This is a genomic window from Acinetobacter sp. TYF_19, from assembly GCF_043105125.1.
GTDB classification, from domain to species: Bacteria; Pseudomonadota; Gammaproteobacteria; order Pseudomonadales; family Moraxellaceae; genus Acinetobacter; species Acinetobacter johnsonii.
On sequence record NZ_JBICLH010000013.1, the window covers coordinates 113,566 to 171,236 of the forward strand.

The 57,671-nt window shown below is 39.9% G+C and carries 58 protein-coding genes and 1 pseudogene (2 of these 59 only partly in view); 19 read left to right on the top strand and 40 right to left on the bottom strand.

Annotated elements, in window-relative coordinates; all coding sequences use genetic code 11:
• From serA to ACF8FD_RS01100, 3 genes are all read left to right on the top strand, one after another.
• Positions 1 to 1,195: the 3' portion of a phosphoglycerate dehydrogenase gene (gene serA, locus ACF8FD_RS01090; RefSeq protein WP_004691438.1), read on the top strand. 38 nt of this gene lie to the left of the window's left edge; the window shows 1,195 of its 1,233 coding nt (coding positions 39-1,233); the start codon falls outside the window, past its left edge; the stop codon is at positions 1,193 to 1,195.
• A gap of 138 nt (positions 1,196 to 1,333) precedes the next feature.
• Positions 1,334 to 2,209: an EamA family transporter gene (locus ACF8FD_RS01095; protein ID WP_279678861.1), complete on the top strand. Its 876-nt coding sequence runs from the start codon at positions 1,334 to 1,336 to the stop codon at positions 2,207 to 2,209.
• Between the two features lie 178 nt (positions 2,210 to 2,387).
• Positions 2,388 to 3,260, top strand: a complete 873-nt coding sequence (locus ACF8FD_RS01100; protein WP_159152634.1) for a DMT family transporter — start codon at positions 2,388 to 2,390, stop codon at positions 3,258 to 3,260.
• 42 nt (positions 3,261 to 3,302) lie between these two features.
• Here the strand turns inward: ACF8FD_RS01100 and ACF8FD_RS01105 are convergent, their stop codons facing one another.
• From ACF8FD_RS01105 to truB, 3 genes and pseudogenes are all read right to left on the bottom strand, one after another.
• Complete coding sequence (locus tag ACF8FD_RS01105) at positions 3,303 to 3,761, bottom strand: hemerythrin domain-containing protein (RefSeq protein ID WP_058870389.1); 459 nt, start codon at positions 3,759 to 3,761, stop codon at positions 3,303 to 3,305.
• 157 nt (positions 3,762 to 3,918) lie between these two features.
• Positions 3,919 to 4,685 (bottom strand): annotated as a pseudogene (locus ACF8FD_RS01110) (sulfite exporter TauE/SafE family protein).
• Positions 4,686 to 4,719: 34 nt separating this feature from the next.
• Positions 4,720 to 5,625 (bottom strand): tRNA pseudouridine(55) synthase TruB, encoded by a 906-nt coding sequence (gene truB, locus ACF8FD_RS01115; protein WP_058870391.1) that lies wholly within the window; start codon positions 5,623 to 5,625, stop codon positions 4,720 to 4,722.
• Positions 5,626 to 5,779: 154 nt separating this feature from the next.
• On the opposite strand from truB, the gene ACF8FD_RS01120 reads away from it, so the two are divergent.
• From ACF8FD_RS01120 to ACF8FD_RS01130, 3 genes are all read left to right on the top strand, one after another.
• Positions 5,780 to 6,811 carry a lipase secretion chaperone gene (locus ACF8FD_RS01120; protein ID WP_279678860.1) on the top strand — a complete coding sequence of 344 codons (1,032 nt, stop codon included), beginning with the start codon at positions 5,780 to 5,782 and terminating at the stop codon, positions 6,809 to 6,811.
• Between the two features lie 54 nt (positions 6,812 to 6,865).
• Positions 6,866 to 7,831 (top strand): triacylglycerol lipase, encoded by a 966-nt coding sequence (locus ACF8FD_RS01125; RefSeq protein WP_279678858.1) that lies wholly within the window; start codon positions 6,866 to 6,868, stop codon positions 7,829 to 7,831.
• Positions 7,832 to 8,004: 173 nt separating this feature from the next.
• Positions 8,005 to 8,976, top strand: a complete 972-nt coding sequence (locus tag ACF8FD_RS01130; protein WP_279678856.1) for a triacylglycerol lipase — start codon at positions 8,005 to 8,007, stop codon at positions 8,974 to 8,976.
• 59 nt (positions 8,977 to 9,035) lie between these two features.
• Here ACF8FD_RS01130 and rplS read toward each other — a convergent pair whose 3' ends face one another.
• The 12 genes from rplS to ispH all read right to left on the bottom strand — a co-directional run bounded on the left by rplS (position 9,036) and on the right by ispH (position 19,624).
• Entirely contained in the window at positions 9,036 to 9,410 is a 375-nt protein-coding gene (gene rplS, locus ACF8FD_RS01135; protein WP_004691454.1) for a 50S ribosomal protein L19, read from the bottom strand.
• Positions 9,411 to 9,550: 140 nt separating this feature from the next.
• Entirely contained in the window at positions 9,551 to 10,291 is a 741-nt protein-coding gene (gene trmD, locus ACF8FD_RS01140) for a tRNA (guanosine(37)-N1)-methyltransferase TrmD (RefSeq protein WP_094148539.1), read from the bottom strand.
• A gap of 27 nt (positions 10,292 to 10,318) precedes the next feature.
• Positions 10,319 to 10,867 carry a ribosome maturation factor RimM gene (rimM, locus tag ACF8FD_RS01145; RefSeq protein ID WP_004978035.1) on the bottom strand — a complete coding sequence of 183 codons (549 nt, stop codon included), beginning with the start codon at positions 10,865 to 10,867 and terminating at the stop codon, positions 10,319 to 10,321.
• Positions 10,868 to 10,895: 28 nt separating this feature from the next.
• Positions 10,896 to 11,153 carry a 30S ribosomal protein S16 gene (gene rpsP / locus ACF8FD_RS01150; protein ID WP_004718284.1) on the bottom strand — a complete coding sequence of 86 codons (258 nt, stop codon included), beginning with the start codon at positions 11,151 to 11,153 and terminating at the stop codon, positions 10,896 to 10,898.
• 144 nt (positions 11,154 to 11,297) lie between these two features.
• Complete coding sequence (locus tag ACF8FD_RS01155; RefSeq protein ID WP_278345446.1) at positions 11,298 to 11,774, bottom strand: type IV pilin protein; 477 nt, start codon at positions 11,772 to 11,774, stop codon at positions 11,298 to 11,300.
• Positions 11,775 to 12,248 (bottom strand): type IV pilin protein, encoded by a 474-nt coding sequence (locus ACF8FD_RS01160; protein WP_278345445.1) that lies wholly within the window; start codon positions 12,246 to 12,248, stop codon positions 11,775 to 11,777.
• A 12-nt stretch (positions 12,249 to 12,260) separates the two neighbouring features.
• The gene (locus tag ACF8FD_RS01165; RefSeq protein ID WP_392452880.1) at positions 12,261 to 15,743 is read right to left on the bottom strand and encodes a pilus assembly protein PilY; all 3,483 of its coding nucleotides are present in this window, start codon (positions 15,741 to 15,743) and stop codon (positions 12,261 to 12,263) included.
• Between the two features lie 15 nt (positions 15,744 to 15,758).
• Entirely contained in the window at positions 15,759 to 16,520 is a 762-nt protein-coding gene (locus ACF8FD_RS01170) for a PilX N-terminal domain-containing pilus assembly protein (RefSeq protein ID WP_279678854.1), read from the bottom strand.
• Positions 16,517 to 17,536: a PilW family protein gene (locus ACF8FD_RS01175; RefSeq protein WP_279678853.1), complete on the bottom strand. Its 1,020-nt coding sequence runs from the start codon at positions 17,534 to 17,536 to the stop codon at positions 16,517 to 16,519. The genes ACF8FD_RS01170 and ACF8FD_RS01175 overlap by 4 nt, the downstream gene beginning before the upstream one ends.
• Position 17,537: 1 nt before the next feature.
• A complete protein-coding gene (pilV, locus tag ACF8FD_RS01180) occupies positions 17,538 to 18,047 on the bottom strand; it encodes a type IV pilus modification protein PilV (RefSeq protein ID WP_224216414.1) in 510 nt (169 codons plus the stop codon).
• Positions 18,044 to 18,508: a Tfp pilus assembly protein FimT/FimU gene (locus ACF8FD_RS01185; protein WP_279678852.1), complete on the bottom strand. Its 465-nt coding sequence runs from the start codon at positions 18,506 to 18,508 to the stop codon at positions 18,044 to 18,046. Before ACF8FD_RS01185 ends, pilV begins: the two co-directional genes overlap by 4 nt.
• 165 nt (positions 18,509 to 18,673) lie before the next feature.
• Positions 18,674 to 19,624: a 4-hydroxy-3-methylbut-2-enyl diphosphate reductase gene (gene ispH, locus ACF8FD_RS01190; protein ID WP_004978047.1), complete on the bottom strand. Its 951-nt coding sequence runs from the start codon at positions 19,622 to 19,624 to the stop codon at positions 18,674 to 18,676.
• A gap of 134 nt (positions 19,625 to 19,758) precedes the next feature.
• Here ispH and gmk point away from each other — a divergent pair, with 134 nt between their 5' ends.
• From gmk to bfr, 6 genes are all read left to right on the top strand, one after another.
• Positions 19,759 to 20,382: a guanylate kinase gene (gmk, locus tag ACF8FD_RS01195; RefSeq protein ID WP_005401338.1), complete on the top strand. Its 624-nt coding sequence runs from the start codon at positions 19,759 to 19,761 to the stop codon at positions 20,380 to 20,382.
• Between the two features lie 77 nt (positions 20,383 to 20,459).
• A complete protein-coding gene (gene rpoZ, locus ACF8FD_RS01200) occupies positions 20,460 to 20,741 on the top strand; it encodes a DNA-directed RNA polymerase subunit omega (protein WP_086209029.1) in 282 nt (93 codons plus the stop codon).
• A gap of 223 nt (positions 20,742 to 20,964) precedes the next feature.
• Positions 20,965 to 23,064: a bifunctional (p)ppGpp synthetase/guanosine-3',5'-bis(diphosphate) 3'-pyrophosphohydrolase gene (locus ACF8FD_RS01205; RefSeq protein ID WP_234304427.1), complete on the top strand. Its 2,100-nt coding sequence runs from the start codon at positions 20,965 to 20,967 to the stop codon at positions 23,062 to 23,064.
• Positions 23,065 to 23,133: 69 nt separating this feature from the next.
• Positions 23,134 to 23,517 (top strand): RidA family protein, encoded by a 384-nt coding sequence (locus tag ACF8FD_RS01210; RefSeq protein ID WP_004691470.1) that lies wholly within the window; start codon positions 23,134 to 23,136, stop codon positions 23,515 to 23,517.
• A 155-nt stretch (positions 23,518 to 23,672) separates the two neighbouring features.
• Positions 23,673 to 23,867 (top strand): bacterioferritin-associated ferredoxin, encoded by a 195-nt coding sequence (locus tag ACF8FD_RS01215; RefSeq protein WP_279678850.1) that lies wholly within the window; start codon positions 23,673 to 23,675, stop codon positions 23,865 to 23,867.
• A 255-nt stretch (positions 23,868 to 24,122) separates the two neighbouring features.
• Entirely contained in the window at positions 24,123 to 24,587 is a 465-nt protein-coding gene (gene bfr / locus ACF8FD_RS01220) for a bacterioferritin (RefSeq protein WP_125280909.1), read from the top strand.
• A 58-nt stretch (positions 24,588 to 24,645) separates the two neighbouring features.
• On the opposite strand, the gene tfpZ is transcribed toward bfr, so the two are convergent.
• The 3 genes from tfpZ to ACF8FD_RS01235 form a co-directional block, all read right to left on the bottom strand.
• Positions 24,646 to 25,380, bottom strand: coding sequence for a TfpX/TfpZ family type IV pilin accessory protein (tfpZ, locus tag ACF8FD_RS01225; RefSeq protein ID WP_279678849.1), 735 nt, complete (start codon positions 25,378 to 25,380; stop codon positions 24,646 to 24,648).
• 267 nt (positions 25,381 to 25,647) lie between these two features.
• Positions 25,648 to 26,091: a pilin gene (locus ACF8FD_RS01230; protein WP_392452888.1), complete on the bottom strand. Its 444-nt coding sequence runs from the start codon at positions 26,089 to 26,091 to the stop codon at positions 25,648 to 25,650.
• A 256-nt stretch (positions 26,092 to 26,347) separates the two neighbouring features.
• Positions 26,348 to 26,611, bottom strand: coding sequence for a hypothetical protein (locus ACF8FD_RS01235; RefSeq protein ID WP_392452890.1), 264 nt, complete (start codon positions 26,609 to 26,611; stop codon positions 26,348 to 26,350).
• 404 nt (positions 26,612 to 27,015) lie between these two features.
• On the opposite strand from ACF8FD_RS01235, the gene ACF8FD_RS01240 reads away from it, so the two are divergent.
• From ACF8FD_RS01240 to ACF8FD_RS01255, 4 genes are all read left to right on the top strand, one after another.
• Positions 27,016 to 27,504: a pilin gene (locus ACF8FD_RS01240; RefSeq protein WP_392452892.1), complete on the top strand. Its 489-nt coding sequence runs from the start codon at positions 27,016 to 27,018 to the stop codon at positions 27,502 to 27,504.
• Between the two features lie 509 nt (positions 27,505 to 28,013).
• Positions 28,014 to 29,294 carry a phosphoethanolamine transferase gene (locus ACF8FD_RS01245; protein WP_392452894.1) on the top strand — a complete coding sequence of 427 codons (1,281 nt, stop codon included), beginning with the start codon at positions 28,014 to 28,016 and terminating at the stop codon, positions 29,292 to 29,294.
• On the top strand, positions 29,291 to 29,908 hold the full coding sequence (locus ACF8FD_RS01250; protein ID WP_005156545.1) for a fused MFS/spermidine synthase: 618 nt from the start codon (positions 29,291 to 29,293) through the stop codon (positions 29,906 to 29,908). The genes ACF8FD_RS01245 and ACF8FD_RS01250 overlap by 4 nt, the downstream gene beginning before the upstream one ends.
• On the top strand, positions 29,898 to 31,406 hold the full coding sequence (locus tag ACF8FD_RS01255; protein ID WP_392452897.1) for a fused MFS/spermidine synthase: 1,509 nt from the start codon (positions 29,898 to 29,900) through the stop codon (positions 31,404 to 31,406). Before ACF8FD_RS01250 ends, ACF8FD_RS01255 begins: the two co-directional genes overlap by 11 nt.
• 28 nt (positions 31,407 to 31,434) lie before the next feature.
• Here ACF8FD_RS01255 and ACF8FD_RS01260 read toward each other — a convergent pair whose 3' ends face one another.
• The 6 genes from ACF8FD_RS01260 to ACF8FD_RS01285 form a co-directional block, all read right to left on the bottom strand.
• A complete protein-coding gene (locus ACF8FD_RS01260; protein ID WP_392452899.1) occupies positions 31,435 to 31,815 on the bottom strand; it encodes a hypothetical protein in 381 nt (126 codons plus the stop codon).
• Positions 31,816 to 31,818: 3 nt separating this feature from the next.
• Entirely contained in the window at positions 31,819 to 33,876 is a 2,058-nt protein-coding gene (locus tag ACF8FD_RS01265) for a hypothetical protein (RefSeq protein WP_392452902.1), read from the bottom strand.
• Positions 33,873 to 35,810 (bottom strand): hypothetical protein, encoded by a 1,938-nt coding sequence (locus ACF8FD_RS01270; protein WP_392452904.1) that lies wholly within the window; start codon positions 35,808 to 35,810, stop codon positions 33,873 to 33,875. The genes ACF8FD_RS01265 and ACF8FD_RS01270 overlap by 4 nt, the downstream gene beginning before the upstream one ends.
• Positions 35,807 to 37,234 carry a site-specific integrase gene (locus ACF8FD_RS01275; protein WP_075314570.1) on the bottom strand — a complete coding sequence of 476 codons (1,428 nt, stop codon included), beginning with the start codon at positions 37,232 to 37,234 and terminating at the stop codon, positions 35,807 to 35,809. The genes ACF8FD_RS01270 and ACF8FD_RS01275 overlap by 4 nt, the downstream gene beginning before the upstream one ends.
• 198 nt (positions 37,235 to 37,432) lie before the next feature.
• Entirely contained in the window at positions 37,433 to 37,786 is a 354-nt protein-coding gene (locus ACF8FD_RS01280) for a phage antirepressor N-terminal domain-containing protein (RefSeq protein WP_004994328.1), read from the bottom strand.
• 17 nt (positions 37,787 to 37,803) lie between these two features.
• Positions 37,804 to 38,001 carry a hypothetical protein gene (locus tag ACF8FD_RS01285; RefSeq protein WP_392452906.1) on the bottom strand — a complete coding sequence of 66 codons (198 nt, stop codon included), beginning with the start codon at positions 37,999 to 38,001 and terminating at the stop codon, positions 37,804 to 37,806.
• A 75-nt stretch (positions 38,002 to 38,076) separates the two neighbouring features.
• Here ACF8FD_RS01285 and ACF8FD_RS01290 point away from each other — a divergent pair, with 75 nt between their 5' ends.
• Complete coding sequence (locus ACF8FD_RS01290) at positions 38,077 to 38,673, top strand: LexA family transcriptional regulator (RefSeq protein WP_004994334.1); 597 nt, start codon at positions 38,077 to 38,079, stop codon at positions 38,671 to 38,673.
• A gap of 118 nt (positions 38,674 to 38,791) precedes the next feature.
• Here ACF8FD_RS01290 and ACF8FD_RS01295 read toward each other — a convergent pair whose 3' ends face one another.
• Positions 38,792 to 39,019, bottom strand: coding sequence for a helix-turn-helix transcriptional regulator (locus ACF8FD_RS01295; protein ID WP_004994336.1), 228 nt, complete (start codon positions 39,017 to 39,019; stop codon positions 38,792 to 38,794).
• A gap of 159 nt (positions 39,020 to 39,178) precedes the next feature.
• Between ACF8FD_RS01295 and ACF8FD_RS01300 the strand changes: the two genes are divergently transcribed.
• Together ACF8FD_RS01300 and ACF8FD_RS01305 are read left to right on the top strand one after the other, a co-directional pair.
• The gene (locus ACF8FD_RS01300) at positions 39,179 to 39,445 is read left to right on the top strand and encodes a hypothetical protein (protein WP_392452909.1); all 267 of its coding nucleotides are present in this window, start codon (positions 39,179 to 39,181) and stop codon (positions 39,443 to 39,445) included.
• A gap of 104 nt (positions 39,446 to 39,549) precedes the next feature.
• Positions 39,550 to 40,170, top strand: a complete 621-nt coding sequence (locus ACF8FD_RS01305; protein ID WP_004994339.1) for an HAD family hydrolase — start codon at positions 39,550 to 39,552, stop codon at positions 40,168 to 40,170.
• Between the two features lie 31 nt (positions 40,171 to 40,201).
• Here ACF8FD_RS01305 and ACF8FD_RS01310 read toward each other — a convergent pair whose 3' ends face one another.
• The 15 genes from ACF8FD_RS01310 to ACF8FD_RS01380 all read right to left on the bottom strand — a co-directional run.
• Positions 40,202 to 40,642: a hypothetical protein gene (locus ACF8FD_RS01310; RefSeq protein ID WP_392452910.1), complete on the bottom strand. Its 441-nt coding sequence runs from the start codon at positions 40,640 to 40,642 to the stop codon at positions 40,202 to 40,204.
• A 35-nt stretch (positions 40,643 to 40,677) separates the two neighbouring features.
• Positions 40,678 to 40,986, bottom strand: coding sequence for a hypothetical protein (locus tag ACF8FD_RS01315; protein ID WP_227552262.1), 309 nt, complete (start codon positions 40,984 to 40,986; stop codon positions 40,678 to 40,680).
• Positions 40,987 to 41,236: 250 nt separating this feature from the next.
• Positions 41,237 to 41,773 (bottom strand): hypothetical protein, encoded by a 537-nt coding sequence (locus tag ACF8FD_RS01320; protein ID WP_392452912.1) that lies wholly within the window; start codon positions 41,771 to 41,773, stop codon positions 41,237 to 41,239.
• A 326-nt stretch (positions 41,774 to 42,099) separates the two neighbouring features.
• Entirely contained in the window at positions 42,100 to 42,660 is a 561-nt protein-coding gene (locus tag ACF8FD_RS01325) for a TPM domain-containing protein (protein ID WP_279678846.1), read from the bottom strand.
• On the bottom strand, positions 42,654 to 43,727 hold the full coding sequence (locus ACF8FD_RS01330) for a TPM domain-containing protein (protein ID WP_279678845.1): 1,074 nt from the start codon (positions 43,725 to 43,727) through the stop codon (positions 42,654 to 42,656). The genes ACF8FD_RS01325 and ACF8FD_RS01330 overlap by 7 nt, the downstream gene beginning before the upstream one ends.
• A gap of 37 nt (positions 43,728 to 43,764) precedes the next feature.
• Positions 43,765 to 44,355, bottom strand: a complete 591-nt coding sequence (locus tag ACF8FD_RS01335) for a LemA family protein (RefSeq protein WP_125280904.1) — start codon at positions 44,353 to 44,355, stop codon at positions 43,765 to 43,767.
• Between the two features lie 150 nt (positions 44,356 to 44,505).
• Positions 44,506 to 45,384 (bottom strand): metal-dependent hydrolase, encoded by an 879-nt coding sequence (locus ACF8FD_RS01340; RefSeq protein WP_279678844.1) that lies wholly within the window; start codon positions 45,382 to 45,384, stop codon positions 44,506 to 44,508.
• A 223-nt stretch (positions 45,385 to 45,607) separates the two neighbouring features.
• The gene (locus ACF8FD_RS01345; protein ID WP_005401346.1) at positions 45,608 to 47,029 is read right to left on the bottom strand and encodes an FAD-dependent oxidoreductase; all 1,422 of its coding nucleotides are present in this window, start codon (positions 47,027 to 47,029) and stop codon (positions 45,608 to 45,610) included.
• 72 nt (positions 47,030 to 47,101) lie between these two features.
• Positions 47,102 to 51,577 (bottom strand): glutamate synthase large subunit, encoded by a 4,476-nt coding sequence (gene gltB, locus ACF8FD_RS01350; protein ID WP_171457921.1) that lies wholly within the window; start codon positions 51,575 to 51,577, stop codon positions 47,102 to 47,104.
• A gap of 447 nt (positions 51,578 to 52,024) precedes the next feature.
• Positions 52,025 to 52,864 (bottom strand): hypothetical protein, encoded by an 840-nt coding sequence (locus tag ACF8FD_RS01355; RefSeq protein ID WP_005401348.1) that lies wholly within the window; start codon positions 52,862 to 52,864, stop codon positions 52,025 to 52,027.
• A 7-nt stretch (positions 52,865 to 52,871) separates the two neighbouring features.
• Positions 52,872 to 53,957 carry a 3-dehydroquinate synthase gene (aroB, locus tag ACF8FD_RS01360; RefSeq protein ID WP_005401349.1) on the bottom strand — a complete coding sequence of 362 codons (1,086 nt, stop codon included), beginning with the start codon at positions 53,955 to 53,957 and terminating at the stop codon, positions 52,872 to 52,874.
• A gap of 30 nt (positions 53,958 to 53,987) precedes the next feature.
• Positions 53,988 to 54,521: a shikimate kinase AroK gene (aroK, locus tag ACF8FD_RS01365; protein ID WP_130235308.1), complete on the bottom strand. Its 534-nt coding sequence runs from the start codon at positions 54,519 to 54,521 to the stop codon at positions 53,988 to 53,990.
• Between the two features lie 37 nt (positions 54,522 to 54,558).
• A complete protein-coding gene (pilQ, locus tag ACF8FD_RS01370) occupies positions 54,559 to 56,643 on the bottom strand; it encodes a type IV pilus secretin PilQ family protein (protein ID WP_130235307.1) in 2,085 nt (694 codons plus the stop codon).
• 19 nt (positions 56,644 to 56,662) lie between these two features.
• The gene (locus ACF8FD_RS01375) at positions 56,663 to 57,190 is read right to left on the bottom strand and encodes a pilus assembly protein PilP (protein WP_130235306.1); all 528 of its coding nucleotides are present in this window, start codon (positions 57,188 to 57,190) and stop codon (positions 56,663 to 56,665) included.
• Positions 57,190 to 57,671 carry the 3' portion of a type 4a pilus biogenesis protein PilO gene (locus ACF8FD_RS01380; RefSeq protein WP_130235305.1) on the bottom strand. 256 nt of this gene lie beyond the right edge of the window, so only the last 482 of its 738 coding nucleotides appear in the window; the start codon falls outside the window, past its right edge — the gene reads right to left on this strand; its stop codon occupies positions 57,190 to 57,192. Before ACF8FD_RS01380 ends, ACF8FD_RS01375 begins: the two co-directional genes overlap by 1 nt.

Here is a 57,671-nt window from a genome sequence, read left to right on the forward strand (position 1 = left end):
TTTCTTGTTGTTAGAAGGCGTTCACCAAAACGCAATCGACACACTAAATGCTGCCGGATACACCAACATCGATTATCGTAAAACAGCGCTTGAAGGTGAAGCGTTGAAAGAAGCGATTAAAGATGCACATTTCATTGGTATTCGTTCCCGTACACAACTCACTGAAGAAGTGTTTGAAGCAGCGAATAAATTAATCGCTGTTGGTTGTTTCTGTATTGGTACCAACCAAGTGAACTTAAATGCTGCGATGGTTCGTGGTATTCCAGTATTTAACGCACCATACTCAAATACACGTTCAGTGGCTGAACTTGTACTTGCTGAAGCTATTCTTCTTCTTCGCCGTGTCCCTGAAAAATCGACAGATACACATGCAGGCGGTTGGAACAAGTCAGCTGTTGGTTCGTTCGAAACTCGTGGTAAAACTTTAGGGATTGTCGGTTACGGTTCAATCGGTTCACAACTTTCTGTCCTTGCTGAAAGCTTAGGTATGAAAGTGATCTACTTCGACACAGTAACGAAACTACCATTAGGTAATGCACGTCAAGTCGGTAGCTTAAACGAACTTTTAGCCAATGCTGATGTCGTTTCTTTGCATGTACCTGATGTTCCTTCTACACGTAACTTCATGACCAAAGAAAAATTTGCACAAATGAAAGAAGGTGCAATCTTCATCAATGCTGCACGTGGTACATGTGTCGTGATTGAAGACTTAGCAGATGCCTTGAAATCAGGTCATGTTGCTGGTGCTGCGGTTGACGTGTTCCCGAAAGAACCAAAAGCCAATGGTGAAGAGTTCATTTCTCCACTACGTAATATTCCAAACGTGATCTTAACCCCTCACGTGGGTGGTTCGACTATGGAAGCTCAAGCGAACATTGGTTTAGAAGTGGCTGAGAAATTCGTTTCTTATTCAGATAAAGGCATGACTTTATCTGCGGTGAACTTCCCAGAAATCGCGTTACCATTGACCGAAGGCAAACACCGTTTACTTCACATCCACAAAAACGTGCCAGGCGTGTTGTCAAAAATCAACAACTTGTTTGCTGAACACGGCATCAACATTTCTGGTCAGTCTCTCATGACCAAAGGTGATGTTGGTTACTTGGTGATGGATGTAGACGCAACAGCATCTCAAGAAGCTTTAGATACTCTACAAGACGTTGAAGGCACAATCCGCGTTCGCGTATTGTTCTAATTCGACTCTATTTAAAAACCACAGCTGCCAAGCTGTGGTTTTTTTATTTTTGAATACTTGTTAAAATTTTATGTGCGACCCAAGCACATTCTCCGCTACTTTTTCCAAGTATTCACTTCCCTATCTAGTATTCCAATAATGCCAAATCTAAAAAGTACTCCCCACCTCCAAGCGACCTTTTTATTGCTGATTGCAATGCTTAGCTTGCAAAGTAGTGGTTCACTGGCCAAAGTTTTGTTTGATCAATTTCCCATTTTAACTGTTTCCGCCATGCGCTTGCTGTTGGGATCAATCATCTTGGCCGTGCTGTTTAAAATTTGGCAGGTTGATTTTAAGCAAGTCAAATATAAAGCCATTCTCAGCTATGGTTTTGCTTTAGCAGGTATGAACCTATTGTTTTATTTATCCATTGCTCGCCTGCCACTCGGCATTGCAGTGTCGTTTGAGTTTATTGGCCCGCTCAGTGTTGCGCTGTTTTATGCCAAACAACGCTTTGACTTTGTTTGGGTCGGGCTGGCTATTTTAGGCTTGGTTTTACTTTTTCCTTTCGACCAAGCAGCTCAACCTTTAGATCCTCTTGGGATCGCATTTGCACTAGGTGCAGGTGCATGTTGGGCCTTGTATATCGTGGCGGGGCAGCGCCCATCGGGTGTTTCGGGCAATCATACCGTGTGCTTAGGTATGTTTGTCGGCATGCTGATATTAATGCCGCTTGCCCTATTCAGTGGTTTACCCACAAATGTGTTTGAACCCTCAAACCTGATTTATTTCATGACTTTAGCAGTTTTAGCCAGCGCTTTGCCTTTTAGCTTGGAAATGATTGCGCTACGCAATTTAACCGCTCTAAGTTTTGGAACGCTCATGAGCCTTGAGCCTGCCATTGCAGCACTGTCTGGTTTTGTCTTTCTAGGCGAGCAACTATTGTGGTCACAGTGGCTTGCGCTTAGCGTGATTATCATGGCATCTATTGGTTGTACCTATACAGCTCAGAAAAACCGCCAAGCTGCAGTTTAAACGATGTAATCCAGAGTTTGAATTTAGCTTTTAAATCCAACGGCTCTATCGATTACTTTTAAATTCATGTCGTTGCATTTCAAAAAATCAGCTTATTCAGCATCCAACTTGGGTTGTGAATCGTTATACTAATCCACCTTCTTAAAATAACAGGTCGCCATGACCTGATGTGTGCATGATGCCTAATTCTCAACTGATGGCAGTGATGTTCATGGTCTTGTCCATGCTGTCCTATCAAATCAGTGCTTCTTTTGCCAAGCAGTTGATTGCCGTGCTGGATCCCCTCACCGTGGTGACCCTTAGACTGTGCTTTGCCGCAATTTTAATTGTGCTGATGTTCCGCTCATGGAGCATCATGAAACGCCTACCACATTTAAAGTGGAAAGATTTACTCAGTTATACAGCAGCCTTATGCCTCATGAATATTTTATTCTACGCTTCGCTGGGTAGATTGCCGCAAGGTATTGCCGTAGGTTTAGAGTTTTTAGGCCCTTTAACTTTAGCGCTACTCTCGATCAAACAACGTCGTGATTATATTTGGGTCGGATTAGCGATTTTAGGCATTGCACTGATGGTACCGTGGCATCAAGCCAATGCAACCAACTTCTCCTTCTTAGGAGCCGCATTTGCAGTTTCAGCGGGTGCGTGCTGGGCGCTGTATATTTATTTTGGGCAAAAAGTCGTCCGTCAAAATATCGGCATGCATGCCCTCAGTATTGCTATTGTGATCTCAGCCTTGGTGCTTCTGCCGATTAGTGCCACGCATAACCCTACAGCGCTAATGCAAACGGAATACTGGCCGAAAGCCTTATTGATTGCACTACTCGCCACAACCATTCCTTATGCTCTAGACCTGATGGCTTTGAAACGTTTAAGTAAACTCAGCTATGGGACGCTTTCAAGTTTATCGCCAGCTTTAGCAGCCTTGGCAGGCTGGTTATTACTGAAAGAACAAATTAGCATGTGGCAAACGTTAGCGCTAGTTTGCATTATGATTGCCTCCGTTGGTGTTACCTTTAGAGCCAAACCGCAAAGTGATGACGCGCTTTAAATCACAAAAGATGGCACTCGCCATCTTTTGTTTAAAATGGACTTAAACCAAACTGTCTTTTTCAATTTTTTTGTATTTTTTATATTCCTGCTGATACTGCTTGGCGAGCGCAGTCTTTTGAGCATCGAGTAAAATTTTTCCTGCTTGCTGAAAGAAACCATGCTCTTCTTCTTGTAAGTGATGATGTACGGTTTCCGATAATTTTTTTGCAATTGCCAACCAGCCCGGATTTGAGAATTCCGTCTCGGTCAATTGTTCCAATAACTCATCCATTTTATGGTGCTCTGCCAAAGCATGGCGGGTAATGTTGAGGCCCGAATCAGTCATCATTAAAGGGATATAAAAATAACGATCTTCTGCCACAGCATGGGCAAATAATTCATTTTTAAGGCGTTCAAATAGCTCACGGCGCTCAGGCGTATCCCCTGAAGTTTCGAGTAGTCGTTCAGCCAAATTTCGTTGTATAACGTGACTTTCTCTTAAGGCTTCAAATATATTCATTCTATGCTCCAGTTCCGTTCAGCTTAAAACATCATTTTTATTGAAAAGCTTCTTGGCACAGCATTAAGTGCGCTGTATTTATCTTAAATGCAATAAACGAGAAATGAGGTCACAGACAACGCGTTTTTTGTAATGAAGTTTTAAAGCTATCTCACCATTACATCAAAAACATTTGATAACTCAATCTTACGATCAGAATTGTCACCAAAATAAGAAATAAAATACGAATAAAGCCGCTGCCATATTTCAGCGCCATTTTTACCCCACAAATAGACCCGATCATATTTGCGACGGCCATCATGCCTCCCACAGCAAAGAGCACATGTCCCGAGGGAATAAAAAAGCTTAGCGCTGCAAGATTGGTCATCACATTGCCAATTTTAGCCAATGCCGCCGCATGCAAAAAATCAACGCGTAAATAGCGAATAAAATAGAAAATAAAGAAACTGCCCGTGCCTGGGCCAAACAAACCATCATAAAAGCCAATGGCTAAACTTCCGATTCCCGCCAACAGCAAAATTTTAGGCGTCACAGTTTGCGCCATATGCACTTGCCCAAATTGCTTCTTCATGAGGGTATAGACCGCCATCACAATCAACATGACCAAAACAAAGGGTTGGAGGACTTCTTTTGGAATCATGGCCACACTGGCCGCGCCCCCAAATGAACTGATGGTGGCACACACTGCGACCACAGCCAAAAGTTTCCATTCAAAGCGAACTTTGCGGGCAAAGGAAACGGCTGAAGTGGCTGTACCCACCACTGCCGCTAATTTGTTGGTGCCAAATAAAGTGGCAGGTGCCATCGACGGAAATGCATTCATCAAAGCGGGAATTTGGATCAGCCACCACCACCGACGGCAGCGTCAATTGCGCCTGCACAAAAGGCAAAAAAGATCAGACTGATAATAATGTTAATGTCCACGCCTTATCCTTTTTTACCGAGTGATATATTTCGATTATAGATTTAAAACCCGCTTTGGAACCAATCTTTTCTTATCGGTAATTTCAGCCAAGCCTAAGCATTTTTCCCCATCGAAAACCAAGACCTGTGCTTCCGCTGTATGCTCAATATTACTTTCCATACCGCGACTAAAGTATTCACTACGCCCTTCTGGAACTTGTACTTTAGGAAAATGATCTACAGGTGCATATACAGGTAACAACAGTGCTTCGCGCTCTTGTTCAGACAAACTTTCCAAATACTCAATGGTATAACTTGGAATCAGATCAAAATGACCCGTTTTAATGCGGTGTAAATAAGTCAAATGACCATAAGTACCCAATGCCTTCGCAATATCTTCGCCTAAAACACGAATATATGTGCCTTTGGAGCAGGTAATATCAAGGGTGATACTGTCTGCTGTGAATGAAAGCAGCTCAATCGCATAGATGGTAACCGGACGTGCTTCACGCTCAATTTCAATCCCTTTACGGGCCAACTCATATAAAGGACGACCATCTTTCTTCAAAGCGGAATACATCGGTGGCACTTGCTGAATATCACCCACAAACTGAGCCAAAACGGCTTCAATCAACTCTTCGGTTAACTCAGGTACAGCCTGCTCTAACAACTGCTCGCCTTCTACATCACCTGTGGTGGTACTGTGCCCCAGCTGAATGGTGGTTTGATAGCGCTTCACCGAGTCCAACAAAAAGTGCGAAAACTTGGTCGCTTCGCCCAAACAAATCGGCAGCAATCCTGATGCCAATGGATCAAGCGCTCCTGTATGCCCCGCCTTTTGCGCACGGTATAACCAACGCACTTTTTGCAATGCCGCATTTGAACTGATCCCCAATGGCTTATTCAATAAAAATACACCATTCACGGCACGGCGCTGGATTTTTGAAGCAGATGATTTCATAACATAGACACGTCTTAAAGCTGCCGCAATACTATCAACCGCTTGTCTAGTTTTACAACTTTTCTGTTGTTTATTTGCCCTTTTGTTTCAGAATAAATCGAGTTCAGTCATATGAACCAAATAAAAAATACAATAGGGATGTTAGGCATAGGATATGCAAAAAAAGAAATTATGGCTCATTTTCGCCGTGATCATCGTTGTCATTCTTGGTTTTCTCATTTGGCTTGCACCCAATGCAACTGTTGGCTCAAACCAAGGGCCGATTAGCTCTAGCGCTCAAAATACGACAGGCTTATTACCCACAGCGTCAGACTTGCTACATGCATCGGGGCTGCCTTTTGTCAGTAACAGCCAACAGGACACCGAAATCAACTGCCAACTGGTGCTCGACCAAAGTAATCGCTTAGTTGTTAATGAACAGACTCGTAATTGTTTTGAATATTTCATTACCCAATATGGTGAAAAAAATATTGACCAGATCAAGCAAGATTTTAAAGCCTATATCCAGCAAGGTTATCAAGAACCTGCGCTTAAGCAAATTTTAGATCTTTGGACTCGTTATTTAGATTATCGTGTGCAATTGGGTAGTCTGAAGGAGCCAAGCCTAAATAAAGAAGACCCTGAGTACTATCGTAAAATTTTTGCTTCGATGAAAAGCCTACGTAGCCAGTTCTTTTCCGACTATGAAGTTGATGGCCTCTTTGGCGCTGAAAATACCTACCATGAATATACCTTAGACCGCATGAGCATCATGGCAGATCAATCCTTAACTGAAGTACAAAAAGCGCAGAAACTGAAAGAACTGTTTGCTCAACTGCCCGAAGATTGGAAAGAAAATCTAGAACAACTCTCCAAACTCGAAGATCTGCGTAAACTGACCTCAGATATTAAGACGCGCGGCGGTTCTGCAGAAGAAATTCGCCAAATGCGCCAGAATCTTGTCGGTGCCGAAGCGACCGTACGCCTAGAAAAACTCGACCAAGATCGAAACCATTGGAAATCTCGGGTCAATACTTACTTAGTACAACGCGACAGCATTCTCAACAGCAACATGAGTCAAGACGCACAGCAGCAAGCCATTCAAAAACTACGTGATCAACAGTTTAATAATTCACAAGAACAACTTCGACTAGGAGCCTTTGAAACCACGCATGACACAGGAGGAAAACCTCCGTTCGCAGATTAAAGCTATACCGTGTTTGACTTTTTCAGGATGAAAAAAATGTTTATAACGAAAAGAATGATACAAACAATGTCACTCGTAGGTCTGGTTACCAGCCTTGGACTCAGCGCAACCACAGCCACAGCTGGATTACAGACGGTGACTGCAAGCGTAAAAAGTAATTATGCTCAGACTAAATATCCATTGCTATTTACCCATGGCATGTTTGGGTTCAGCCGAGTGGGCGTTCCCGAACTTGGACTAGATTACTGGTATCAAATTTTACCCGACTTGGCTCGAAATGGCGCAACCACCTTTGCAGCACAAATTTCCCCTTTAGAGTCAACTGAAGTACGGGGTGAACAGTTACTACAACAAGTTGAAGAGGTCATCGCCCTGACAGGCAAGCCCAAAGTTAATTTGATTGGGCATAGCCATGGTGGACCAACCATTCGCTATGTAGAAGCAGTTAAACCGCAATATGTGGCCTCACTGACAGGTGTGGGAGCAACATTTAGAGGTTCAAAAGTGGCAGACCAGCTTCTTGCCAATCAAGGTGGAACGCAACTACTCAGCCTAGCAGCAGATTATATTATTGGCCCTATGCTTGCTTATGGGCAAAGTAACCCTGCATTAAAAAGTAATTTAACGGCATCACTCACTTCAATTAGTGAGCAAGGTTCCCGTGTTTTTAATCAGAAATATCCAACAACAGCACTGGCTTCGGACTGTAACAAGAGCGGTGCAACATCCAGCAATGGCGTGTATTACTATTCGTGGACTGGTACGTCTCAAGTCACGAACATTCTCGATGTCGCAGATAGTGCGATCTCACTGTTGGGGCCTTTGGCCTATGGTCATTTAGACAATGATGGTTTAGTGGCACGCTGTAGTACACACTTCGGTAAAGTCATCCGTGATAACTATGACTGGAACCATTTAGATGAGGTCAACCAAGTTATGGGACTACGTGGACTATTTAGCGCAGACCCTGTTGATGTCTATCGCCAACATGCCAATCGCTTAAAAATGCAAGGACTCTAGTTCTATTTTTCCCTTCGAATCTTCAACGTTTCGGAGGGATGCCTCCTAGAATTATCCAGTTACAAACTGTATTTAATTTAATCGGATTTCTCTACGCTCCTCCTCCCTCACCTTTATACTCATTTTTGACAACTTAAATTGTCGTCATAAAAAATAAAAAACGAGGATGATCAATGAAATATGGATTATTGATAGCTGGACTGCTGTCGACCTGCGCACTTGCTGCTACACAAACGCAAGCAGCCGCTTCACAAATTAAATCAAACTACGTTGCCTCTAATTATGCAAAGACCAAATACCCTTTGGTTTTTGCACATGGTATGGGTGGCTGGATTCGAGCAGGAACCGATGAACTTGGTGTGGATTACTGGTATCAAATCTTGCCAGATTTAGCCCGTAACGGTGCAAACGCATGGGCAACACGCGTTTCTCCATTCAACACATCTGAAGTTCGTGGTGAACAACTGCTGCAACAAGTTGATGAAATCTTAGCGATTACTGGATCACCCAAAGTCAACTTGCTTGGTCATAGTCATGGCGGACATAGTATTGCCTATGTCTCAAATGTTATGCCCAATAAAATCGCGTCTGCAACAGCCATTTCTAGTCCTTTAAAAGGTTCTCCTGTGGCGGATTTGATTATTTCCGCGCAAGGTACGCCGCTAGAACAACCGCTGGTAGGCTTAATCAACTTTGGGTCCAAGGCTATTGTTTGGGCACAACAGCAAGATCCGAACTCACTTCCACATGATGCACTCGGTGCTGGTAAAAGTTTGAGTCAAGCTGGATCTAAAGCTTTTGCACAGAAATATCCATTGGGTATGCCAAAAACAAGCTGTGGTGAAGGTTTAGCGAAAGAAAATGGAGTTTATTTTTACTCTTTCTCTGGCAACTCAACGTTGACGAACGTACTTGATCCAGACTCATTACTGGCGGCGACAGGCTTACTCATGCAAGCGCCCAATGATAACGATGGCTTAGTTTCACGTTGTAGTGCCAAGTATGGTAAGACCGTGCGCGATAACTATAATTGGAACCATTTAGATGTGATTAACCAGTTCTTTGGACTACGTTCTATTTTTGCTCCAGACCCTGTTGATGTTTACCGACAACACGCCAACCGATTGAAGCTTCAAGGACTCTAAAATTTAGGCATAAAAAATGCGCCATTAGGCGCATTTTTTTAGTCGTATAAAACTTAAAATTAAGCTTTAACTTTACGAGCTGGTAACTTTTCACGAATACGTGCAGCTTTACCAGACAATTCACGTAGGTAGTAAAGTTTAGCACGACGAACGTCACCACGACGTTTCACTTCGATTTTAGCAACGATTGGAGAGTGAGTTTGGAAAACACGCTCAACACCAACACCGCTAGAAATTTTACGTACTGTGAACGCAGAGTTCAAGCCACGGTTTTTCTTCGCGATTACAACACCTTCAAATGCCTGAAGACGCTCACGGTCACCCTCTTTTACTTTAACCTGAACGATAACTGTATCGCCTGGTGCAAAAGCTGGGATGTCTTGTTTAAGCTGTGCATTTTCAACAGCTTGTACTAAAGGATGCTTACCGCTCATGGGGTATCTCCAATATGTGCGGGTCAGAAGAGGTCTGATATCCGCTGGGTATAGAGGCTAAATCGCATAGACCCGATTATCTTTCTCTTTATGCTTGACCACTTCAATGCACAAAGAGCCTATTAAAAGAATACTCTGAATTAAGTATTCAAATCTGTTAGCCATTTCTTTTGCTGCTTCGTCAACTCCACATTTTCCACCAACTCAGGTCGGCGTTGTTGTGTTCGTTGATAACGCTGCAAAAACCGCCATTTCTCAATATTGGCATGATGTCCCGACTTTAAGACTTCAGGGACATCCAAACCTTCAAAATGGTCTGGCTTGGTATATTGTGGGCAGTCTAAAAGACCATCCACAAATGAGTCTTGCACATGAGACTGTTCATCAGACATTGCACCCGGGAGTCTCCGAATAATACTGTCTAATAAAACCATCGCAGGAAGCTCGCCACCCGATAATACGTAATCCCCTATGGACCATTCCTGATCAACATACTTTTGGATCAAACGTTCATCGACCCCTTCATAACGACCACACAACACAATCAATCCATCATAGTCGACAAACTGTTGTACTGCAGGCTCATTTAAGGTTTTTCCTTGCGGTGACATATACACCACAGGAACATGAACTGCACCTGCTTGCATGGCAAGCTCTTTGGCATGTTGAATTGCTTTTGCCAGAGGCTCAGCCATCATCACCATACCTGGACCACCACCAAATGGACGTTCATCCACTCGTTTGTAGTTGCCCTCAGCATAATCACGAGGATTAATACAAGTCACTTGTACTAAATCACTTTTTGCTGCACGCCCGCTAATACCGTAGGCTGTAATCGCTTCAAACATTTCAGGAAAAAGCGTAATGACTGCAAAAAACATCGCAGACTCCCGTATTTCCAAAAATAATTAGTAATCTACGCCCCAATTCACGTAGATACGACCAGCTTCGAGATCAACGCGTTGCACCACATCTTTATGCCATGGAATCATACGCTCTTCAGCATCAACGCTGTCTGGTGTTGCGTGAACCACCATCACATCATTGGCACCTGTCTCAAACATTTCATGGATTTTTCCGAGATTTACTTCTTGTTCTTCATCATCCAAACCCAACACTGTTAAGCCTTTCAAATCTGACCAGTAAAACTCATCCATTCCTGCTTTAGGAAGTTGCGCTTTTGAAATCCAGACATTTGCGCCAACTAGGTTATCTGCTGCAGTGCGATCAATGACGCCTTTGAGCGAAACAACTAAGCCTTTGCCATGCGGTTTCCAACGTTTTACATCTATTGTTTGCCAACCTGCTTTGGTTTCAATGTACCAAGGCAGATAGTCAAAGATGTTGCTCATCGGTTCTGTATTGGAATAGATCCAGAGCCACCCATTTAATCCATATGCTGAACGTAACTGTCCAATCTGAATACGATCTTCGGGAACATTCTGTGTTGGTGTCATGGGCTACCTACTACTTAATTAGCAAAAATTATGCAGTAGCTGCAGCTTTCTTAGCTTGAGCAGCTAAAGAAGCAACACGTTCAGATGGTTGAGCACCTTGAGCAACCCAGTGTGCAAAACGATCAGCATCTAAACGAAGTTTTTCTGCTTTACCTTGAGCTGTTGGGTTGAAGAAACCAATACGTTCGATGAAACGACCGTCACGTGCATTACGGCTATCAGTTACAATAACTTGATAGAACGGACGTTTTTTAGCACCACCGCGTGCAAGACGAATAACTACCATGATACAACCTTATAGTTTTTACGGATTATCCCTGCCCCGACCACCGGAACATTTCAAACCCCTTTCATAGAGGGCAATATTTTACGTTATCTTTGCTGCGAAAGAAAGATTAAAATTTGTTTATCCACAGTTTTGAATTTAGGACTACTTGCCATCCCAGTTGGAAACATCTGAAGGAGAGCAAGCTTTACCACTATTTTTATCTGAACCTTTTACCCAACAACGCTCACCTTTATAATTCAGACTAATATATCCATCACCATATTGACTAGAAGAAGCAATAGGCTGAGCAACTAAAATCCATTTTTCAGAGCCTAAAGGTGCTGAGTTTTGTTCAGTATTTTTATCGTCTAACCAATGTAAATTCACAGTATATAGGGAAGTGGCGGCATCTGGGTAAGCAGACTTAATTCCGATATCGGATGCAGTTGCACCTGTAGCCTTAAAGTTGGCAATTTTATACTTCTGTAGCTGCACGGCCACATCTTGCATCGCTGCTTGCATCTCAATGCGCTTAGTTTTTCGTACATATTCCTGATAAGACGGATATGCGATAGCAGCCAAGATAGCAATAATTGCAACCACTATCATAAGCTCAATGAGCGTAAATCCTTTATTCATTTACCACCCCTCACTACCATTCGCAGCACTACCACAACTTGCATAAGTAATATTAGCTTTGGTTTTATTTTTGCACTGTACACCAGTACTGGTCATTAATAATGAAAAATTATTCTCATTGCTACTAATTGCCTTAATTACCCAACTCTGACCTGCAGCTTTGTATTGCTGATTGGCATCCTGCTCATTTAAAGTCAGATTTGTATCTGTACCATCTTTGATCTCGAAATTATAGTTGGGCACGGTTTTCGCTGTTAAGTTAAACCCTTGATAACTAAAATTACGAGATTTCCATCGAGCCAATTCACTGGCCAGACGTTGAACCTCCTGCTGCGCTTGCGAAGCTTGAGCACGACGAATATATGTTTGATAACTTGGGATCGCGATTGCAGCAAAAATAGCCACAATCACCACAACAATCATAAGCTCAATGAGAGTAAAACCTTGTTCCAGTGATCTATTCTCTGTTTTCATAAATTCACCTTACTAAAGCTTCTCATACCAACGCTGAGGAACAAGGCACATTCTCGTTTGTTCGCCAGAACCACTACTACCCGTTACTGTAATCGTGACACGACTACCCGTTGCAATACAATAATTTGAAGCACTACTTAGTTTTGAGCTAACTCCTCCAGTTCCCCCACCTGTACTACCTCCATTACCACTCGAGTTACCATTCCCCACTGTAACAGTATGAATCCCTGCACCAATCATAGTATGGGTTGTACCTGTAACATCACCCGCAGCACACTGACCAAAAGGTAAGCAGAAAGTGGTCATTAAACTTGCTCCTTTCACACCCGCACCGCAGTCACCTGCAAGGCCATCTTTACTAGCATCAAAAGTCGAAACAAAAAGCTTATTATTTAATGCAATTGGTGTACCAAAAACTTTCTCAGTTTGCTGCTTATAGCTATCGCACTTACCATGCCCTGTTACGCAATCCTTAAATTTATAATACCAACCATGCGTACTGGCTGACGCATTATAGTCTGTATTATCTTTGCGATGCTCATTGTCAAGTAAACGCAAACTCAGTGATGAACCATCAATCGTAATATCTTTTGTAATTAATGGTGCGTTAACACGGTCATAGTTGTACAAATCCTTTCGTGCAACATCTTTATCATAGATATTGTAAATTGCATCATAGTCATAGCTACTATCTGCAAATAATGGTGTACTACGGTTGCCACTTCCTTGAGACACCACCGCAAAGATCGAACCATTATTACTATAAAGTGAGAAAGCAGGCATATCATAAAAACGAGGGCTCTTACCATTCGCTTTATGCCCATCGAAGATACGTACAGGAGCTTTTGCCCAAGTACCAATCGTTTTTTCAGTATTATTAAAATCAGCACGGAAAATTTGACCGCCCAAATCCCCAAAGTAGACATGATCAATCAGGTCATCACCATCACGATCAACACTCCGAATTTCGCTCACCACACTATATTGCATATTTGGGCTATTGATCCCAACCGTACCGCTCTTCGTACTTGCAGCGCTAGTCGTCGCATTAGCACTTGACCACCACAGCAGCTCACCCGCCTTAATCGCTATTGTATTTTTTCCATCTTGGATACTCGTATCTTCAGCACTAAACATATAAACACCTGCACCTATTTTATTGGTTTGATTATATGCAGTGCACTCATAACCAACATTTTTAGCAACAAGATCTTTATCTTCATTACAAGCGATGGTTGCTCCATTCGCATCATATCCACCACCCACAAACATAACACGGGTACGTTTTCCACCCCAGTTTACAAAACCAATGGTCGGTTTAGACCAACTTTGCCCCATATAGCTTAAAGGGCCTGTGGTCTCCTCATCTGGGTTAATATGAAATTTCAATTTCGGGTTTTGAATATCTTTTAAATCCAATGCATAGTAACTACGTCCACCCATACGTAAGCCGCCATATACATCTTGCACACCTTTTTGGTCACCCTTACCATCACCTACAGTCAAATAACCAGAACCATCCACAACGTATTCTGTATAAGCTGTCCACGGCCCATCAACGCCATAAAATAAATTAGCGGTACCACCACTAGTAACTTCATTTTTTTCAAAAGCTTGCTTTTGCTTGACTAACATTTCGTTCGGTATAAAGGTAAAAACCTCTTCTCCCCCTCCAGCAATACCTGATGTACCCGCTTTCACAACATGTAACGCTCCTTGAGTAGTTCCAAAGAGTACATAATCTTCTCGACCTGTAGAACCCATAGTTTGAGTACTTTCATTAAAATCAAGTTTACCTTTATTAGTCACCAAAATAGGTTGTGAATGCATGACTGCGCCAGTTTGACGGAATTCTACTGCAGTTTTTAGATCATCAAGGCTTGTTGGTGGCGTCGCGGAATCAATGTTATAGCCCAACGCACGCACTAAATAACCACGATATTCATCATTTTTATAATTAGTATCGGTCAAATCTGTTGGTTTCACCTGACGTAGCTCATCACTTTTGCTAACAAAAGAATCATTAGTATAGATACGGTTGGTCAAAACCTTGCGTTGTATTGTACCTGTGCTCGGATTATTCAACGGATTGGTACGTAACAGCAACTTAGACCATGCTCCGCCACGCAACGCAAATGCATCACTCCCTACGGTGTTTTCATCAGCACTTTGACTAGCACTAATGACTTCTTCTGACCAATAATCATAGTTTGCGACAATTTTTCCATCAGCATCAACAATTGCTGTACCTTTTTTATCTTTTAAAATCCCACCTGTGGTTACAAGATATTTTTTTAAATTCCCTGTCCATAGTTGATAAGATTTATCTGGCGTTGGTTGAAACTGTTGATAATAAGCATCATCTTGCAAAATAGCAGGGTTCAATGCATCCTTAGGAATAGTCGGCGAACCCGTAGTGACAGATGGAATAGTCGTGGATAGACTATTGATAAAATCATTAACACTATTTACAACATCTTGAGAGTTATTTCCTGAATACCACCCACCTTCACCAATAATCCCCCAATAAGCGGCTTCTTGCTGTTTGGAAAGGTTACTTTTTTTATTACCACTTGAATCAACAAAAGGCTTGATGTTTTCGGCGAAAGTTTTATTTTTATCGTATGACGGAATACTATTAAAACTACTTCCAAATCCAACGACTGCAGTCTTAAATGCTAATTGTTTTGAATTTTTAGTTGAATCTAGAAATGCAAGTGATGATTTTTGAATACAATCCCAATTTCCACTACATGTTAAAGAATTATAACCCAATGCTGTTCGCGCTGACGTTTGGTCTGCATCCCCCCCATTCGGCTCTCCATCTGTCAGCATATAAAGCCCTTGACCGCTACATTTTTGAACTTCATTAGTCTGAGTTAAAGAGGTAGGAGAATTATATTGATAAGATGTATTTGAAATTTTAGTCCAAGTTTCAGGTCTAGAATATTTTTCTGAAGCACTTGAAACATAATTACCTAACATGTAGGAAATACCTTCTAGGTATGACTTGCCTGTAGGTGTGGCTGTAGTAGCAGTAAGCTTATCCACCTGTTCCAATAAAATTTGTCTTTGTGTTTTTTCTCCATCAACTTTATCGCCCAATGCTCGAGCAGGAACAATGATCGCACCAGTAGAACTCGAACTATTATTAACACTCCCCCATTTAAGTGCGCCTAGTGTAGATAGCCCAATAATTTTATCATCACCAATTTTATCAATTTTTTTACTGACATTACCACTCAACAAATCTGTCATTGCGGTTTTCACACGACTCAGTCGGGTAGTACTTCCTCCATCTTTTTCGTCCATACTCCCCGAAACATCAATCATGAAAAGCAATGTAATTTGCCCTGACTTGGCTTGTTGATAAATTTCAATATCACTGGCTTGGCTGACACTAGTCGTAAATATCATGCTACAAACTGCGGCAACACTGGTCGCAAGTAGCTTACGACGATAGGTCTTTTTTGTATTTTTAAATATCGTTTTCATCTTCCTACTCCTGTATTACACAAAATCTTGAGTAATCACATATTCCGTGACTGTAGATTCAAAGGGTACATTCAAATCAGATAAACATTGAGTGACACTTTTATTTGCACCTGCGGCAGCTGTTACCCCAGATGGAATGGTCACATCATTCATATGTTCACTTAAACATTTATCAATCTCTGCTTTATCGGCTGATGTCAACGAAGGCATAATGGAGATTGCAAAGACTTTGACAGGTTTGCTACGTTCTAATTTAACCGTGTTGCCGTCTGTTCCTAAAACTTGCCCATAAAATGGATCGTTCGAGGCTTCTGTAGCAAATTTAACGGCCACTTGCGTCATGACGGCTTTACGGCCACTGGTAAAAAAATTAAAACTATTATCATCTACCTTACAAAAGCCATCTTTACCTAAACTATTATTTTTAGGTTTGGTCGCAGGTGCATTCCATTCCACAATACTGGCACTAGAGAGGTCAAAAAACTTTTTTTGATCTGCACCGCGATAACAAAATACCAACTCCTTATCTTTATTGGTTGCTCCATCAATATAACCAAACATACCGCTACCACTGAGTGCTTGAACAATATTGCTTTGTTTTTCAACATTAAAAAAAGCAGAGTCGGCATTTTGCAACATCAACTGCATCGCCTGACTATTGGTTGCGATATTCAATGTGACCATACTTTGACGAATCGCCAAAGTACCAAGCACCGTGATTACAACCAACAAAATGAGAACAACAATGAGTGTTGCCCCTTGCTGAGCTTGTTTCATCGCCCTCTCTCCCCAAAGGTGTTGCGCAATGCAATCGTTTGTGACACCACTTGACGAACATACTTCGTTGAAGCATTAGCTGGTATTTTTACCGTAACTTCATTATCCAGCACTTGAAATTTTTGGTCATTTTTAACCAGTGCATCATTTCCTACACTTTGTGAAGAACGTACCAATACGCCTAACTGAATCGATAAAATACGAGGCTTCACCCCTGAAAGATTCATATAATCCTTCACTGCGATATATCGATGATCATTAGCCTTTTGAATTCCTAGTAATACACGGAAATAATCCACGCGCTTCATGATGATTTCACCCTCACCACCATAATCTTCAACTTTGGCAGGATTCCCCGATTCATTGTACCAACCCGCATCACACGCTAATGCCAAGGCTTGATTCGGTTCATTGGCATTTTTATTATCATCCTCTCGTAAAAAATAACGCTGTACAATAATGCGTTGCGGTGCCGATTTAGCAAATGAGATACGATCACCCTCACAGTCAAATCCGCCAAACCAATTCGCTGCGGTGTCTGGGTCTGTCGTATACTGCGGCTTATACTGAATCACCAATTGGTCACTTTTGAGATCAGTTCCAGCTAGTTTTACATTTGAAGAATGTGATTCGCTTGCAGATAAAGTTGCAACAGCTGCTGTTTTTCCTGTGACACTATCAGGTAAATTACTATAGATTTTATTTGGTGTAACCGCTGTATCTTTATACCCATTGTCTTTTGAAGTCAGTACGAGCCCACCTGCTTTGGTACGGTCATTTATTTCTGCACTCAAAGCGTTTAAATTAGCCAAGCGAATATCTTTAGTGACATAACTCAAACCAAAATTGGCATTATCTTGCAAATCAGCAGAACCCTGTTGCAGGGAATAGCTTTTTTGTCCTGTTAAAAACAACATGATTGCAGCAGCAACAACAATAAGCCCCAATGCCAAAGAAATCATTAGCTCGATTAGTGTTAAACCTGCTTGACGTTTATGTATTAGACCTAATGACATTTTAATACACCTCCATCACTAAGCACGTTGAAGCAGGGTCATACGCTGTTCCCACTGTACAGTTTCCAGTACCACTACTTGCACCATTCGTTGCAGCCGTTTCTCCCCAAGCGACATAAATACACTTTCGTTCATCCTTATTACCTTGACACTTATCTAAATTAATCGTCATTGCAACTGAATGTGCTTTTGCTACTACTTGAGATACATCATAATCTGCCATTTCTTGCGCACTACAATATTGCTTAGCACAGTCCTGCTTTGAGCTCCCCTGTCCAGATGAGCTTTTTAACTCAGACTCATAGTCAGATAAAGCCCCACGGTTCACACGAATTCTTTCAGCAAAGTCACGGGATAAATTAATTGCCTGCACTCGAGTCCCCCCTTCTGCTGTAGCCTCGACCGCCCTATATTGCAAAGCAATAAAGCCTAAAATGCCCAAAGCTAAAACCAATAGTGCGACTAAGATTTCCATCAAACCAACACCAACCTGATAACTATTTGTTTTCATGTACATGTTCCTTCGGTGGCTTGTTGAATTGTTCCCATTTTTGAAATACTGACGATTTTGGACTTATTGCCTTTCTGATTACATATTTCAACTGAAATATCCGAGTTTGCACTTTTGACTTTACCAGTCATTTCAAACACAAGAGGAGAAACAGCTGCTTTCAGCTTTGATTGACCTGTAGGCGCCCAAATATACAAACTTTTGTTTTTTACTTTTGACGCATTAGTACTATCCAAATTATTGGGATCTAAAGCAAAATTTACAGTAACATCACTTTTTGTCAGCACAGACTGTGCACGTGCTTCAGTCATCACACCAATTAAATCTTGCGTACTTTTATTTAAATTTTGGCGCTGTAACATATCCCCGAAAGAAGGAGCGGCCATCATCGCGATAATTGCCATAATCGCAATCGTCACCATCAGCTCAATTAAGGTGAACCCTTTATGTTTATTTTGCATACTCCCTCCCCAAGGCAACAAAACTTTACCCTATTTAAAATCATATTCTAATTCTTTACACAATCAGCACAATACAGGATAAAAGGCATAAAAAAACAGATGATTGCCAATTTACAATCATCTGTCAATTTTTCAATAAAATTAGAATGTTAACCAATCCACCTTTTAGGCTTGAGTTACCGCAATACGTAACTCTTTTGGCAAACTAAAGGTAATATTTTCTTCCGTTCCAGCAAGTTCTTGTGGTGGCGTTGCACCCCAATCTTGTAATCGTTGAATCACTTGCTTAATTAAAATTTCAGGTGCAGATGCACCCGCTGTGACGCCAACCTTGGCGATATTTTCAAACCATGCCTGTTGAAGCTCATCTGCATTATCGACCAAATAAGCGGCTTTACCCATTCGCTCGGCCAATTCTCGTAAACGGTTCGAATTCGATGAATTTGGCGAACCGACCACCAATACCACATCACATTGGGTTGCTAAATCACGCACCGCATCTTGACGGTTTTGAGTCGCATAACAAATATCATCCTTACGCGGCCCTTGAATCTCAGGAAATTTCGCCCGTAAAGCATCAATCACTTTTGCAGTATCGTCGATCGATAAAGTGGTTTGAGTAACAAAAGCCACGCGCTCAGGATGATGCACTTGAAGCTCGGCCACGTCTTGCTCATCTTCAACCAAATAAATCGCACCACCATTTTTCAGGTCATATTGCCCCATAGTACCTTCAACTTCAGGGTGGCCTTCATGACCAATTAAGATGGCCTCAACCCCCTCACGGGCATATTTAGTAACTTCAATATGAACCTTGGTCACCAATGGACAGGTTGCATCAAAAACCTTTAAACCACGACGTTCAGCTTCGATTTGTACCGCTTTAGAAACGCCATGCGCACTAAAAATTACAATATTGTCATCGGGTACTTCATCCAATTCATCGACAAAAATTGCACCTCGTTGACGTAAATCGTCCACAACAAATTTATTGTGTACCACTTCATGTCGTACATAAATGGGGGGATTAAAGCACTCGAGCGCACGATTTACGATGGCAATCGCACGGTCAACACCTGCACAAAAACCACGTGGATTGGCCAATACAATTTCCATATGTTCCTCGATACCACTTTTCAATCAGCGGAAACTAATAAAATAAATGTAAACAAAGTGACGCCTTGCTATTTCGTTTAAACCTTGTCTACTCTAAAATAGAGAAGATATTTTATCATATCAGGAAAAATATCATGTCGGGTCTCTTGTTTGTCGTTTCTGCAGCTTCAGGAACAGGCAAAACATCCCTCGTAAAAGCCCTCCTTGACCGTGTAACGAATCTTCACGTTTCTGTTTCTCATACTACACGTGGGCAACGTCCCGGCGAACTTGATGGTGTACATTACCATTTTACCGAAAAAGACTCATTTTTAGCCTTGGTTGAACAAGGTGGTTTTATTGAATACGCCGAAGTCTTTGGTAATTACTACGGCACAGCTCAAGCTACCGTGAAAGAACAACTCGCGAAAGGTCATGATGTTCTATTAGAAATTGACTGGCAAGGCGCACAGCAAGTTCGTAAGCTTTTTCCTGACTCTAAACAAATTTTCATTTTACCACCAAGCCAGTTTGATCTGCGTCAACGTCTGTCTAACCGTGGCACAGACTCGGTTGAAGTGATTGAGCGGCGTTTAGGCTGTGCGGTTGAAGACATGCAACAATATGTTAACTTCGACTATGTAATTATTAATGATGATTTTAATAAAGCTTTGCACGATCTTGAGTCTGTAATTATTGCCAATCGTTTAGTCATTACACAGCAAGCGAGTCGTCATCAGAAAATGATTTCTGAGCTGATCACCCCTGTTGAAAAGTGATTAAAACTTGAGTCTACAGACAAAGCACCTTATACTGAACAGTCTGTTTAATTTTAGCCTTTGTAACGAGAACTCTTATGGCACGCGTAACCGTTGAAGATTGTTTAGACCATGTAGACAACCGCTTTGAGCTTGTACTAGTGGCAAGCAAACGCGCGCGTCAATTGGCACGTCAGGGCATTGAACCTACTGTTGAGTGGGACAATGACAAACCGACTGTTGTTGCATTACGTGAAATTGCAGTAGGTCATGTTTCTAAAGATATTTTGAAACAACGTGAGCAAGACTACCAAACTTCAAGTCTTGATCTTGCACTTTCTGCAAACAATTTGAATTTAGATGGTTTTTCTTTCCAATAAGAAAAATTTATCGCTTAAAAGCCTAGTTTTTAACTAGGCTTTTTTATTGGATAACTTTTATATTTATCCAATACACGTTATAACTAGAAGATAGGATTCATCGTGGTTTAGGTGTATCTTTTTTGCTTTTCTCTCAATGAAAAATTTGACAACTCATTCAATATGCTTTTCATTAGGGGATCAGTAAAATTTTCTTGTAATTGCTACGTCTTAAAGGTGTTTTATGCCAGGCCCAATGGTCAGCCAAGCTAAACAACAGCTCAAAACTATTATCGATGCTTACTTAACTGAAAGCGACGTCGAGCGAGTGCTTGCGGCCTGTGATTATGCGGATATTGCCCATGATGGTATTACCCGTAAAAGTGGCGAACCCTATATTTTGCACCCGATTGCGGTAAGCTGTATTTTAGCGCATATGCGTCTAGATGCCGAAACCCTGATGGCGGCACTTTTACATGATGTGATTGAAGACACAGACTTTAGCAAAGAAGATATTGCAGAAAAATTTGGAAAAACCGTTTCCGAACTGGTCGATGGCGTCACCAAACTTAGCCAATCCAGCGATAAAGAATATAACAAAGCCGCTTCTTTCCGAAAAATTCTGCAAGCCACACTACAAGACCCCCGTGTCATTATTATTAAACTGGCTGACCGCTATCACAACATGACCACCTTGGATGCACTACGCCCCGATAAGCGTGCGCGTATTGCCCAAGAAACCTTTGATATTTTTGTCCCAATGGCACGTATTGTTGGTATGAATGAGATGGGCGATAACCTCGAACATCTGTGTTATCAAAACCTTGATCTCGACATGTATAACAATGTCCAAGAAGCCCTTCTCCAAACTAAACCTAAACGCTGTGAATATCAAAGCAAATGGGAAAATAATCTGACCGAGCTATTAAAAACCCATCAAATCTCAGGTCGAATTAAAAAGAAAAATAATAATATCGAACTGTTACGTCACTTTGTAAAAAATGACATTGATCTACATGAACTTACGCATAGTCATGCCTTTGAAATTATTCTAAATAGTATTGCTGACTGTGACCGCTTAGCCGATGTGTTGCGAGAGAGTTTTCAAGTTTTACACTTTGCAGACCATATTCGTAAACCACTCCCAGGTGGTAACCAATCGCTACTACTACGTTTAAAAGGTGAAAACACAACCTTATCAGTCACCATTCAAACCGAACTGATGCGCAAAGCGGCGCGTTTTGGTGTAGTCCTAGGCGACAGTGCTCCGCAAGCTTGCCGCTCTGCGATTCAAGCCTCGATGCAGAACTTAAATGTCTTGATTGATGGTGCCTGTGCCAAAACCACTTTTAGCGAACTGCTCGATTATTTACACCAAGAGAAAATTTGGGTGTATACCCCGCAAGGTCATTTACACGAATTACCGCAAGGTGCAACAGTCGTCGATTTTGCCTACTCTGCCAGCTTATTTTTAGGTAACCATGCGGTAGGTGCGAAAATCAATGGGGAAACTAAACCACTTTCTACGCCATTGCACAGTGGTCAGGTTATTGAAATTATAACCGATGTCTTGGCCACCCCAAACCCGGATTGGCTCAGCTTCGTCAATACGCAAAAAGCCCGCCGTGCCCTACAAAATATACTGCGTGAGCAAGACATCGAAGAACAACGCCTTGTTGGACAACAAGCTTTAAATCGCGCTTTAAAACTATTCAATGTATCCATTAAAGATTTAACCGAATCAGATTGGTTAGAACTTTTACAATGGCGACATATCGAAACTAAAGACCAATTATTTGAGCAAATTGCCGTGGGCGATTTACTGCCGCAATTGGTTGCGAATCATTTATTTGCACATGACCAAAGTGCACAGGAATCTGACCGACTCATTCAAGGTACTGAAGGTGTCGATGTCAAATACGCACATTGCTGTAACCCTGTGTTGGGTGATCCAATTCAAGGACATTTATCACGCCGCGGTCTTATTGTGCATCGTGCACGTTGTCATAATCTCCTGCATGAACAACATCTACACCCTGAAAACATCATGCCGTTGCAGTGGACCAATGAGAATGAAGAAGAAATTAGTTTCAATGCATATTTATTGATTAACATGGCCATGGATGACGAACAAATTTCCGACCTGATTTATCAATGTCGTAAAGAAAAAATTGGGGTCGAAATGGTACGTAATCAAGATGACAAGACTTATGTCAATGTTGTAGTACACAACCGCAAGCAAATTGCAAAAATCATTCGCGATCTACGCATGCATTTTGGCTTTCCGCGTATCAGTCGACTGGCTCAACCAGTGAGCATTGCGGAAACATCGATTGCGAGTTAATTGTTTAAATCCACACATTTTAATGCCAATCTAGGCTATGATTGATGGTGAATATAATAGGAGAACACGATGTCCCGCCAAGTAATTCATACTGAAAATGCCCCTGCTGCGATCGGCACTTATTCGCAAGCAATCTTAGTCGGCAATACACTTTACCTTTCTGGTCAGATCGGTTTAGACCCATACAGTATGGAGTTGGTTGAAGGCATTGAAGCACAAATTCGTCGTGTGTTTGATAACTTAAAAGCTGTCTGTGAAGCTGCTGGTGGAACACTGGCTGATATCGCGAAGTTGAATATTTTCTTAACCGATCTTTCAAACTTCCAGTTGGTCAATCAAATTATGGGCGAGTATTTCGCACAACCTTACCCTGCACGCGCTGCACTCGGTGTGGCTAGCCTACCTAAAAATGCATTGGTTGAGATGGATGGCATTGTGATTATTAATCAATAAGTTATATTTTTTCAAGAAAAAGCCACCGATTGAGTGGCTTTTTTTTATCCAAAATTCCAATAAAGACAAATGAGATTTCAAATGATTTTTATTGACAAACGATAACAATTATCAATAATATTACTTATCTTATTTCATTCATGTGGCTTGCTGAAATGTACGTGTGCTTATGCCGTGGTATTACAGATCAAGATATTAAAGACGCTGTTGAAAATGGTGCGAGTAGTTATCGTGAAATTCGCGAGATGCTCGATCTCGGGACATGCTGTGGTCGCTGTGCACCAGAAGCGCGCTCAATCATCAGCGCTGAAGTCTCTGCCATTGCCTCGCGCTTAGCCATTGCCGCCTAGACATTTCATTCGTTTTTTAGAATAACCATAATTATAAACTTACTCTTTATGAGTAGCTCCTCCCCCGCTTACGACTCTAGGCGGGTTTTCTTTTCTTTAAGTCCTAAAAATAAATTTTTCATCCCGCATGCTTTTGATTGCGATTTTCATTTGCTGTTCTATAAATTACTCGCCAAAAACCACTTTGTTGTTTAAGATATTTCACATAAGTTATTGATATTATTTTTTAAGTCGCAGTTTGAATGGAGCTTTCTCATGAAAGGCAATCGTGATGTAATTAATCAGTTAAATCAGGTGCTTTATCATCATTTAACTGCCATTAACCAAAATTTCCTACACTCTCGTATGTTTAATGACTGGGGGATTGAGCAACTCGGTTCTGCAGAATATAAAGAATCGATTCGCCAAATGAAGCATGCTGACAAAATCATTGAACGTATTCTTTTTTTAGAAGGTCTACCAAACTTACAACACTTAGGCAAACTCTACATCGGTCAACACACAGTTGAAGTTCTTAACTGTGATGTCCGTAAAGTTAAAGAGAACATTGAATCCATTCAAGCCGCTGTTAAGCTTGCCGAAGAACAACTGGACTACGTTACTCGAGATCTTGTTCAAGAGATTTTAGAAAAAGAAGAAGAGTGGTTAGATTGGACAACTACACAACTCGATTTGGTTGAGACTGTAGGTCTAGAAAATTATATTCAGAGTCAAATTTAAGACTTTTTCATCAATAAAAAACCTGCATATGCAGGTTTTTTTTATTATGGTTTTAGGTTTACTTCCAAGGGCGAAGATCGACTATTTTAATGACTTCACCTTTATCTTTATTGATTAAAACTGTCATATCAACAGCATTGGCTTTTAGAGGAACAAAGGCATCTGCTGCTGGGTATTTATCTAAAGTCACTTGTACAATTTTTTGATCATTATATTGTAAAAGCTCTTTTAAATTTCTTGCTCGCTCTTTAATCTTCGGTTTTGCTTCAGCAAAATCGACATAACGTTGAGGTTTTTGAGCGAGAGAAATACCACCTAAAACTTCTGTAAACATATCATCACTACGCTGCTTAGCATCTTTAGCAAATTCTGTGGCAACAAATTGGGGTTTTAACCAAGAAGGATACCGAAATTGTGGCGGGGCTTGATTTATATTTTGATTCGCAATTTCATTTTTTCGAACAAGCTCAAAACGATCAACGTTATAAACCAACCATGCTGGGCGACCTTGCTCAATACTATAAAGACCATAACATAAGGCGGAAATTTGAATAGCAACAATAATACTTAAATCAAATTTAAGAGTTTTTTTGCCTTCTTTATAAACTAATAAGCCTAATAAGGGTCCAACAATCACGTCAATGGATAGCATCATCAGAAAAATCTGAGTAACTCCGACTGCTATTACTAGTGGTGTAGGATACCAAGCAAAAAATACAAGCCCAACCACTGATAAGGCAATTATTAATGAGATAGATAAATGAATGAGAAAAAATTTAAGACGTTTAGACATTTTAAATGTACAACCATATTATTTTAAACATGCTCATTCAAAAACTGCTTTGATCTAAGATATAAATTTAATAAAACTTATGTTCAAGCTAAGTTTTATTTTGAATTTTTTTTGCTACTTTTAACTACAATAAATTTCTACTTTATTAGCTATTTTACTATTAAATGAATATTTAAATATTTACTTTTCATTTCTATCACATTTTTTTCCAAAAACCTTTATTAAATAAAAAAGACTGGTTAGCCAGTCTTTTTTATTATATGACAATTAACGGCAGTTTGAAGGAGCTAGTTTAGATTGCAAAGTACCTGCGACTGCTGGAGCTGTTGCACCTGCAGCACCACAAGCCCAATTGATTTGAGTTGCAGGCGGAGTATAAGCAGTTGTAGAAGCAGGTAATGCTACAGGCGCCGTAGGTAAGCCAGTATAAGGACGTAAAATAATCGTACCACCGGCCTGTACTGGTGCATTATAAGTAACTGTTATCTGGCCATTTGCATCATTAATGAGAACACTGGTAACATCTTTAGTTGCAGTAGGTGCAGAATATCCAAGTGAATATTTTGCTGCACTTGCAGAATTTTCTACTACAGTCGTTTTTGCCGCTGAAGCCAAGGCAATTCCTTCCGTTACTTTTGCACGTTTTGTATAATCCTGATAAGCAGGAATCGCAACTGCAGCCAAAATACCGATAATCGCTACAACGATCATTAATAAAACACATTCCATAAGTCACTTTATATGGACACACATCAAGCCATTGAATTATATTAACTTACTTAAATATCCATTTTGTCCATATGAACATACTTTTCAATGGACAAATTTTTTAAGTTTGTCCATATCAAAAAAAGGATTTAATTGAGAGTAATGAGAGAGATTGTCAAAAAAACATTTTATGGCAATGCTGAGGATATTAAAACGTTACATTTTTGATTATTAGAACCCATTCCAATGAATGATAGATTCACTTCAACCCAAACGCATTTAGGCTTGAAGGATCAAAATTTTCATCAAACATAAACGCATCTCTTCGCTCTTTTTTTAATGTCGCCAGTGCATAAGAAAAACATTTCTCACATAACTGCAACTCATATCTATCTCCATCATGTGTAGAGCCATAACCCCAATGTACCGAAAAAGTTGCAAACTTTAATGTTGTTGATTGTTTGCATACATCACATAGCACATCAGTAATGAATCTGACTTGTTGCAGTTTTTTGATTTCCATAACCGACTTTGGATCTTAATTGAGTTAAATTCTTATATATCCTTGATAAAACTACCACGGCACAAAATAAGCGGGATGCTACTTTTTTAAAGCATGCTAGGGGCTGCTCATACCATAACCTCTTCAGCCCGATGCTACCGTTTCTTTTAAGCGATCAAATATTAAGTCTGTCTTAACCCAAAACGATTGCCCCATACACTCTCACAAAACACACAAAGCTGACAATTAACGTCACTTTTTTACACAAAATTACTTTCCAGTTTTTCCGTTGCTCATAATAATTAAACAATGTATTGATTTCATGAAGAATTATTAGATAATATACTTTGGCACACTTCGTGCAAACAATAAACTAGCTTACAAAGCTTATAACTAAATCAAACAAAACATTTGTGGAGAATGTTATGAATACAATGCAGAAGGGCTTTACGCTCATCGAGCTCATGATTGTAGTCGCTATTATTGGTATTCTTGCTGCGATTGCGATTCCTCAATATCAAAACTATATTGCTCGTTCACAAGTTGCACGTGTAATGGGTGAAGCTGGAGCAATCAAAACAGCTGTAGATAACTGTTTGTTAAATGGTAAAACAACTCTTGGTGCTACTGCAACCCAATGCCAATTAGACGCAACGGGTTCTAACCTTTTAACTGGTGCAAAACAAGACGGTTCAGCTGCTGTTGCTACTGGTACAGGTGTACCGCAAGTAACTATTACCGCAGGTACTGGTGCTGCAACAATTGTTGCTACGTTCGGTAATTCAGCAGCGGCTGATCTTAAAAAGGCATCATTTAATACACTAACATGGACTCGTGCTGTAGATGGTACGTGGCGCTGTTTCACAACTACAGAAGCAAAATACCGTCCAGCTGGTTGCCAAGCTTCTACCTAAAATCTATAAGATACTGTCTTTAAATAATTGAAATTACCGAAATATGGATCCCATTGATCCATATTTCTATTTTTATTAAATTTAGATAAAATTTATAAGCAATTTATCTCAAGACGTATTTTTTACTCATGCCTTTTCTTTTACTTCTTTTACCAAACATATATCTGTGGTGGTTTTCACAAGATATTACTATTTTGCTTCTTAGTATTTGTTGTCTATTTTTACTATTTGCATTTTTTAAAACAACTAAATATAGTTTTTTATTTTTACCTTTTTTATGGATCATTCCATTTTACTTATATTATATCTCAATTTATCAAACCTCGATTAATGAACAAATATTAAGTATAGTTTTAGAAACAAATTTTCAAGAAATATTGAGTTTTCTAGGAGAGAAAATATATAATTATGTAATATATATATTAATTTGGAATATACTTTGTATTTACTTTTGCTACAAATGCTATAAATACCCTGCAATTTGGATACATCGTAGTAGATATTGGGTTTTGAGTGTCTTTATATTTTACTTTATAGTCTCTTATATCAGCCAACAAAAAATTAGCAATACTATTAATAATAATTTCACAAAACAGAATGATTTTTTAGTCCAAGAAGATAATAACTTTTTACAAGAATTAAAAAAAACCTATCCTCTAGGGTTAATAATTTCCTTTAATAAATTATATGTTGAACAAAATAAAGTTAAGCAGGCATTTAGTAAAAATAAGGATTTCAAATTTAATACTATACAACATGCACAAAATATTCGTACAAAAGAAGTGTATATTTTAATCATTGGTGAAACTAGTCGTAAACATAACTGGTCATTAAATGGATATCAAAGAGAAACTAATCCATTATTAAATCAACAAAAGAATTTAGTTAATTTTGATAATATGCTCTCTATTTCGACAGCAACTCGTAGTTCCATTCCAATGATGATTACACGAAAACCAGCACAGCAAGTTTATCGTTATGATTTTCCAGAGAGGTCGATTATATCAGCATTTAAGGAAACTGGATTCTCCACCTATTGGATCTCTACACAACAAAAATTTGGTGCATTCGATACCAGCACTTCAGTATATGCAAAAGAAGCAGATTATATGCTGTTTTTAAATAAAACCAGTTATTCTAATAGGGGGGATACTGATGAAATTATATTCCCTGAATTAAAAAAAGCGATACAATCTGCTGGAGATAAAAAATTTATTGTGATTCATACTTTAGGGAGTCACTATAATTATAGTCATCGTTATACTAATAATTTTGATATTTTTAGACCATCATTAAATAATATTAAAAACTACAGCATGCAAGATAAAAGATATAAAACTGAATTATTAAATAGTTACGATAATTCAATTTTATATACAGATTATGTTTTAAATGAATTAATTGAAATTTTAAAAATGCAAAAAGATACAGAATCATTTGTTTTTTTTGCATCTGATCATGGCGAGGATTTATTTGATAATGAATGTAATAAAAGCGGTCATGGTAATACAACGATTTACAATTATGAAATCGCATCATTTGCATGGTATTCAGATTTATATCAACAAAGAAATCCCACGAAGATCAATTGGCTAGAGCAAAACAAACAACGTAAAATTAACCAAACTTCAATTTTTCCAACATTAATAGATGCTGCAAATTTGAAGATACCCAATGATTCACTGGACAAAAGTATATTAAAAGATTTCAAAAACTATCCTCGACTTGTTGAAGGTGGCATAGATTTTGATAAAACACAGCCTCAAGGCGTATGTAAGGAAATACAATGAATCAGCCACAGCAAAAAATGCTCTCCAATCTTGCTGGAATATTTTTTATTTCAGGTTTGAGTGCTTTAATTTATCAAGTTTGTTGGCAACGTTTACTCTTCACAGGATTTGGAGTCGATTTAACATCAATTACAGTGATTGTTTCTGCCTTTATGGCAGGCTTAGGTGTTGGTGCATTTTTTGGCGGTAGAATCGCAGACAAATATCCTCAAAATATTATCTTAATATTCTGCCTCATCGAATTAGGTATTGGTTGTTTTGGTTTTTTTAGTCATAAATTTATATTTTTTGTACAAGATATTCTTATACATTCCAATTTATTAATTACTGCTCTAGGAAGCTTCATATTACTTCTATTTCCTACATTTCTAATGGGAACAACTTTACCATTACTAACGAATTTCTTTAATCAGCATATTCAGAACATTGGTGATTCTATAGGTAGATTGTATTTTCTCAATACACTTGGAGCTGCTTTTGGTGCATTAACAACAGGTTTTGTTTTTTTCAATTATTTTACTTTATCACAAACGATTTATATTGCTGCTACTTTAAACTTAATAATTGCAATAGGTATATATTCTACTTATGGAATGAAGAGATATGAAAAATAATCATCTAGTATATATTGTATCTTTTTTCAGTGGATTTTTAAGTCTTTCATTAGAAATTATATGGATGCGCATTATTTCATTTGCAGGTATGTCTGTCCCACAAGCATTTTCATATACATTGGCACTATTTTTAATAGGTATTGCAATAGGAGCAAATATTGGTAAAAAATTATGTAAAAATTCTAAAACCATAAAATTAGAGTCTATTGGATATATATTTTTAACTGCATCAATAATAGATATATTTTTAATCACACTTTCTTTTTTTGCAGCTAAAAATTCTGTATTTATTATAATAGCAGGATTTTGTGTGTTTATTTGTGCAGCGATTCGTGGTATTGCATTCCCACTAATTCATCATATTGGTACTCAACAGATAAAAACAGGTTCCCAAATTTCAAATGTTTACTTTTCAAATGTTTTTGGCAGTTCTATTGCACCATTATCAATTAGTTTTGTTGCACTTGATTATTTAAACACACAACAAGTATATATTTTAGTATGTATATTGACACTTACTATTTCCATACTATGCTTTAATCAGAATAAAATTAAAATAATTATAAGTGTCTTCTCTGCTATTTCATTATCACTACTGTTTGTTCCTGAAAAAATTTTCTATGAATTATCAAAGAATAGTTATCAGGATAACGTATATCCTACAAGGATTATAGAAAATAAGCATGGTTTTATTCAAATATATCAAGAAGAAAAGGATCAAATTGTTTTTGGTGCAAATGTATATGATGGAAAATTAAACACTGATATATTCCATAATTCAAACGGTATTGATCGTGCTTATTTGCTACCTGTTCTTAAACCTGAAGCCAAAGATATCTTAGTCATTGGCTTAAGTACAGGATCTTGGGTAAAAGTCTTAAGTATGATGCCTAATATCGAAAAAATTACAGTGATTGAAATTAATCCAGCGTATATCGAACTTATTAAAACTGATCCAATTGTATCTGATATTTTAAAAGACAAACGCATTGAAATTATTTTTGATGATGGTAGAAAATGGATTAAAAGAAAAACAGATAAAAAATTTGATATTATACTTATGAATACAACATGGTACTGGCGCGCCTATGCATCAAATCTTTTAAGTCAAGACTTTTTAAATATTGTAAAATCACATATGAAACCAAAAGGTATTTTATTCTATAATACTACTCAATCAGCTGATGCCTATTATACCGCATCAAAAGTTTTTCCTTATGTCTATAAATATAAATTTATGGTACTAAATTCTATGCAACCAATAGCATTAGAAGATCATAATAATATTCACAATAATTTATGTAAATTGGTTAGATATTCTACTCAAAAACCTGTTTTCAAAGATCAACAAGACTGTTCTCTAGCAAGTGATATTATTTTACAAACTCCTCTTGTTCCTTACGACAGAATTGATTTTTCCGAATTTTCTAGTCATCAACCCGAAGTTATTACTGATGATAATATGATTACGGAATATAAATATGGAAAGGGATTATAATTACACTGAAAAACTTAACCCTAAATAACTAAATATTTAGGGTTTTAAATTTTGAATTGTTATATTTTTTCCTCAACTCAAAATTCTCCATCAACAGCGAATTACACTTTCCTAGTAATATTTCATAATCTTCTTCTAACTGCTCATAGTTCGTTTTCACCGCCTTAGTCTTATTTTTAGCTTTTTCAACCTGCTGTGTAGGCGAAAGAACAATTTGTCCCACTTTTTGTGCCACCAGCTCAATCGCCTCTATAAGCGCAGCATGACGGCTCTTTTTAATCGAGCCTCGTTTACGTCCAGCCTCCATTGCAACCGTATCGTTATTAATGGCAGAGCCTTTCGGCAGAACCTCAGGTTTATTGGCTTTTAAACGCTCTAAAGCAGCGTAATAATCATTAAGTGCACTCATATTTTATACCTCAATATTAATCGTTTTAATTTTTTGAATCATTTTGTTTAAAGCCAAAATCTCACTGTCCATTTGCCCGTATAGCAGACTGTTCTGTACTTGCATATCTCGCTGCCGTTGTAGTCGATGAACCGCTTTTTGCATTTTTTCAGCACTTGTTGCATCAAACACAGCATGGGCACAACTCAAACAACTGGTAATCGCAGTAAATGAAATTTTTTCGCAAGAATCAGGATTAGTACAAGCACCCAAAAGACTCGGTTTGTAAGCAATTTCCCCTTTTTTCATGCGCTTAATCGCTTCATCACGGTTTGGAAATACTGTGAGTAATTGCTCGCGGTCTTTTTGTAGCTGCAAATAGGTTCCTGTCCCACCAAGTAAACGGCTAGCACTATTAATTACACCATCTTCAAACTGAGCATAAGAATGCACCAAGCGCTGATATTCCAGTTCTTGAATAAACTCTTTTTGACTGTCACTCACTAAAATATTTGGTGCAAATACCGCATTATTACGGTAATACAACGTCATAGACTCTGTTAGATGCTTAAATTGGACTGACAAAGCGCCGAGTCCGATCATGCCTGAACGTGCGCCATAAACTGCAAGCGAACGTCTAAATTGATGCGTGCAAATATTCCAGTATTGACCAACTTGGCAGTCTTTTTCTTCTCGCCAATTGCGGAAACCATCAAAAGCTTCAAGCTCGGCGATATCACTTTCTGTGATTTTCAACCCATCTCCAAGCAAGACAGAAATACGGCTTAAATACTGATTAAAATTAGACTGTGTTCGAGTCGGAGCACCCTCAAAATTAGAGATAAAATCCGTTTCATGCTCAATATTGCGGTTATTTTTATTTCGATGCTTTTGCGAGTATAGCGTTGGAAATAATGGGTATTCAGCAGGATTAGACATATCATAATGTGAGTTGAGCAGAGCGTAGATTTCACCAATGCTTTGTGCTGCATGTACGCCTACTTGAATATCTTCAAACGTAATCCAATACGTAGACTTGTTGCCACCACCGTGTAATTTTGATGTATAGCCCATAATGACATGCACAAGATGCTCGTTACTTTGAATAGTTTGATAGCAATCAGAAGACAGCTGATTCACTTCATTATCACGCATGCCTGTAAACAAATGAATCCAAAGTTTGGCCATACCTTGAATCAGCGTCATATAACGGGTGAGGTTGGCATGTTTTTGAATCTGATTATTTTCAAACAGTGCCGTTAAACCGAGTAAATCTCGAGCATCAGCAAAACTTACCGCATTTTTTTCACGCTTAAATTCTGTCGGCATCAAAGCAAAATTTGCATCCTGCTGCTTGCGCTGAAACCATTTCAGAAGTGCTGATGCGTTTTGATTAAATTCATTCAATTTATCTGCTAAAGCATTAATTAAGGCTATATAAAGCCGTGAAGGAACAACTTTGGTTTGTGGGCCTACTTTGCCTGACTGCAACCTGAGTTGAGCAGCCAACTTTGCTAAATGCTCTATTGGCTTATATGTACTAAACGCAGGAATGAGCAATGGGTATTGCTGTTGTAAGGCAAAACAATCCGTTATAAATGCTTTAATGTGAATGGCTTTTTGATAGCTTACCCCAACATAAGCATCATTTACTTTTGACATATAAGAAACATCGCTAAATAACTGCTGCAATGTACAGCCATTTTTATATGCAATTGCTGCAAACTGGCGTAAAACCGTATGCCGCTGTTCGATACTTTTAATAATCGACTTACCAGATTTTATATAAAGCAAAGCAAAACTGATTTTTTTCATTTCTGCCCGAATTTGACAGTAAAGAAAGTCATTTTCTCGGGCATTTTCAAGCCAACTATCAAAATTCAGGCGACAATCACACTTCGGTAAATATGGAGAAAGATCCCAGATATTGTCTGAATAAACTGACAATATCTCACCACTCTTCATTCGCGATAATACAAAAGTACTTGGAACAGTCAGCTGATTATTCAGTAGATTGTACTCATCAGGTAAGAACTGCTCAGCAATACCCAATGAATATAGATATGAATTAAATGAACTCATGATATCCACCCCAAATCAATTAGCAATTCAAAATGATTGAGCCAATAGGTATCTAAATCACCGCTTTCTACTTCTTCTTGAATTGAAAAAATATGATCACGTAAATTTTCATAAGTATCTGATAACTCCTTGAGTACTTCGTCAATTCGATGTAGCACAACCCCAAACTGCTGTTCCCACTTGATTAAGTCCGTGGCTTTTTGCTTAACGTAGCCGAGCAGGCTTTTCAGTGATAAAAGCTTACGCATATCTTCGTCATCAGCGTGGACTGCATAGTGTTGGCAGAATAAGCAATGCTCAAATTGCTGACAATTGGGTGTAGGGGCTCGTTCAGTAAACCCAATAGCTTTTTCAGGCTGTGGATGGATAGAGGCACATGCACCGACAGGTGAGGCTTGAGCATCAATAGTTTCATCTAGCATTTGCACAGGAATACGCTCAACGGTTCGAGTTTGTGACACTGCAACTTCTCGCAGTTCATAAAAGAATTGTGAAATCTGTTGGCTTGCATCTTTAAATGAAGTTCGACTGTAGTTTTTCTTCGCAGTATCGAGTGAGTGTCCCATTTTTTCGACTTCAAGCAATAAATCGCCATCGCTTAGTTCGACATACTGACTACTGACGTGCTTACGCCACTGTTGTGGAGTAATCCAAACCATTTGAGGGAAAATGCGTTGTAAAAAGCTTTTGAGTAATTGCAACTTACCATTCCCAATCGGCACAAGTCTTTGAATTTCATTACGTTGTGGAAAGACAAAAATACAGGTTTCATCTTGGATATACCATGCTCGAAGTTCTAAAATTTGTCTAAAAACAGGTTCAAATTTCACCCCAAACTCAGGCTGAACTTCTTTCCCACCAGCACGGCTTTTTGTGCCCGAAAATCTCCGTCCCTGAGTTGAGGGCAAGATTTCCATCGTATCCAGCTGTAACTGCTGAGCTGTGTCTAAATTAGCCCCCGTTTGTGCAATAAAGAGTAACATACCGATGACTAGACCATATAAAGCAAGTCGCTCTCGCTCCATATGTCGTTTGTCTTTATTACGTTCCTCAAGGTTGCGAATAGCTTGATTACGATTTTCACGTAAACGTTTTCGATGTTCACTATCCTCAGCAAGCCCGAAATCCACCAGCATTTTTGAAAAATCGGGAATAGCTGAATATTTAGATAAATAGCTGTGCATATCAAACTGAATATGTTGTTTTTCAGTTTGATGATGAAAACCTGAGTAAAAATAGAACTCTTCCTGATCCACGGACTGAAAATGTGCTGGAAAATCTGCGCCTTGCATCACAATACGATAAATTTCAAGAAAGACATTCAACAAAGTTGCATACGTCTTCTGATGATCTTCCTGTGCAATCGGTAAAACAGGAACATCATAATGCTGTGCTTGTACTTGCATCGCTTGACTAGAAATATCAATTTCATGACAATCAAATACATATGCAATCAGTTTTGCAACATAACGCTGATACTGCTTTGCGGTATGCGCAGCCAAGTTATCTTCATCAGTGTCCGCAAGCAAAGTCCGATCAACCAGAGATTTACTATAGCGACGATAGGCATCGATCATGCTGTCCTTATCGGATAAATCAAAAATTTTCTTTTGTTGATCAATCCAATCCAAAAACATCTTGATGATGGAATAGAACAACCCTTTTGATAGGTCCGATCCATCCATTTGCAGTATATAATCTGTAAAATATTTTAAAAAATAGCGTCTTTTTTCATCAAAAGAAGCGACAAGCTCATTGTCTGATATATCGGAAGAACATGCTCTTTTAGCAAAAAAGAATGTACCAATATCTAAAGTTCTAAAAGAAAATGAGGCCGTTTTATCTTTGAGCACGAGTATTAAACGCTCATGCTCAGTAATCTGTTTATGAATATCAGTGATATGTACAAACAATGGAGTACGAATAAAATTCATGACAAATCTCCTGCTAAATCCACAGAGGACTTGACGTATTTCATCAAGCTAGACTCATACTCATGCTGAATTTTACTGCGCCATTGCAACCGTGATTTATAGTTCAAATATTGCAAAGTCGTACTAATATTACGATGACCCATCCGAGCTTGCACATATTCAACTGCTGTCATAGCTGAATGCCCTTCAGGTAAATGCTGTAACTGGCTTTCCAGTAGATTCATACCAAAACTGGCACGTAAATCATGAAATTTAAAGCTTGGAAATTGCGGATCAATCAGGCGAATTTCGGGTAACAACACGACTTTTAAGTAACTACGAACGGCTTCACCTTCATACAGTTTAAGCCTCATCCCAAATGAGTCAGAGCTTTTGATCTTTTCGGTCAACTCTTGCTGCTCTACTTTACTTGTATAAAATGGTGTCCCTAATTTTGTGAGAAACACATAGTTTTCATCCGATTCGCCATAGTTTGACTTCTGTCTACGCTGACTCGCTTGCTCACTATTGATATAAATTTTAAGATCTTGCGCTAACCAATTGGGGATCAATAAGGTCATTGGCTTTTGAAATTTGCTATCAATGCCTGTCCCTGCTCCAACAGGCAGACGAATAAAGCCATGACTATCAAGCTCACAACCAATTAAGCTTTTTATTCGTAAAGTACAAATCGTTTGTAAACGGGCACCTGTGAATAATGCTAGATAGAACATCAGCTGATATTCACGTGATGATTTTTGCAGTGCTTTTAATATGACAGTTTGCGATTCAACGCTGAGAGGGCTTAATTCACCACCATCCACAATCGCTTCAGAATTTGGAGCTTTGGCTGGAACATGAATTGCAAAATCATGTGACTTAATTGCCATTTTTCGACGTGCACCAAATTCATTATCTACAGCAATATATTTGTAAACGTCTTTAAACGGTATGCCATAGCACTGATGATCGATCAAATCTTCTGTAACGAGAAATCGGTAAAAATTCACTACCGCATTAATTCGATTACTTGCAGAGCGAGCTGAAATTAGACCTGCATTTGCCTGCTCAATAAGACGAGTACGATATTTAAAAATCGCATTTGACTGTTTTACTTTATGGAACTTCAAACAGTTCAGTTGCTCATCTTCTAAAAAACGCTGAAAATCAACAAGCTGATTGGCAATAGATGAAAATGTTTTAAAATCATACTGTATTGTTTGCTCAAGTTTTTTCAGCAAATATAGATTAAAAACATCAGAAGGGCTACCATCTCCCTGAACAATTACAGGGAATTCAAGGTAAGCATCACCATGTTTTTCAAACGCTGCATCATTTAAACGATCAGTTGCCTGTCTCAACGTCAATAACTGAAATTTTTTAATGGTCACAACTTTGGCTTTTGATTGGTAGCGTGACTGACCATTTTTAAGTTTAGTGCTCATTTTGAGCCTCCTGTTTATTAAAAAACAGGCAAAAAGTGACCTTGAGATAGGATTGACAAAAATGCCCCTATCGATCAAAATCGAAGTGTCTGGATGCCAATCAAGACATTCATAAGAGCTCATGTTCCCGCATGGGCTTTTATACTTTTTGCCGAATGAAAATAATTGCTCTACGGAATAAGTAGTGAAATTATTTGGTTAAGCATTTAGTTGCTGCTTGAATAATTTCAGATAGAAGCTCTTTCTTAGGTCCAGATGGATCACCAATGATTCCTGCAATATTTTCGCTATCCAGTATCCAAGAATTTTTTGAAATAAATGATACTTATGGTTTTCCAAGACGGCTATTAAATGTAAATGACATATTGTAGGTATGGTGATTTCCACCATACCTTGTGCAAAACACTGTTTTAGTTTGACGAATTGCCTTTTCCAATCCAAGCCCATACCTTCAACAATAGTTTGCATGAGGGTGTAGGGTTGCCCTTTATGCTCAACAACATATAATTCAGCATTATGGAAAGGTACTGCGATTTGGGTTAGACTTCTCATGGTTTCGATTCCTTTGGTTAGGGTTGAATGTGGGCAGATTGGTTACTTTGGCGAGTGTAATCTGCTTTTTTGTTGTCTGGACTTTCTAAAAGACCTTCATGCTGAAGGATCAATTTTAAATAGTGGTTGAATTGACCGCGATATGTGCGGTTTTCGCGTTTTGCAGCAGCCTTGACAATATCTGCTAATTCGTCATCATAAGAACATGTGTACATGATAACTCCTTTCATAACTTCAAGATAGCAATTGATAATTTATGATAGGTTTTGATAGCTGTCAAGGATTTTTTTATGGTTGCTGATTTCTCTGAGCGTTTAAGGTTTTTTCGATCACAGCGAGGGCTATCTCAACAAGAATTGGCTAATGCAGTTGGTATTTCAAGAAAACAAATTTCTGATTATGAAGTTGGTACCGCAAAACCACGTCAAGCTACATATATGAAAATCTTAAAAGCGCTTGATATAAGTGATCAGATTTTCAGTAAAAGTGATCTTTGTTCTCTTGATATAAATGATTTAGATGGCGATCAGGTTATATCTTTTAGCAATAATGATGGAGATAAAATTATGCTCTCTAAATCATTTTGCACTAAAAATCATTTAAATGAAGTAGATATACTAAGCGTTTTTAAGATTAAGGGGGATGCAATGCAGGAAACCCTTTTTAATGATGATTTAGTTTTAGTTGATACGTCAGATAAATACTTTATATCGGGATTAATTTATTTAATATATTTCTATGGTGAAAGAATGGTTGTTCGTTTACACCGTAGTGCTAATGGGTTGATTGAAATAACTAAAGACAATTCAGCTTATCCTGACAACACGGTGAACGAGTCAGAAATAATAGTTTTAGGTAAAGTAGTATACAGGCAAGGGTTGATCTAAATAATAGTTATCAAGTATGAGGGCAAGAGTATTGCCTAATACATTCAGACTGTTTGAAATGATCCTGAGTTGTATCTAAAACATCCTATTGAGCTTTAAAAAAAGAGATGACATTTTACTAGGTGTCATCCCTTTCTTCATCCCCATTAGTATATTCAAATAGATCTTGCATATTACAATCAAAATATTTACACAAAGTATCAGCAACCGAAAGTTCAATTCGTATTGCCCGGTCATAGTAAAGACTCGTTAGCGTATTGCGATTAATACTGGTCGCCTGAGCTACCTCACTTAACTTTAAAATTTTTCGTTCACCCATTAAAGCTGACAATCTACATCTAATCATAGCAACCTTCAAATCAGAATAATAACCTACAGTAAGTTAATTTAACTTGATAAATAATTTTTAAAATGATAATTTAACCTATAGAAGGTTATTTTGTTTCATAGTGAGACAATTTAACCTTTCTAAATATCATTATATAATTTCTATGCGAGTTCAGCTATGAATAACTATTTTTCTCCAAAATCCTCTGTTTCAGAAGAAGTCCGCTCAACTGCTGTTGCTCTAATCAAAGAGTTTAATATTGACCGTACATTTGATTTAGCCTTATTTCTGAATGTTAATCCTAACTTAAATGACCAAGATGCAACTTTAGCTTGGGTTAATTACTTTTCAAAAACTCAAAATGACCTCAACGACTTCAATCATGTTAGACGTCATTTCATGAAAAACTTTCCTAAAATTATGTTTGCAAACTTCAGTGAATAAAATAATCAAAGGGAGATATCAAATATCTCCCTTAAATTTTTATAGTAATGCTCTTATGGTAATCTGAACAAGAAATAAAGCTTAATTTAATTGGGTATAGAAATATGGAATCATTTATAAAAGCAGGCCATATTGAGCCTTCAGTCATTATTTTTGACGTATTTGGCACACTTGTGAAGATAGGGGAAAGACGCTCCCCATATAGAAAATTAATAAAATGGCTTAAGGAAAATGGGCGACAGCCAAAACCTGATGATGCCAAATTCATTATGTCTCAAAATTTAAGTTTTACTGAACTTGTAAAATTACTAGGAATAAATATTCCAGACCAATTATTACAAGAACTTGAGCATGATTTAAACGATGAATTACAATCCATTGTTCTATATGAAGATACGCTCTCAACTTTAGAAGAATTAAAAGAATTGGGATTCAGATTGGCATTATGCTCAAATTTAGCCATGCCATATGGAAAAGTTGTTTCTTCATTATTACCTAACATCGATACTTATGCTTGGAGTTATGAAGTTGGTGCAATTAAACCAGAGTCACAAATTTATCAATATTTAATAGATCAATTAGAATGTCGTGCCAAAGATGTTTTGTTTATCGGAGATACACCTTTAGCTGATTATAGTGGTCCAAATGAATTTGGTATGTCAGCACGTTTAATTGATCGTAAGAATGGTCAAAAGCTAGCAGATGTTTTAAACGACATACTTTAATAACTCATGGACGCCACCTAATAGTGAATACTCACAGCTCCTCATTTTTCCATTTTTTAAATTCTGCAATTCGTTCATCAAGCTCCAGAACCCATGCTGGTTTTATATGTGGCACATTTGGACGCTCAACACCTTGATGGTCAAAAAACTTATATACCATTGCCGCCAACTTGATAAACGCCTGTTCAAACGTATTTGCCCAAACATCTAAACGATAATCATGATAATGCTCTGGGTATAATTTACCACCATCTTCTACTTTATTGAGATGTGAGCCAGTTTCTAAATAAATCACTAATTGTCCATTATCTTCATCATTATATGCACCGTGATAAACATTTTGGCAATGCCCCCCTGTATTCCAGTGCCATGATGGTACATCACCAATAACCGTCCAAAAAGCTGGCTGTGTATCAATAAAATGATAAGCAGTTAAAAAGTCTGTTGGATTTGCGAGATTATGCTTGCTCATTTTCAAAGGCAGTCTGTAAAGCAGATTGTAAATGCTCAAATTTTTTTTATCGGTGTAGGAAAAAAACTACTAGGAAGATGCTCAGAGGTTTTAAAAAATAGGCAACCACTCTCTTTATCCTCACCAAAATATTGATAACCCTCTGGTAGAATCTGTGAATCTTTAGGTTTGACATGATGGATCTGGTGTTGTACGTCTTTTAAGCTTTCGTGAATTGCTTCCATACGATCAGGGTAAGTGACCACAAGTTTCGTATCCCACAGTGATAAAATTGCTGGTTCAGTTATTTTGGGTAACTGTTCTAATAACCAGTCTGGTAATTGTTTTAATTCAGTCTGTTGCATTTTTAGTTATCCTATTTTTTAACAATTTCAACATGTTACATACGTTACACAACATAATTTGTGCAAGTTGAGTATAAGTTAGTCCATAGGAGTATATTGTCACACAATGGCTTCGACAAGCGTCCGACTAAGCTCACGCCGAAGTCTCAGCCAACAGTTTCCTGAGCTTATTGAAGGAAAAATATTCCCCGTTTATTTTATACGACTCACTTACCTTTCCATTGAGCCATTATAGATTTTTCATCTTGGTTTAGATGTTCAAAAAGCTTGAGTTTCCTTTCTTTAGTTTTTCTATATAAGCCTCACATTGAGCAGCTAAACCAAGATGATATTTTAAAGCGCTTTCCACTCTTGCTGTCTCATACTCAATACTTTGAATTTCACGCTGCTGAGCAAAGACTTGAATCGCAGGATGTAACTGTTTTGAGCAACTTGCATCATTGCTAAAGTATTTTAACGTCTTGGTTTTGGCAAAATAAATTGCAGCAAACAATCGCCCATCTTTAAAAACAATCGCTGATGAAGCATCTAAACTGCTTCCAGACCGACCTTCATAATACAGAGCCTCATCTGTCTTTAGTAAATAGGGCGCTGAGTAATTATCGAAATTAGATTGAAATTTTAGATAATCATGCTTTAACAATGTTTGAAGTTCTGTTTGGATTTTTGGATTCAAAGCAATTTGAGGAATTGATGAAATATCTGAATATTGAATTAAGTCTAACGCTTGTGCATGAATCAATGTAGGAAGAAACAAAAGAAGAGCAAAGGAATATTTCTGCTTCATAGCGGGAACGGGTCTGTCGATTATTCGATGATGTCCATATTGACTTACTTATGGATTGTTCATTTTATGTGGACACTTATGGAGTATCAATTAAAGTAAAACCTTTTTGAACATTCATAACATTCTCCACAAATGTTTATTGTTTATTTATAAGCTTTGTAAAGCTAATTTAGCTTAATTTATAGTTAGCACTAACTGTGCCAAAATTGATTATAATAAAATTCACAGAAAAAACAGCAATTTGTAGAAATAAAATTGTTAAAATGTAGTTTTGTTGTTTAATTTAGTAAAAAAGTGACATTTTACGTCACTAATCCACCTATTTTCTAGCCTAATATGATTGGATTATTACTCAATTCATTCTGCTGATCTGTTGTTGACTGCGCATAAAAATTATTTAACACATCGCCTATATTAAATACGCCCGCCATAACAGCTTCCCGATATTGATGTTTGGAAAGTTGTTCAGTCATTTTTTGGCAAATTTCATCCCAAACAGTTTGGTCGGTTTGTTTTTGAATCCCCCGATCAATCACAATTTCAACTTTTTGTTCACATAAATTTAGATATAAAAGAATGCCACTATTAAACTCGGTATCCCAAACACCCAGTTCAGCGAAAAGTTGTCGTGCACGCATTTGAGTATTTTGATAGTAGGCTTGATTTGAAGGAATATTTCCCTCAATCACCACCTGAATTTCTCCTGCATGTCCATATTCCGCTTCCATCACTGCCTGTGCGATTGCATATTGATCCATTTTATTAAAATAGCGTTTAGCCGCAGGCATATAGAAAAAATGCTTTAACCAGCGTTTAAAGCTTGGTTGATTCATTTCTTCCATTTTAGGCTGTGTGATAATTTCTGTTGTTTCTGTTTTAGTTACCATGATCCTGATGCTCCTCCCCCGCCAAAACCACCGCCTCCACCGCTATATCCACCACCACCTCCAAAGCCGCCACCACGGCCTCCGCGCCCACCTCCGCCGCCAGAAGAGAGAAAGAGCTGAAATATCGTTTGGGCTAAGGTCGTGATGAGTAAAAAGAAAATCCCTCCACCAATCAGTAAGCTGGTGACTAAACCTGCTCCATTCACCAAGCCTGCCACGGTTCCTGCAACTGCAGCCGTCGAGGCACTTAAACGCTTACCCACCACAAAAGATCCTATTGCGCCAGCAATTAAGATAAATAAAGCAGTACTAAACGTTTTACTTTTGGCTTCCTGCTCCCGAATGGCTTGGTCTTGACGTTCTTGTAGTTCTTGCGTCGCTTGAGCTGCAACTTCAGGATCAAGATTTAAAATCCGTTCAATTTCAGCAAGTCCCGCATCGATTCCTTGGGCATACTGAGCTTGTTTAAAATATGGTGTGATTTGTTGGTTAATAATGCGATTCGCAATAATGTCAGGGATGACTCCTTCCAAACCATAACCCGTAAGAATCTGCATACGCCGGTCATTAACGGCAATTGCAATCAGCAAACCGTTGTCCTGCTTTGCTGAACCGAGCTGCCATTGGTCTGCAATACGCATGGCAAAACCAAAAATATCCTCTTGACCTGTGGTCGGGACAATCACTACGCCTATTTGTGCCTTTCCTGTGTCATGCAAGGCACGAATTTTTTGGCCAATGGCTTGCTTATCTTCAGCACTTAAAATATGTGCTTGATCGATCACGGGTTCATTTAAGGTTGGTAACGCCCGTATCGATTCACCTTCTGCCATATCATTGGCAACGGACGGCTGTGACACGGCATCAGTATTTGTCGAGCTTACATTATTGGAACTCTCCGCTTGCTGACCTTGAATCATCTTTCCAGCAACAACTGTTTCCTCAGCACCATCTGTTGCTGTAGCAACCTCTGCCCATGTTAAAGAACTTAGACACAGCAATCCTGATAAAATGAATGTAAGCACCCATTTATATGAAAAACGTACGAACTGCTGCTGCCCTATCATTCATTCACCCTATGGTTGCGATTACTTTAAGTCACAGCTAGTTAAATGACACCGTTGGCGCTTTTTGCGCACTTTGCTCTGCACTAAAGTTCGGTTTGGTGTCCATACCAATTACCTTAGCGGTCATGACTTGTGGGAACTGACGCGCATAGGAGTTAAAGTCTTGTACTGTACTAATGTAGCGATTACGCGCCACAGCAATACGGTTTTCAGTGCCTTCAAGTTGAACTTGCAAATCACGAAATTGCTCATTGGCTTTTAAGTCTGGATAGTTTTCTGAGACCGCAATTAAACGCGACAATGCACCTGTCATTTGCGCCTGCGCTTCTTGATATTTTTGGAATAGAGCTGGGTCTTCCAATACTTCTTTATCGACTTTTAAACCTGCCACATTGGCACGAGCCTGTGTGACCTCAGTTAGGACTTGCTCTTCATGCTTAGCATACCCCTTCACTACATTCACCAAGTTCGGCACCAAATCTGCGCGGCGTTGATATTGGTTTTGTACTTCCGACCACGCAGCTGTAACCGCCTCATCTTTGACCTGTAAGGTATTATAACCACAGCCCGATAGCGTTAACGTGCTCGCAAGGGTAACAACGACAGCAGTTTTTTTCATAAAATTCATTCAGCTATCCTCTTTCTTTTGTATTTATTGCAACAACCTGATTGTAAACACATTTGATTATCCTTTTGTTGCTTTTAGTTAAAGCATCTAAAAATGAAAAAACCGAGTAAACTTCACTCGGCCTTTATTACTCATTTCTTATACTTAACATTAAACAACCGCGTGCAACTCCTGCTGAAAACGTTCGAATTGATAGTTTTCTGCTAAACGAGTTTTCCAGTATTTCAACAGTTGGCTGTAATCAATGTCAGAGGGATGAAAATTGGTTTTATAATAGGACAGATATTCAGGCAGTAATTGCACAAACATCTTCGCCAGTAAATACAATCCAAAAAGATTCCCGCCCAATTTCGGTACACTCTTTTTAAGGTCTTGTAAAAATAAACGGCTGGCCGAGTAAAAAGTTAAACTGGCAAAGCCTGTTGTTACACTACGCATGATTAAACGACGGATCTTGTCATCGCCATACACATCTTGATAAACATCGAACGCAACCGCGCGATGCTCAATTTCTTCAATGGCATGCCACACCCAGAGTTTAACCGCATCATCATCCAAGGTACTCAATACCTCAGGGTGTCTTAAGATATAGCCACCTAGAAGCGCCGTAAAATGCTCAAAAGCGCAGGTGATTGCGAGCTGAATTTTAGGATGCAGGTTTTTCACATAATTATCTTTACGCGCCAACCACGCCTGAAAACGATCAAGATTATAATCATCACGGCGCCATGCCGCATTAAATGCAGTGTGTGCTTGAGAATGCATCGCCTCTTGACCAATAAATGCCGCAATCTGCGCTTGAAGATTGTCATCCTTCACTTGGTCACGAACATTGCGCACGCTATGCACAAAGAACTGTTCTCCGATGGGAAAAGTCGAAGACAATGCCGTCAGTAAATGCGACATGACTGGTGAATTGGCAAAATAATGTCGGCGAATGGCTTTGGGGTTGAATTGCAAACGTCGAATTGTAATACCCTGAGCTTTTGGACGATGTTGGTATAATTTTTCTGTCGTCACTTGAGTCATGTCCATTTCCTAACATTTAACGGAGCGATCTTCAGTACCTGAATTTAGAGGCCATTCACATATGGCAAAAATGCTTAGTGCATTTGCAAATTCATCCATTTTTACCAGACTCTCTACCAGATCTTTTTCGATTTATCCCGACCCACCTCTTTCATATCATCTCAGGCAAACAGTGATCATAAAAAAACCCGCCGAAGCGGGTTTTTGTGTTGAACGATTTAGATTAAATGTCTAAATAATCCAAAATACCTTCAGCTGCTTGACGGCCTTCCCAAATCGCTGTGACAACAAGGTCTGAACCACGAACCATATCACCACCCGCAAAGATTTTCGGGTTTGAGGTTTGGAATTTATAAGTTTGCTGTTCAGCTGCAACCACACGACCCGAACCATCAAGGTTAATATTCACATTTGTAAACCAATCCGCAGGGCTGGTACGGAAACCAAATGCCAATAACACCGCATCTGCCGGTAAAATTTCTTCTGAACCCGGAATTGGTTCTGGACTGCGACGACCACGGCTATCCGGCTCGCCAAGTTGAGTCGTAACCACTTTCACGCCCGTAACTTTGCCATTTTCACCGACGATTTCAATCGGTTGACGGTTAAACAAGAAGTTCACACCTTCTTCTTTGGCATTTTGCACTTCACGACGTGAACCTGGCATGTTTTCTTCGTCACGACGGTATGCACAGCTCACCACTTCTGCACCCTGACGAATCGAAGTACGGTTACAGTCCATTGCTGTGTCACCACCGCCAAGAACAATCACCTTTTTACCTTCAACACTGATGTACTCACTTGGATCTTTTTCCCAACCTTGAGTACGGTTGACATTGGCAATCAAGAAATCTAATGCATCATAGACACCATTAAGGTCTTCACCTGCAAAGCCGCCTTTCATATAGGTATAAGTACCCATACCCATAAACACCGCATCGTATTCTGTAAGCAGTTGATCGATGGTGACATCTGTCCCAATTTCAGTATTTAAACGGAATTCCACGCCCATACCCGTAAAGATTTCACGGCGACGCTTCATCACATCTTTTTCCATTTTAAATTCTGGAATACCAAAGGTCAGTAGACCACCAATTTCAGGGCGTTTGTCGAATACAACAGGTTTAACCCCGCTACGCACCAAAATATCAGCACAGCCTAGACCCGCAGGGCCTGCACCAATGATCGCGACTTTTTTATCCGTCCACTTGACTGAAGACATATCTGGACGCCAGCCCAGTGCAAACGCAGTGTCATTGATATATTTTTCAGCGTTACCAATCGTCACTGCACCAAAACCATCGTTTAAGGTACAAGCCCCTTCACATAAACGGTCTTGCGGACAAACACGACCACATACTTCTGGTAGCGTGTTGGTTTGGTGACACAGTTCTGCTGCTTGGAAAATACGGCCTTCAGCAATCAACTTTAACCAGTTTGGAATATAGTTATGTACTGGACATTTCCATTCACAATATGGGTTACCACATCCTAAACAACGGTGGGTCTGATTTGCTGCCACTTCCGCTGTAAAAGGTTTATAAATTTCCACAAACTCTGCTTTGCGGACCTGAATCTCTTTTTTCTCTGGATCTTGGCGTGCTACATCCAGAAATTGAAAGTCATTGTTTAGGCGCTCTGCCATGTCTCTCTCCGTGGGTAGGTGCAGCCCGTTTATCTATCGTCTGCACCTGCCTATGTATCAGCAGTAGTGGAATTATTGTGGATCAGCTTGAGTGGTTTTCAACAAAGTCTGTAAGTTGGCAGCTTTCGGTTTCACCAACCAGAATTTACGACTGTAGAAATCAAACTCGTTACGGATCTTGTACGCCCAAGCACTACCAGTCTCAGCAATGTGTTCATCTAAGATACGGCTTAAGAACTCTTTATGTTCTTCCATCGATTCAGTCGAAATACGATTCAGCTCAATCAACTCGTGGTTGTAATGATCAACGAAGTCATTATCAAGGTCAAGAACGTAAGCAAAACCGCCTGTCATACCTGCACCAAAGTTGTGCCCCACTTTACCGAGTACAGTCACGATACCACCTGTCATATATTCACAACAGTGATCGCCTGCACCTTCAATGACAGCAAAAGCACCCGAGTTACGTACTGCAAAACGCTCACCTGCTGTACCTGCCGCGAACAATTTACCGCCCGTTGCACCGTATAAACAAGTGTTACCAATGATTGCCGTTTCTTGAGTTTGGAAAGGCGAACCTTTTGGCGGGAAGATCGACACACGACCACCTGCCATGCCTTTACCCACGTAGTCGTTCGCATCACCTTCTAATCGAATGTGCAAACCACCTGCGTTCCAAACACCGAGGGATTGACCCGCAGTACCCACCAAGTTCATCTTCACTGGGTGCGCTTCCATGCTGAGGTTGCCATAACGACGTGCAATCTCACCTGAAATACGTGCACCAATTGAACGGTCACAGTTACCAATGGTGAAGTGATATTCACCTGTGGTCCCAGCTTCAATTGCTGGTAGCATTTCAGCAACCATTTTCTCAGCAAGCAAGCCTTTATCAAACGGTGCGTTACCTTCAACTTCACAGTACTGCGCCTTACCTTGCGCAGAAGGATGTGACTCCAGTAATGCGCTCAAATCAAGGTGCGCATGTTTCTCCGTTTCACCTGGAAGCATTTCAAGCAAATCTGTACGACCAATCAAGTCTTTGAGGCTTGAAACACCCAACGCTGCCAGCCACTCACGTGTTTCTTCAGCAATGAAGGTGAAGAAGTTGATGAGCATTTGTGGCTCGCCAATATAATGTTCTTGGCGTAAATGATCTTGTTGAGTTGCAACACCCGTTGCACAGTTATTCAAGTGACAAATACGCAGGTATTTACAACCTAAAGCAATCATTGGCGTAGAACCAAAGCCAAAGCTTTCTGCACCTAAAATAGCTGCTTTCACCACATCTAGACCGGTTTTCAAACCACCGTCGGTTTGAACACGAACTTTACCGCGCAGGTCATTGACACGAAGTGCTTGATGCGCTTCAGAAAGACCCAACTCCCAAGGCGAACCTGCATGGTGAATTGAAGACAATGGAGAGGCTGCTGTACCACCGTCATAACCTGAAATGGTAATGAAGTCAGCATAGGCTTTTGCCACGCCTGCAGCAATGGTGCCTACACCTGGCTCAGACACCAGTTTCACTGAAACCATCGCTTGAGGATTGACTTGTTTTAAGTCAAAGATCAATTGTGATAAATCTTCAATTGAATAAATATCATGGTGCGGTGGAGGAGAAATTAAGGTCACACCCGGTACTGAATAACGTAAACGTGCAATTAAGCCATTCACTTTACCCCCTGGTAATTGACCACCTTCACCCGGTTTAGCCCCTTGCGCCACTTTAATCTGCAAGACTTCAGCAGAGGTTAAATACGCAGGCGTTACACCAAAACGACCTGATGCAATCTGTTTGATTTTCGAGTTACGAATGGTGCCATAACGCGCTGGATCTTCACCGCCCTCACCCGAGTTTGAACGGCCACCAATGGTATTCATCGCAATCGCAATCGCCTCATGCGCTTCAGGAGACAATGCACCTAAAGACATTCCTGCAGAGTCAAAACGCGGTAAAATCGCTTCTACAGACTCCACTTGATCTAAAGCAATCGAGTTATCTGTTTTTAACTTTAATAGGTCGCGAATTGTTGCCACTGGACGGTTATTCACCAGCTCAGCATATTCTTTAAAGTCTGCATATTGACCAGAACGTACTGATTTATGCAAAGCATTGATCACATCTGGGTTGAATGCATGGTATTCCTTGTCGAAAACAAATTTCAGCAAACCACCTTGGTCGATTGGTTTACGTGTTTTCCATGCATTTTCAGCCAATTTCTTTTGGTCATTTTCAAGATCAGCAAAGGTTGCACCTTTGATACGGCTTGGTACACCCGTGAAGCATTTTGAAACCACTTCTTCAGACAGACCCACCGCTTCAAACAACTGACCACCACGGTAAGAGGCCACCGTAGAAATACCCATTTTTGAAAGGACTTTTAACAAGCCTTTTTCAATGCCTTTACGGAAATTCACTTGTGCTTGGATTGGGTCACCCAATAGCTCACCTTTTGCAACCAAGTCATTGATCACATCATAAGCAAGGTAAGGATAAATCGCAGTTGCACCAAAACCGAGAATAACCGCAAATTGGTGCGGATCACGCGCCAATGCCGTTTCAACAATAATGTTGGCATCCGTACGTAAACCAACATTAATCAGGTAGTGATGCACAGCACCCGTTGCCATCAATGCATTGGCAGGCAAGAAACCTTGACGAATTTTCTTATCAGACAACACCAATAAGGTTTTGCCGTCACGAATCGCTTGCGCTGCTTCTTCACAGATACGCGCAATTGCAGCTTCTAGACCTTCATCTTCCGCATAATTTAAATCGATATCTGCAATTTCATAACCCTTACGACCTAACGTACGGATTTGATGCATTTTCGAATTTGACAACACTGGGCTTGAAATAATCAAACGATCCGCATGCTCAGGGCTTTGTTCAAAAACATTCTGCTCACGGCCTAAACACGTTTCCAATGACATTACAATCGATTCACGTAATGGGTCGATTGGTGGGTTGGTGACCTGAGCAAACTGTTGACGGAAGTAATCCGATACATGACGCACTTGGCGAGACAAAACCGCCATTGGCGTATCATCACCCATTGAACCCACTGCTTCCTGACCACTTTCAGCGATTGGACGAAGCAATTGGTCACGCTCTTCAAAGGTCACCATAAACATTTTTTGTGATGCTTTCAGGTCGTCGCCTTTTAAGCCTTGATCACATAAATATTCTTCAAGCTCTGGACTACCTTGTACACGAACCGAGTTTTCACGTAACCATTCACGGTAAGGACGCATTTTTTTCAAATGCGTGCTGACATCTTTAGTGTCGAGCATTTTACCTGTGAAGGTATCAATCACTAGAATTTGACCTGGACCGACACGACCTTTAGAAATCACGTCTTCAGGCTCGTAGCCCCATACACCAATTTCAGACGCCAGTGTGATGTAACCATTTTTGGTAATCACCCAACGTGCTGGACGTAAACCGTTACGGTCCAACATACAAATCGCATGACGACCATCTTGAATCACGAGACCAGCAGGACCATCCCACGCTTCCATATGCTTCGAGTTAAACTCATAGAATGCACGTAAATCAGCATCTAAAGTTTCCACGTTCTGCCATGCTGGAGGAACCAACATACGCAGTGCACGGAACAAGTCCATACCGCCGCCCACAAGAATTTCAAGCATGTTATCTAAGCTTGAAGAATCCGAGCCAGTACGGTTCACGATTGGGTTGAGCTCAGTTAAACCAGGCAATAATGGGTTTTCAAACTTTGGCGTACGCGCCATCGCCCAGTTACGGTTCGCAGTAATGGTATTAATTTCACCATTGTGTGCAAGATAACGGAATGGCTGAGCCAAAGGCCAACGCGGCAATGTATTGGTCGAGAAACGTTGGTGGAACACCACAATATGTGACTCAAGACGTGGGTCTGCCAAGTCTGTGTAGAAGTCAGCAATCGCTTCAGGCATCATCAAGCCTTTATAGCTAATCACTGTTGAACATAATGTGGTTACATAAAATGAAGGGTCATTAGTAAGCTGCTGCTCTGCACGGCGGCGTGCCAAGAAGAGTTTACGGTTAAACTCAACTTCAGACACACCCATTGGGCAGTTCACAATAATTTGCTCAAATGCAGGAAGTGACTGCATCGCAATCGAACCTAAAGCATCGTTATTGGTCGGAATCACACGCCACGCCAAGACTCGACAGCCTTCAGATTCAATTTCTTTAGTTAGAATTTGTTTTGCATGTGCTGCAATTGCTGGGTCGAGGCTTAAAAACACCGTGCCGACAGCAAAAACTTCACTGAGTGTAATATCACTGAGTTTTTTCGCTTCTTCACGGAAAAACTGTTTTGGCATTGCTAAGAGTAAACCGCAACCATCCCCTGTCTTACCATCTGCAGCAATACCACCGCGGTGGGTCATACAGCTCAGACTGTGCATAGCAGTCTTGACAAGATCATGGCTTGCATCACCCTGCATATGGGCGATTAAACCAAAACCACAGTTATCTTTAAACTCATCCGGTTGGTATAAACCTTGAGCGGGAGCTACAGTATTAGGCGATGGCATGTGCATAGCGTACCCTTCTTTCTACAGGCCCTGTCGGGCGTCTAACAATCTAATTACTTCTTGCCGATTCGTTCAATTGACTCATATTCAGATTCTGATTGAAGTACAGCATTTTTTCTTCACACCCAAGATAGACTGATTTTCGTCTTTATGCATGTCTTAATTGAAAAAATGTATGCAGCAGTCACGCACTTTTATAAGGCACTTGGCCGCTACTATTTCGCTCATAAATCGAATCTTTTTTGCGCCAAAACAGTGACATCAACTCAATTCATGCACCATTAAAGCAAGTTTTATGCCAATTATTTATTTTGTGTGTTAAGCGCTTTAGTTTTATTAGGTTTGTGTTTTTTACGTAAAAAACTAGTTCGAGGATAATCCATTTATTGCACCATATCTGTGCACATATGGAATTTACATTTTTTGATGCGCCATAATGATCCAATTTTAATTAAATGGGTCAGTCACTTCAGGTTCATTTGTTTTATTTTGTGGCGCATTCTCTACGGTCGTTTGTGACTTTTGCACATCAACCACATTTCCATCCGCATCACGACGAGTAACCGTTGTCGATGTGGTCGATTGTTTATTTTGTTCAACTGCTGCACGTGCCGCTTGTTGACGCGCAGCAAGCGTAGCTTCATCAATCACAGGCACAGCGGCTGGTTTCAACTGCACGGCATAGAGCTTATTGCTAAGTCCAAGTTCATCAGAACCGAGATCATTGACATATTCAGCATAGCTTTCAATTTTTTCAACTTTGGGTTGCACCGACTTCGGCAACGTCAGTTTTAAATCCGCCAATGCCTTTTGCGCCTCATTGGCATTTTTATACACACCATAGATCAGCACATATTGCTCAATTTGGTTTTCACCCGTCAGTCTTAAGTAACTAAACGCTTGACGATCAGATTGTCTTTGCAAAAAGCGCTTAATAATCGCCTCTTCTGAAACTCTAAACAACTCAACTGCACTGTTCTTTTTATTTTCCTGAATAAATTTGGTCCCACGGAATTCAGCTTCATGCTGCGCGATTGCTACAACACGTGTCGTCATATCCAAAGGTTTTACTTCATCGAGGAATGAACCTAAATGTGCGGTTGTTGCGACTTTTTCTGGCTGAATTTGTAACTCAACTTCAGATTCAGCTTTTTTTTCAACTTCAACCACAGTCTCTTGATCTGTAATGGCCCAAAAGACTAAGGCGCCAAACAAGCATACCCCTCCGAATGCAAGCCAAATATAATTTTGCTTTGTCTGCCACTGGGTTCGAAGGGTTGTTGCCATAATAAAGTTATGCCTGCTCTTGGTTGGCTAAAATCGCCTGTTTCATCAATTCTACATCAAATGTTTTGGTAATGATGGCCTGTCCTACCGCTTGCATCAAAACCAAACGCAGTTGCCCGTTCAAGACTTTTTTATCATGAGCCATATACGCCAAAAAGTCATCGAGGGGAATCTGCGGACATACTATCGGTAAATTCGCGCGTTGAATGATATTTTTTGTACGCGCCAAATCTTCTGCACTGATCCATCCCATACGCTGCGATAAATCTGCTGCCATCACCATACCTGTTGCCACAGCTTCACCATGGAGCCATTCACCATAGCCTAGATAAGATTCAATCGCATGTCCAAAGGTATGCCCAAGATTCAATAAGGCACGCTCACCTTGCTCTTTTTCATCATTGGCAACAATACGCGCTTTATGGGCACAAGAACGATACACAGCTTCAGCCAGTGCAGCTTCATCACCCTGCACCAAATCATCTATATGTTGTTCCAACCAAGTGAGAAAGTCTGTATCCCCCAAGAGTGCGTACTTAATCACTTCTGCCAAACCTGCGGATAACTCACGTGCTGGCAGCGTTTTAAGTTGAGACATATCCGCCAAGACCACTTGCGGTTGTTGAAATGCCCCGATCATGTTTTTACCCAGCGGATGATTAATCCCTGTTTTACCACCAACACTCGAATCAACCTGTGAAAGAAGTGTCGTTGGCACCTGAATAAAATAGACCCCACGCTGGAAGCATGCTGAAGCAAAGCCCGCCATATCTCCAATCACACCACCACCTAAAGCTAAAACTGTACAATCACGGTTGAAGCCTGACGCTAGCAATGCATCAAAAATCAGGTTGAGGTGCTCAATATTCTTATATTTTTCTCCATCAGGCAAAATACAGGTTGCAACTGTTTTTCCCAACGCTTCAATTGCTGCCACGTAACGCGCTAAATACAAAGGCGCGACCGTTTCATTACTCACAATCATCACTTGGCGCCCGTGAATATACGGCTCAAGTAAAGCGTTTGGATCTAAATCACTACCAATAAAGATCGGGTAACGGCGTTCGCCAAGTTCAACATATAAGGTTTGCATGGATCAAATCACTTCAAAACTGAATCAAAACTACTTTAAAAGAATCAAGTTTAAGATACGCTGCGCAAGATCACGTGCAGCCCCTTGATTGGTCTCAATAATATAATGGGCAACTTCACGATATAAAGGATCTCGAACGCTGAGTAAGTCACTTAACTTTTGTTCAGGATTCTCCACTTGAAGCAGTGGGCGATTTTTATCACGATAGGTTCGCTGTAGTTGAATCTCTACAGGAGTATAAAGATAAACAACGATACCCCGTTGTTTTAGGAATGCACGATTTGGAGCCTGAGTCACCGCCCCACCACCTGTGGCCAAGACCAAGTTAGGTCGGGAGGTTAACTCATCGATTACAACCGTTTCACGACTACGAAACCCAAGCTCACCCTCTTTTTCAAAGATCCATGGAATCGTTGCCCCTGTTTTACGTTCAATCTCATGATCACTATCGAGAAATTCACGTCCTAACAGTTCAGCTAAATGTCGTCCTACCGTTGTTTTTCCAGCCCCCATAGGCCCTACCAAATAAATATTTGGTAGGGTTTCAAACTCTTTGCTTGGCAAGGAGTCACCTTTTAGATTTGTTCAAATTGAAAATATATTAATGATTTCTTGAAACACTGTCATTAACAATTCGTGGTGTCACAAAAATCAACAACTCAGTTTGCATCGTCGTTTTGGTATTATTCTTAAATAAATTACCAACTACGGGTAAATCACCTAAAAATGGCACTTTTTGATAGTCATTACGTTTCACATCATCAAAAATACCACCCAGTACGACAGTCTCACCATCCGCAACCAACACATTGGTTTGTAATTCACTGGTGTCAATTGCAATACCATCATTGGTAATGTCACCAATCGAGTCTTTCTCAACCATCAGTGCCATCTGAACTTTACCATCCGGGGTAATGCTTGGCGTCACTTCTAACTTCAAGTTTGCCGCACGGAACTCGGTTTTTAAGCCTTCCGTCGCACTCCATGTTTGATAAGGAATCTCTGTACCACGTAAGATATAGGCTTTCTGTTTATCGCCAGTAAGTACTTTAGGCGCCGACAAGACTTCACCATGTCCATCTGCTTGAAGTGCGGTTAGTTCAAGGTTTAACATATAGTCTGAAATTTTCAATAAACCAAAGTTAAATGTTCCTGCTGTCGAGGTCGCCAAATCCACACCTAAATCAAAACTTGGTTGAAAATCCCCACCCCAAGTTGGGCTATTATTTCCCGCCTCTTTCTTCGCACTCCACTTAATCCCCAATTCACGAGAAAAGTCTGTTGACGCTGTCACAATACGTGCTTCGACCATCACCTGTTTCACTGCGACATCCAGTAAGTCGATCATACGTCGGATTTTGTCAATATTTTGCTGCGTATCATTAATGATTAGCGTATTGGTACGCGAGTCAGAAACTGCACTACCACGAGCACTCAACAAACTTTCCAAAGCCAAGGAGTCTGAGCCCGCTGTACGATTTGACTCACTTCCTTTGCTATCACGAGAGTCTTCCAACAACTTCAGTACATCCGCCGATTTAGCATAACTCAATTGAATGTAATCGGTTTGTATTGGTGAAAGCTTAATACTTTGCGCAATCGCTTTGGCTTCATCTTCCTCAGATTTGATCAGCTCAGCTACAGGTGCAATCCAAATCACATTGCCATTGCGACGCTTATCCAAATTCTTGGTTTTCATAATAATATCAAGCGCCTGATCCCACGGAACATCTTTAAGGCGCAAGGTAATATTGCCTTGTACTGTGTCAGAAGCCACCATGTTAATGCCTGTAAAATCAGCCAAGAGCTGTAATACACGTCGCACTTCAATATCTTGAAAATCTAAAGAAATCTTTTTGCCTGTATAAGCACTTGGTGCTTTAGGCTTCATTGGGTTTTTATCTTCAGGACGCTTTAAACTAATCGTGAGCTTATCTTCTGCCTGATAAGCCATATATTCAAAACTGCCATTCGATTGAATTGTGATCAGGCCGTTACTACCATCGTTTTGTGCATCAATGGTCGAGACTGGTGTTGCGAAATCATTCACATTGAGACGACGTGATAAATGGGCAGGAATTTTATTTCCCAAAACACGAACCACAATTTTACTGCCTTGCTGTTTCACATCGACAGGGGTATTGCTACCTTTTAAATCAATCACCACTTGGCCTTCACCGTCTGAACCACGCTGGAAGCCAATATTCGAAATACCTTGCTCTGAACGCACCGCAGCAACAGGTGTTGCGACCGTTGGGTTCGCTGAATTAATTTTCAGAATAAAGGTATTACCTTCAACACGTGTAGTAAATGCACCAGCATCAGCTAAATTTACAGTTAAACGTGAACGCTGCGCATCTGAAATTACATCTACTGTACTTGCTTCAGCCGTTGCAACCGCAATACTGCCTTGTTTTAAGCTCTGCTGCGCTTTATCAAAATCCAAAACCAAACGGGATGGCTGTTCCAACTGATAGGCTTGCGGTTGAGGTGGCAAACCGTTGAACATGACACGAATTTCTGTTCCCTGTCCCGGAATTTGCATCGGCACAATATTCGTAATACTGACTTGCGCACTTGCAGCCTGCATCACCGCCATTGCAATTGCGCCCATTGAAAACTGACGGAACATATGGTTCATCGTATTGCCATCCCCAAATATAAAATCTTTAGCACTATTTTTCATTTTTATTCCTTTTCCTTTTTTAAGGCGCCGGCCCAATTAATACCAGGCTTCTCGGGCGCTCGACATAGCCCTCACGCCCATCCGGAATAATTTCAACCAAATCAATTTGTGTGGCGGTGATATTAATCACACGACCATGATTCATCCCCAAATAACTACCACGCTGCACGCGTTCAATTTCACCATCAGGTGTTTGAATCAACGCCAAAATTTGTCCATTTTGCCCGCGCATGCTGCCTTTCATGTTCAGCGATTCAATCGCATAACTTTCCAAAGGTTGTAATTGGCGAGATAGGTTTGGATAGACACGTTTTCCAGCCATAATTTTCAGTTCAGCCGCTAATGAGCTTGGCATAAACGGACTCTTTAATTGATGTGCGGCATAATTAAAAGTCGGTACAGGTGGGAAATCTGGCGCAGGTTCAATCGGCAATGGTGGCTGATTGCGAATTTCGGCCATTTGCATGTTGACCGCATCAATACGCGAATCACAACCGACAAGGAATAGTCCAATGCAGAGACTAAGCATGAGATTTTGATAGTTCATTACTTGGCACCTCCTGCATCGGCTTTCGTATCATTCTTTGCATCTTTCACATCAACATCTGTGGTAGCCGTCGCCCCGACATAACGGTAGGTTTTTGCTTTTACACTGTATGAAATTTGAGGAATATCCGTCTTTTTCTCATTGTTACTTGATGCTGAGATATCGAAGTCATGCAAGGTCACAATACGCGGTAAAGCTGCAATTCCACTGACAAATGAGCCAAAAGAATGATAATCACCCGTCGCTTCAATGGAAATCGGCTGTTCGATAAAGAACTCTTGGCGAATTTCTGGTTCTAAACGAATATTTTTAAACTTTAATCCAGAATTTACGCCGCTCACGTTGATATCTTCAACCAAGCCAGGAATTTCAGTTTCTTTCGGCAGCTGTTCTAACTGCTGATTGAAATTGGCTTCCATTTCTTGCAATTGCGCTTGATATTGCTGCAAGTTACGTAATTTTGAATCTTTTTCACGAAACT

Coding starts and splice junctions, on each gene's coding strand:
- truB (WP_058870391.1), bottom strand. CDS start 5,625: ATGAAATCATCTGCTTCAAAAATCCAGCGCCGTGCCGTGAATGGTGTA.
- trmD (WP_094148539.1), bottom strand. CDS start 10,291: ATGTTTTTTGCAGTCATTACGCTTTTTCCTGAAATGTTTGAAGCGATT.
- ACF8FD_RS01205 (WP_234304427.1), top strand. CDS start 20,965: ATGCCAGGCCCAATGGTCAGCCAAGCTAAACAACAGCTCAAAACTATT.
- aroB (WP_005401349.1), bottom strand. CDS start 53,957: ATGCAAACCTTATATGTTGAACTTGGCGAACGCCGTTACCCGATCTTT.
- ACF8FD_RS01095 (WP_279678861.1), top strand. CDS start 1,334: ATGCCAAATCTAAAAAGTACTCCCCACCTCCAAGCGACCTTTTTATTG.
- ACF8FD_RS01255 (WP_392452897.1), top strand. CDS start 29,898: ATGAAAAATAATCATCTAGTATATATTGTATCTTTTTTCAGTGGATTT.
- ACF8FD_RS01210 (WP_004691470.1), top strand. CDS start 23,134: ATGTCCCGCCAAGTAATTCATACTGAAAATGCCCCTGCTGCGATCGGC.
- pilQ (WP_130235307.1), bottom strand. CDS start 56,643: ATGAAAAATAGTGCTAAAGATTTTATATTTGGGGATGGCAATACGATG.
- ACF8FD_RS01320 (WP_392452912.1), bottom strand. CDS start 41,773: ATGAAGCAGAAATATTCCTTTGCTCTTCTTTTGTTTCTTCCTACATTG.
- gmk (WP_005401338.1), top strand. CDS start 19,759: ATGTCGGGTCTCTTGTTTGTCGTTTCTGCAGCTTCAGGAACAGGCAAA.
- ACF8FD_RS01295 (WP_004994336.1), bottom strand. CDS start 39,019: ATGATTAGATGTAGATTGTCAGCTTTAATGGGTGAACGAAAAATTTTA.
- ACF8FD_RS01280 (WP_004994328.1), bottom strand. CDS start 37,786: ATGAGAAGTCTAACCCAAATCGCAGTACCTTTCCATAATGCTGAATTA.
- bfr (WP_125280909.1), top strand. CDS start 24,123: ATGAAAGGCAATCGTGATGTAATTAATCAGTTAAATCAGGTGCTTTAT.
- ACF8FD_RS01290 (WP_004994334.1), top strand. CDS start 38,077: ATGGTTGCTGATTTCTCTGAGCGTTTAAGGTTTTTTCGATCACAGCGA.
- ACF8FD_RS01170 (WP_279678854.1), bottom strand. CDS start 16,520: ATGAAACAAGCTCAGCAAGGGGCAACACTCATTGTTGTTCTCATTTTG.
- rplS (WP_004691454.1), bottom strand. CDS start 9,410: ATGAGCGGTAAGCATCCTTTAGTACAAGCTGTTGAAAATGCACAGCTT.
- ACF8FD_RS01185 (WP_279678852.1), bottom strand. CDS start 18,508: ATGCAAAATAAACATAAAGGGTTCACCTTAATTGAGCTGATGGTGACG.
- ACF8FD_RS01355 (WP_005401348.1), bottom strand. CDS start 52,864: ATGGCAACAACCCTTCGAACCCAGTGGCAGACAAAGCAAAATTATATT.
- ACF8FD_RS01270 (WP_392452904.1), bottom strand. CDS start 35,810: ATGAATTTTATTCGTACTCCATTGTTTGTACATATCACTGATATTCAT.
- ACF8FD_RS01300 (WP_392452909.1), top strand. CDS start 39,179: ATGAATAACTATTTTTCTCCAAAATCCTCTGTTTCAGAAGAAGTCCGC.
- ACF8FD_RS01235 (WP_392452890.1), bottom strand. CDS start 26,611: ATGGAAATCAAAAAACTGCAACAAGTCAGATTCATTACTGATGTGCTA.
- ACF8FD_RS01230 (WP_392452888.1), bottom strand. CDS start 26,091: ATGATCGTTGTAGCGATTATCGGTATTTTGGCTGCAGTTGCGATTCCT.
- ACF8FD_RS01160 (WP_278345445.1), bottom strand. CDS start 12,248: ATGAAAACAGAGAATAGATCACTGGAACAAGGTTTTACTCTCATTGAG.
- ACF8FD_RS01275 (WP_075314570.1), bottom strand. CDS start 37,234: ATGAGCACTAAACTTAAAAATGGTCAGTCACGCTACCAATCAAAAGCC.
- ispH (WP_004978047.1), bottom strand. CDS start 19,624: ATGGAAATTGTATTGGCCAATCCACGTGGTTTTTGTGCAGGTGTTGAC.
- gltB (WP_171457921.1), bottom strand. CDS start 51,577: ATGCCATCGCCTAATACTGTAGCTCCCGCTCAAGGTTTATACCAACCG.
- ACF8FD_RS01155 (WP_278345446.1), bottom strand. CDS start 11,774: ATGAATAAAGGATTTACGCTCATTGAGCTTATGATAGTGGTTGCAATT.
- ACF8FD_RS01335 (WP_125280904.1), bottom strand. CDS start 44,355: ATGAATTTTATGAAAAAAACTGCTGTCGTTGTTACCCTTGCGAGCACG.
- tfpZ (WP_279678849.1), bottom strand. CDS start 25,380: ATGTCTAAACGTCTTAAATTTTTTCTCATTCATTTATCTATCTCATTA.
- ACF8FD_RS01165 (WP_392452880.1), bottom strand. CDS start 15,743: ATGAAAACGATATTTAAAAATACAAAAAAGACCTATCGTCGTAAGCTA.
- ACF8FD_RS01305 (WP_004994339.1), top strand. CDS start 39,550: ATGGAATCATTTATAAAAGCAGGCCATATTGAGCCTTCAGTCATTATT.
- ACF8FD_RS01175 (WP_279678853.1), bottom strand. CDS start 17,536: ATGTCATTAGGTCTAATACATAAACGTCAAGCAGGTTTAACACTAATC.
- rimM (WP_004978035.1), bottom strand. CDS start 10,867: ATGACACCAACACAGAATGTTCCCGAAGATCGTATTCAGATTGGACAG.
- ACF8FD_RS01130 (WP_279678856.1), top strand. CDS start 8,005: ATGAAATATGGATTATTGATAGCTGGACTGCTGTCGACCTGCGCACTT.
- ACF8FD_RS01375 (WP_130235306.1), bottom strand. CDS start 57,190: ATGAACTATCAAAATCTCATGCTTAGTCTCTGCATTGGACTATTCCTT.
- rpsP (WP_004718284.1), bottom strand. CDS start 11,153: ATGGTAGTTATTCGTCTTGCACGCGGTGGTGCTAAAAAACGTCCGTTC.
- ACF8FD_RS01330 (WP_279678845.1), bottom strand. CDS start 43,727: ATGATAGGGCAGCAGCAGTTCGTACGTTTTTCATATAAATGGGTGCTT.
- ACF8FD_RS01325 (WP_279678846.1), bottom strand. CDS start 42,660: ATGGTAACTAAAACAGAAACAACAGAAATTATCACACAGCCTAAAATG.
- ACF8FD_RS01315 (WP_227552262.1), bottom strand. CDS start 40,986: ATGCAACAGACTGAATTAAAACAATTACCAGACTGGTTATTAGAACAG.
- ACF8FD_RS01240 (WP_392452892.1), top strand. CDS start 27,016: ATGAATACAATGCAGAAGGGCTTTACGCTCATCGAGCTCATGATTGTA.
- ACF8FD_RS01310 (WP_392452910.1), bottom strand. CDS start 40,642: ATGAGCAAGCATAATCTCGCAAATCCAACAGACTTTTTAACTGCTTAT.
- ACF8FD_RS01345 (WP_005401346.1), bottom strand. CDS start 47,029: ATGGCAGAGCGCCTAAACAATGACTTTCAATTTCTGGATGTAGCACGC.
- ACF8FD_RS01125 (WP_279678858.1), top strand. CDS start 6,866: ATGATACAAACAATGTCACTCGTAGGTCTGGTTACCAGCCTTGGACTC.
- ACF8FD_RS01120 (WP_279678860.1), top strand. CDS start 5,780: ATGCAAAAAAAGAAATTATGGCTCATTTTCGCCGTGATCATCGTTGTC.
- ACF8FD_RS01100 (WP_159152634.1), top strand. CDS start 2,388: ATGCCTAATTCTCAACTGATGGCAGTGATGTTCATGGTCTTGTCCATG.
- ACF8FD_RS01340 (WP_279678844.1), bottom strand. CDS start 45,384: ATGACTCAAGTGACGACAGAAAAATTATACCAACATCGTCCAAAAGCT.
- ACF8FD_RS01285 (WP_392452906.1), bottom strand. CDS start 38,001: ATGTACACATGTTCTTATGATGACGAATTAGCAGATATTGTCAAGGCT.
- ACF8FD_RS01250 (WP_005156545.1), top strand. CDS start 29,291: ATGAATCAGCCACAGCAAAAAATGCTCTCCAATCTTGCTGGAATATTT.
- ACF8FD_RS01215 (WP_279678850.1), top strand. CDS start 23,673: ATGTACGTGTGCTTATGCCGTGGTATTACAGATCAAGATATTAAAGAC.
- pilV (WP_224216414.1), bottom strand. CDS start 18,047: ATGAAAACAAATAGTTATCAGGTTGGTGTTGGTTTGATGGAAATCTTA.
- ACF8FD_RS01105 (WP_058870389.1), bottom strand. CDS start 3,761: ATGAATATATTTGAAGCCTTAAGAGAAAGTCACGTTATACAACGAAAT.
- rpoZ (WP_086209029.1), top strand. CDS start 20,460: ATGGCACGCGTAACCGTTGAAGATTGTTTAGACCATGTAGACAACCGC.
- ACF8FD_RS01265 (WP_392452902.1), bottom strand. CDS start 33,876: ATGAGTTCATTTAATTCATATCTATATTCATTGGGTATTGCTGAGCAG.
- ACF8FD_RS01260 (WP_392452899.1), bottom strand. CDS start 31,815: ATGAGTGCACTTAATGATTATTACGCTGCTTTAGAGCGTTTAAAAGCC.